The sequence below is a fragment of the Streptomyces sp. NPDC048002 genome (genome assembly GCF_040653275.1).
GTDB lineage: Bacteria > Actinomycetota > Actinomycetes > Streptomycetales > Streptomycetaceae > Streptomyces.
This window is the reverse complement of the sequence record NZ_JBEZNL010000015.1, coordinates 1-56951: the sequence shown is the minus strand read 5'-3', so window position 1 is coordinate 56951 and position 56951 is coordinate 1. Positions and strand designations below refer to the sequence as shown.

The window sequence follows — 56951 nt, the reverse complement described above, 5'->3', positions numbered from 1 at the left end:
CGATGGCGAGCGCCCGGCGCATCGCCTGGTCGTCGAGCTGGTTGCCGAGCGGGGCCAGGAACAGTCCGGTGGCGAGCACCGCGACTCCCGCGGCGATCGCCACCTGCATCAGCAGCACCTGCGAGAACATCCGCCGCGGCAGACCGAGGCGCAGGCGGCGCGCGGGGGGAGTGGGGCTCATACCCACGACGGTACGTGGGCGGGGCGGGGCGACCGAAGGGGGTGTGCGGCGGATCCCCGGATCAGTGCCCCGGTCGTCGCGGTCGTCGCGGTCGTCGCGGTCGTCGCGGTCGTCGCGGTCGTCGTGGTGTCGTCCGTACGGGTGGGCAGGTGCGATGCCTCTTGATCAATGCTGGGGTCGGGTGATCAAGGGGGCACTGTCCGGTCCCTCGTGATCAGCCGGCGAGGGCGCTCGCGATGCTCAGCTCCCGCACCGCCACCACGTCCATCCGCGCGGGCGACCCGAGCACTGACGTGCCACAGCTCTCCGCACGAGGGGGCGTCGCGGTCTCCTGGGACACGACGACATGCCACTGCCGTCCGTCGGTGTGCGCGACGGTCACCGTCCAGCGGGGGGCCGCGCCAGCCGTGCGGACCACGCTCAGCGCGTCCGCCCCGTACTCGGCCGCGGCCGTGCGCACGGCCAGCTCGGCCGCCTGCCCGGGCCGGTCCCAGGCGGAGTTCCCGCGGCAGCCCTCGACGACGATCCGGCCCTCCCGCGTCCGGTCGAGGATCTCCTTGACCGCGTGCGCCTCGGCCCGCCCGTACGCGTAGCCGTACGGCAGGACCAGCAGCGTCGGTGAGAAGCGATGTCCACCCAGATGGGTGACCTCCCAGATCCCGTCCATGCCGGAGGCGTCGAGTTCGGCGGCCAGGGGGCGGCCCAGGAGGGCGCAGCAGCGGTCCCGTTTGCCGTTGGTGCACACCAGAGCGAGCGGCTCGCCGGTGTGCGGGCCCGCCCGCAGCGCGGTGTCGAAGGTGCGGGGGTCGCCCTTGCCGAGCGCGGTGAAGTCGACGTCGAGCAGCCGGCGTGGGTCGCAGACCGTGGCGCTGTGCAGCCAGGCGTTCCCTGGAGTGGTGTGCGCGGCGTACACCTGGCGGGCGGTGGACATACCGCGGTCGGCGTGCCGACCCGGGCGGCGGATGAGCGCGACGCGCACGCCGGTGTCCTTGGCCGCGGCCTCCAGGGCTCGGCCCAGAGCGGGATCCAGGTGACTCGACGTGAGTGCCTTGGCACCCCACGGCCCCGGCTGCTCCAGGAGGAGCCAGGTCCTCGCGGTGGCCGCGGTGCCCGCGAGGGGCTCGTCGAGTTCCCGGGAGTCACTTGAGCAGGTACTCACAAAGGTGAGCCTAACCTGAGTTCAACCAGAGTGGCTTCCCGGTCCGCTCGTGTTCTACTCCGATTCTGCTCGGGCGGCGGTCGCGGGTCCTGCTCGGGCGGCGGTTGCGGATCCTGTTCGGGCAGCGGTTGCGGCGGCGGCCTCGGGGCTACGGAGTCGCCGCCGCAGAGCAGGCGAACGTCAGGAGGGTGAGGAGCCCCCTCCCCGGGTACTCTCACGAATCGCGTGATCGAACAGCCTGAAGAAGCGGCCTTCCGGGCTCTCCGGCGAAAGTGCCGACTTGGCGTCGCGGGACAGCTGCCAGTAGTGGCGGAACGCCGGGCTCTGCACCAAAGTACGTGCGTGGGACAGCACTTCGGCGTCCGTCATGGTCCCCCACTCGTAGATGAGCTGAATGTGCAGGCCGCGCAGATCCGCGGTGGCGCTCCTCCGAAGTTCCTCGCGAGACGCGATCAGCTCGGCTCTCTGCAGCGCGAGTTCCTCCCGCTGCATGCGCAGTTCACGTTGCTGGAGGATCAGTGTCCCAACGAGGAGCAACACGGCAATTCCAGAGAAGACGGCACTGAGCGCGACGGCCAACCAGGCGAGAGACCTGCCTATGGAACGCCATGCCGGTGCCCCGTCACGGTCCCCCTCGCAGTCGGGTCCGGACACTTCCCGCGTACTCCGTGGCAAAACGCCTGAGACCGATGCTGGTCCGGCGCAAGGGAAACCGGCGCCGATTCGACGCCGGTTCGTCCGTGGGTACTCGAACGCCTCAGGCGTCGGGGATGTCCTTCTTCGCGCGCAGCAGGGTCTCTCGGGTGATGACGACGATGCGCTCGTAGTCGGCGCGTGAGGCGTCGGCGGGAAGCATGGGGTCCAGTTCAGACGTGGCCTCACGGCCGATGACGGCGAAGTCGCCGTCATCGAGTTCGAAGATGTCGGGGCAGGACTGCCCCGTGCTGCTGCCGCGCTCGCGAGGCGAAGCCCCAATACGTCGCACGATTTTCACCGAGAGGTACCAGCCTTGTGGCTCGGGGGAGAGGGAGCGGCCTCCGAGCGCGCGGTCTCCGGGCATGCGTGTGCGACGGAGCAGTCCTTCTCCGAGCGCAAGGGTGTTCGTCGGAGCGCCCCGGAGAGGGCCAGCAACAAGATAGCGACTAGTCGCCCGCCGTGGGTGGATAAACACCTGGAGAGCGGGTGATGTTCCGAGCCGGACCTTGACCCCGGTCCGATGCCGTCAGGGCGGGTCTTCCGGTGGTGTCCCCACCACCCACCACTCGTCCGTGTCGGTGTCGGCGAGTTCTTGGATCAGTTCGTCCATCATGCTGCCCAACGCGGCTTCTTCGGAGGTGTCGGGCAAGCTCTTGCGATGAGGCCGTGTGGCGTCCCAGTAGTCACGGAATATCTGGTTGCGGCACATGATCCGCAGGTGCCCGAACAGCTCGGACCGTGTCACCGCGCCGATCCGGTAGTAGTAGAGGGCGTTGACGTAGAGGGCGTTCGCGAACAGGAACTGGCGTTGTCTGTCGAGCGGGATGTCGGTGTCGTAGGTGTCCAGGACCGCGGTCAGGGCGGGGTCGTCCATCGCCTTGCACAGCAGGTCGAAGTGGAGCCGGTGCTGTTCGGTCAGGGCGGCGCGTCGGTGCTGCGCCGACCTGCGTCGCGTGAGCGCTTCGATCGCGGCCCCAAGGCCGGCTCGTGCGGCTCGGCCGAGGCTTCCCAACCCCGAACTCTGTGTGGCCATGTCAACCCCCGAATCAGGCGGCCGTCCGCCGGTCGTCGGGGTGCGGGTCGACTGATGGGGACCGGCGAGCGGTGGGCGGCGCTTGCCGTCTCCCAGAGTGCCGAGCGGCTCTGATCGGCTGGGAGGCGGAGAGGAGGCGCACGGAGGGAAGCGAGGGTCGCACAGTCCGACGCCATGCCCAACAACTGCCCCGTCGGCGCAGCTAACAATCGTTCACTCCGCCCGCTTTCCCGCGGCTCGTATCCTGGACCGGCATGGATTCCTCGTACGCACGCCGGAACGCGAGCCGGTGCACGCGTCGGTGTGAGAGAGGTCGCTCGTTGTCCCAGAGCCACAACGCGCCGCAGATCCCGGTCGTCGTCCTCGCCGGCTTCCTCGGCTCCGGGAAGACCACGCTCCTCAACCATCTCCTCCACCGCAGCGGAGGCAGCCGTATCGGGGCGATCGTCAACGACTTCGGGGCCGTGGAGATCGACGCCATGGCCGTGGCGGGCGCCCTCGGGGACTCGACGGTGTCCCTCGGCAATGGGTGCCTGTGCTGTGCGGTCGACGCGAGCGAACTTGACCTCTACCTCGACCGGCTCGCCGCTCCCGGCACCGGAATCGACGTCATCGTCATCGAGGCCAGCGGTCTCGCCGAGCCGCAGGAACTGGTCCGCATGGTGCTCGCGAGCGAGCATCCGGCGATCGTCTACGGCGGCCTCGTGGAGGTGGTCGACGCCGCGGAGTTCGAGGACACCCGCACCCGGCATCCCGAGATCGACCGTCATCTCGCGCTCGCGGACCTGGTCGTCGTCAACAAGCTGGACCGGGCGGCGGATCCGGACCGGGTCCGGACCCTCGTGAACGGTCTCGTCGACGGCGCCGCGGTCGTGCCCGCCACCTACGGCCGGATCGACCCCGAGTTCCTTTTCGACTGCCGGCCGAGCGAGGAGCGCGTCGGGCAGCTGTCCTTCGACGACCTCCACGAGCACGGGCGGCCCGGCGAGCAGCACGAGTCCCACCCGCATCTGCACACCGGCTACGACAGCGTCTCCTTCGTCTCCGACGTGCCCCTCGACCCGCGCCGGCTGATGAACTTCCTCGACAGCCGTCCCGAGGGGCTCTACCGGATCAAGGGGTACGTCGACTTCGGGCCGCACGACCGCGGGAACCGCTACGGGGTGCACTCCGTCGGGCGGTTCCTGCGGTTCACCCCGGAGCCCTGGGCACCCGGCGAGCGGCTCACCCAGCTCGTCCTGATCGGCTCCGGCATCGACGGGACCGCCCTCGCCGAGAAACTCGACGCGTGCCGGAGCGACGCCCCGCACGCCGACGAGCACGGCATGTGGGGCGTCCTGCGCTTCGTACGCGGCTCCGAGGACGAGCCCCCGGCGGGGGCCTGGACCGGGGCCTAGACCGGCCCCGCCACCACGGACACCGTCTTCGGCAGCGACACGCCCGAGCCGTCGCGGCGCGGGTCCATCTCGGGCAGCTCGGCCGGGGTGCCGTTCTTCTGCGCCGCACGGGCCGGAGCGGGTCCCGCCCAGGCCACGGACAGGCAGTCCTCGCCCTTGAGGAACCGCTGGCAGCGCACCCCGCCGGTGGCGCGGCCCTTGCGCGGGTACTGGTCGAACGGCGTCAGCTTGGCCGTCGTCTGGACCGAGTCGTCCAGCGTGCCGCGGGAACCGGCGACGGTGAAGACGACCGCGTCCACCGCGGGGTCCACCGCCGTGAAGGAGATGACCTTCGCCCCGTCCGCGAGCTTGATGCCCGCCATACCGCCCGCCGGACGGCCCTGCGGACGCACCTGCGCCGCCTGGTAGCGCAGCAACTGGGCGTCGTCCGTGATGAAGACCAGGTCCTCCTCGCCGGTGCGCAGTTCCATCGCGCCGACGATCCGGTCGCCGTCCTTGAGGGTGATGACCTCCAACTCCTCCTTGTTGGACGGGTAGTCGGGCACCACACGCTTGACGACGCCCTGCTCGGTGCCGAGCGCCAGACCGGGGGAGGACTCGTCGAGGGTGATCAGACAGACCAGCGTCTCGCCGGCGTCGAGGGAGACGAACTCCGCCAGCGGCGCGCCGCCCGCGAGATTCGGCGTCGACGCCGTGTCCGGCAGCGTCGGCAGGTCGACGACGTTGATCCGCAGCAGCCGGCCCGCGGAGGTCACCGCGCCCACCTCACCGCGCGCCGTCGCCGGCACCGCGGAGACGATCAGGTCGTGCTTGGTCCGCCGGGCCGCGCCGTCGTCCGCGAAGGGGTCGCCGTTCGCGGTGCGGGCCAGCAGCCCGGTGGAGGACAGCAGCACCCGGCACGGGTCGTCGGCCACCTGCAGCGCGACGGTCTGCGCCGGCGCGCCGCCCGCCTCCAGGAGCACCGTGCGCCGCTCGGTGCCGAACTTCTTGGCCACCGAGGCCAGCTCGGCGGAGACCAGCTTGCGAAGCTCCGCGTCCGAGTCGAGGATCCGGGTCAGCTCGGCGATCTCCTCGTTCAGCCGGTCCTTCTCCGCCTCCAGCTCGATGCGGTCGTACTTGGTGAGCCGGCGCAGCGGGGTGTCCAGGATGTACTGCGTCTGGATGTCCGACAGGGAGAAGCGCTCGATCAGGCGCTCCTTGGCCTGCGCGCTGTTCTCGCTGGAGCGGATCAGCCGGATCACCTCGTCGATGTCGACGAGCGCGGTGAGCAGGCCCTCCACCAGGTGCAGCCGGTCGCGCCGCTTCGTGCGGCGGAACTCGCTGCGGCGCCGCACGACCTCGAAGCGGTGGTCGAGGTAGACCTCCAGCAGCTCCTTGAGGCCCAGGGTGAGGGGCTGGCCGTCGACCAGGGCGACGTTGTTGATGCCGAAGGACTCCTCCATCGGCGTCAGCTTGTACAGCTGCTCCAGGACGGCCTCCGGTACGAAGCCGTTCTTGATCTCGATGACCAGGCGCAGGCCGTGCTCGCGGTCGGTGAGGTCCTTGACGTCGGCGATGCCCTGGAGCTTCTTCGAACCGACCAGGTCCTTGATCTTCGCGATGACCTTCTCCGGGCCGACCGTGAAGGGCAGTTCGGTGACGACCAGGCCCTTGCGGCGCGCCGTCACCGTCTCCACCGCGACCGTGGCGCGGATCTTGAAGGTGCCGCGGCCCGACTCGTAGGCGTCGCGGATGCCGGCCAGTCCGACGATCCGGCCGCCCGTGGGCAGGTCGGGGCCGGGGATGTACTTCATCAGGGCGTCCAGATCCGCGTTGGGGTAGCGGATCAGGTGGCGGGCGGCCGCGATGACCTCGGCGAGGTTGTGCGGCGGCATGTTGGTGGCCATGCCGACCGCGATACCGGAGGAGCCGTTGACGAGCAGGTTGGGGAAGGCGGCGGGCAGCGCCACCGGCTCCTGTTCCTGACCGTCGTAGTTGGGCGTGAAGTCGACCGTGTCCTCGTCGATCGACTCGGTCATCAGGCTGGTCGCGGCCGCCTGGCGGCACTCGGTGTACCGCATGGCGGCCGGCGGGTCGTCGTTGCCGAGGGAGCCGAAGTTGCCGTGGCCGTCGACGAGGGGCACGCGCATCGAGAAGGGCTGCGCCATGCGCACCAGGGCGTCGTAGATCGACGAGTCGCCGTGCGGGTGCAACTTACCCATGACCTCGCCGACCACGCGCGCGCACTTCACATAGCCGCGGTCGGGGCGCAGGCCCATCTCGTTCATCTGGTAGACGATGCGGCGGTGCACCGGCTTGAGGCCGTCACGGGCGTCCGGCAGGGCGCGGGAGTAGATGACCGAGTACGCGTACTCGAGGAAGGAGCCCTGCATCTCGTCGACGACGTCGATGTCGAGGATCTTCTCCTCGTACGAGTCGTCGGGCGGCGGGGTCTTCGTGCTGCGGCGGGCCATCGCTGCCAAGGCTCCTTGCTGACGCGTGAACTGGATCTGACGCGGACCATTGTGGACCGCGACACTGACAACCCGGACCAGGACCCGGCGTCGCCCGGTCCGCCCGGTGCGGAGTGGGGGCTCCGCTCACGGCTGCCCGCAGGCTACGCGATCCGCGCCGGGCGTCCGCCCTCGGCGTAGGCGGACCGGGAACTTCACCAGGGCCGCGCACGCTTGCATACAGTGGCAGGACCGGCAGGAAGACCGCGGTTTGCACGACCGCGTCCGCGATCGAAGGGACGTACATGCCCATGGGTCACACGGCCACAGACCAGGCAGGCACCGGGGGCCTGACAGCGACCGAGCACCGCCTGGCCAACGGCCTGCGCGTGGTGCTCTCGGAGGACCACCTGACCCCGGTGGCGGCGGTCTGCCTCTGGTACGACGTCGGCTCGCGCCACGAGGTCAAGGGCCGTACCGGCCTTGCTCACCTTTTCGAGCACCTGATGTTCCAGGGTTCGGGGCAGGTCAAGGGCAACGGCCACTTCGAGCTGGTGCAGGGCGCCGGCGGCTCGCTGAACGGCACCACCAGCTTCGAGCGCACCAACTACTTCGAGACCATGCCCGCCCACCAGCTGGAGCTCGCCCTCTGGCTGGAGGCCGACCGCATGGGCTCGCTGCTGGCCGCCCTGGACGACGAGTCCATGGAGAACCAGCGGGACGTCGTGAAGAACGAGCGCCGCCAGCGCTACGACAACGTCCCCTACGGCACGGCCTTCGAGAGGCTCACCGCACTCGCCTACCCCGAGGGCCACCCCTACCACCACACCCCGATCGGTTCCATGGCCGACCTGGACGCGGCGACGCTGGAGGACGCGCGCGCGTTCTTCCGCACCTACTACGCCCCGAACAACGCCGTGCTGTCGGTCGTCGGCGACATCGACCCCGAGCAGACCCTCGCCTGGGTGGAGCGGTACTTCGGCTCCATCCCGGCCCACGACGGCAAGCCCGCCCCGCGCGACGGCTCGCTGCCGGAGATCATGGGCGAGCAGCTGCGCGAGGTCGTCGAGGAGGAGGTCCCGGCGCGCGCCCTGATGGGCGCCTACCGCCTCCCGCACGACGGCACGCGCGAGTGCGACGCGGCCGACCTCGCCCTGACCGTCCTCGGCGGCGGCGAGTCCTCCCGCCTCTACAACCGGCTGGTGCGCCGCGACCGTACGGCGGTGGCCGCCGGATTCGGCCTGCTGCGGCTGGCCGGGGCGCCCTCGCTGGGCTGGCTGGACGTGAAGACCTCCGGCGATGTCGAGGTCCCCGTCATCGAGGCCGCGATCGACGAGGAGCTGGCCCGGTTCGCCGAGGAGGGCCCCACGGCGGAGGAAATGGAGCGCGCCCAGGCCCAGTTGGAGCGCGAGTGGCTGGACCGGCTCGGCACCGTCGCGGGCCGCGCCGACGAACTGTGCCGCTACGCCGTCCTGTTCGGCGACCCGCAGCTCGCCCTCACCGCTGTCACGCGCGTACTGGAGGTGACGGCGGAGGAGGTCAAGCAGGTCGCCCAGGCCCGCCTGCGCCCCGACAACCGCGCGGTGCTCGTCTACGAGCCGACCGTCCCCACCGACACCGTGCCGGACGCCGACGCCGAGGACGTCGAGTCCGCGGCCACCGTGGAAGCAGCCGACGACAACGAGGAGACGGCCAAGTGACCGAGCTCGCCCCCATGGACTTCCACCCCCAACCCCAGGCGGGAGAGCCGAAGGTCTGGGCCTTCCCGGCGCCCACCCGCGGCACCCTCGACAACGGTCTGACCATCCTGCGCTGCCACCGCCCCGGCCAGCAGGTCGTCGCCGTCGAGGTGCTGCTGGACGCCCCCCTGGAGGCCGAGCCGGCCGGTCTGGACGGCGTCGCCACGATCATGGCGCGCGCCTTCTCCGAGGGCACCGACAAGCACACGGCCGAGGAGTTCGCCGCCGAGCTGGAGCGCTGCGGCGCCACCCTCGACGCGCACGCCGACCACCCCGGTGTGCGCCTCTCCCTCGAAGTGCCGGTCTCCCGGCTGCCCAAGGCGCTCGGCCTGCTCTCCGACGCCCTCAGGGCACCGGCGTTCGCCGACAGCGAGGTCGAACGGCTGGTGCGCAACCGCCTCGACGAGATCCCGCACGAGCTGGCCAACCCCTCCCGGCGCGCCGCCAAGGAGCTGTCCCGGCAGCTGTTCCCGGCGACCGCGCGCATGTCCCGCCCGCGTCAGGGCACCGAGGAGACCGTCGAGGCCATCGACTCGGCGGCCGTCCGCGCCTTCTACGAGCGGCACGTCCGCCCCGCCACGGCCACCGCGGTGGTCGTCGGCGACCTCACCGGCACCGACCTCGACGCGCTGCTCGCCGAGACCCTCGGCTCCTGGACGGGTTCCTCCGCCGAGCCGCGCCCGGTGCCCCCGGTCACCGCCGACGACACCGGCCGCGTCGTCATCGTGGACCGCCCCGGCGCCGTCCAGACGCAGCTGCTGATCGGCCGTGTCGGACCCGACCGGCACGACCGGGTGTGGCCGGCGCAGGTGCTCGGCACGTACTGCCTGGGCGGCACCCTCACCTCCCGCCTCGACCGCGTCCTGCGCGAGGAGAAGGGCTACACCTACGGCGTGCGCGCCTTCGGGCAGGTGCTGCGCTCCGCCCCGGACGGCACCGGCGCCTCGATGCTCGCCATCAGCGGCTCCGTCGACACGCCCAACACCGGTCCCGCCCTCCAGGACCTGTGGGCGGTGTTGCGCACCCTCGCCGAGGGCGGGCTCACCGACGCCGAGCGCGATGTCGCGGTGCAGAACCTCGTCGGCGTGGCGCCGCTGAAGTTCGAGACGGCCGCTTCCGTGGCGAACACCCTGGCCGACCAGGTCGAGCAGCACCTGCCCGACGACTTCCAGGCCACGCTGTACCGTCGGCTCGCCGAGACGGGCACGGTGGAGGCCACCGCGGCCGTCGTCAACGCCTTCCCGGTGGACCGTCTGGTGACCGTCCTGGTCGGCGACGCGGCCCAGATCCGCAAGCCCGTCGAGGAACTCGGCATCGGTGAAGTCACCGTCGTGACGGCCGAGTAGGGGCACCCTCGGATGTGAAGGCGCGGCAACGCGCGCGTGGGGCCCTGGTGACGAAAGCGCCACCAGGGCCCCTTTATGTCCGAATTGGGGGAGAGGCTGCCTGTCTGGCCTGTGGCATGCGCTACAAAAGCCCTGATCCGTTTGAGGATTGAAAGTTGTCCCGTTTAGCGTCGTCCGGGCTGTCCGTCAGGCAGTGCGCCGCGACCGCGGCACCGGACAGCCATCGCCGAGTCCCCGTACGGCGCGAGCCAGGGGAGCCGGGGACCCACAGTCCCTGGGGTGAATCGGACGCCCGCGCGCAGGCGAGGGGGTCCGTAGGAGACCTTCCTGCTCCGAACCCGTCAGCTAACCCGGTAGGCGAGAGGGAAGGAAAGGACCACCTACTTGATGGCGTTCACCCGCGCCACCGGGAAGCACCGTCGTCCCGGCCGGATGCAGCGCACCACCGTCCGTGCGGCGGGAGTGGCGGCGCTCGCCACCACCGGCGTCGTCGGCTCCCTCGCCGCTCCGGCGCTCGCCGCCGAGCCGGCCGCCGAACAGACCGGCCTCACTCCCGTGATCACCATCGGCGACTCGGTCGCCGAGCAGATCGACGCCCAGGCCGACGCCCAGCAGCAGGCGGCCGTGGAGGCGGAAGCCAGGCAGAAGGCCGAGGAGGCCGCGCGCGAGCGGGCCGCCGAGGCGGCCAAGGAGGCCCGGGCCGCCAAGGAGCGCGCCGCCCGCGCGGCCGAGCGCAAGCGCCTGAACACCTTCGTCTCCCCGATCTCCGGCTCCTACGTCTCCACCGGCTACAAGGCCGGCGGCGCGGTCTGGTCCTCCGGCAGCCACACCGGCGTCGACTTCCACGCCGCCGGCGGCACCTCCGTCCGCTCGGTCGGCGTGGGCACCGTCGTCGAGGCCGGCTGGGGCGGGGGGTACGGCAACCAGATCGTCATCAAGATGCACGACGGCACGTACACCCAGTACGGGCACCTGTCGTCCATCGGTGTCTCGGTCGGCCAGTCCGTCACCCCCGGCCAGCAGATCGGCCTCTCCGGCTCCACCGGCAACGTCACCGGGGCGCACCTGCACTTCGAGGCCCGTACGACCATGGAGTACGGCTCGGACATCGACCCGGTCGCCTATCTGCGCTCGCACGGCGTGAACGTCTGAGCGACCCCGCCACCGCTTCCCGTGACCCCGGCTCACCGAGCCGGGGTTTTCGGCGTTTCAGGGACATCACTGTCCAAAAAATATCCATGAAATCGGACCCCCCTTCGGAAATTCCGGCTCATTGCAATAGAGTCACTGAACACACGTCAGTCGTCGACGTTTCACGGGGATTAAAGCGGAGGTCGGTCATGCGTGTTCCGGCGCACTCGGTATGCACGGCGATCCGGGACGACATCGTCGCCGGTGTCTACGAGCGCGGCAGCCGGCTCACCGAGGAACTGCTCGCACGCCGCTACGGCGTCTCGCGCGTCCCCGTCCGGGAGGCCCTGCGCACGCTGGAGGCGGAGGGCTTCGTGGTGACCCGGCGGCACGCGGGCGCGTGCGTCGCGGAGCCGACCGAGCAGGAGGCCGCCGACCTGCTGGAGATGCGCACCCTGCTGGAGCCGCTCGGGGCCGCGCGGGCCGCCCAGCGGCGCACGGAGGCCCATCTGAAGGTGCTGCGCGGCCTGGTGCGGCTCGGTCAGGAGCGGGCCAGGAGGGGCAACAGCGAGGATCTGCGCTCCCTGGGGGGCTGGTTCCACGAGACGCTCGCCCAGGCCTCCGGCAGCCCTGCGCTGACCTCGATGCTGACCCAGCTGCGGCACAAGATCGCCTGGATGTACTCGGTGGAGGCGTCGGCCGGGCCGGTGGACGCCTGGGCCGAGCACGGGGCGATCGTGGACGCCGTGGCGCGCGGCGACAGCGAGCGCGCGCGGGCGATCACGGCCGTGCACGCCGAGCGCTCCAGCGGCACGCACCGGCTGCGGTTCCCCTCGACGGGGGAGCGCCCGGACCGTGTGAGGAATTCGCAACATCCCGTAAACATGCCGAGCCTGCGTCATTAACATGCACGCCGTATACAAAGAGCGGGTAATTCGCGGGGGATTATTTTCGCTGCCCTCGAACGGGAAATTCGAAGGGCCCGCCCGGTAATTCGGACGAGCCCTTCGGGGAAGCGGCGAGTACCGCGACCGGTATGGCCTCAGACGGTCTCGGGGAGTTCCTCGAGCCCCTCGGCGACGACCTTCGCCAGACGGTCGAGGGCGGCGTCCGCGCCCTCGGCGTCGGAGGCGAGCACGATCTCCTCGCCGCCCTGGGCGCCCAGGCCCAGTACGGCCAGCATGGAGGCCGCGTTGACGGGGTTGCCGCCCGCCTTGGCGATCGTCACCGGGACGCCTGTGGCCGTGGCGGCTCGGACGAAGATGGAGGCGGGGCGGGCGTGGAGGCCCTCGGCCCAGCCGACGTTGACGCGGCGCTCAGCCATGTGATGCTGCCCTTCAGGTTCTCAGGTTGTCTAGACCAGTGTTCCACAACGTGGAGCGTGCCCGGAACGGACCGGTGGCCCGTTCCCTCCGGTCGTCGACCCGCGGCCCCGGTTCGACACCCGTCCTCCACAGACTGCCCCGCGCCGCTGCCGGACGCGAGCCGTAGTCTGGGGCCCATGCAGAGCGCGTCGGACCGGCACGAGTACCCCGCCCACTGGGAAGCCGACGTGGTGCTGCGCGACGGCGGCACCGCGCGCGTCCGCCCCATCTCCGTCGATGACGCCGAACGCCTGGTCAGCTTCTACGAACAGGTCTCGGACGAGTCGAAGTACTACCGGTTCTTCGCCCCCTACCCGCGGCTGTCCGCCAAGGACGTCCACCGCTTCACCCACCACGACTTCGTGGACCGGGTGGGACTCGCGGCCACCATCGGGGGCGAGTTCATCGCCACCGTGCGCTACGACCGGATCGGCCCCGGTGGCCGGCCCGCCTCCGCGCCCGCCGACGAGGCCGAGGTCGCCTTCCTGGTCCAGGACGCCCACCAGGGGCGCGGGGTCGCCTCCGCGCTGCTGGAGCACATCGCCGCCGTCGCGCGGGAGCGCGGGATCCGCCGGTTCGCGGCCGAGGTGCTGCCCGCCAACACCAAGATGATCAAGGTGTTCACGGACGCCGGGTACACCCAGAAGCGCAGCTTCGAGGACGGCGTCGTCCGCCTGGAGTTCGACCTGGAGCCCACGGACCGCTCGCTCGCCGTGCAGTACGCGCGCGAACAGCGCGCCGAGGGGCGGTCCGTCCAACGGCTGCTGGTCCCCGGCTCGGTGGCCGTCGTCGGCGCCGGACGGACGCCCGGCGGGGTGGGCCGCGGCGTCCTGGACAACATCAGGGAGGGCGGCTACCGGGGGCCGCTGTACGCCGTGAACCAGGCGTTCCCCGAGGATCTGAAGGAACTCGCCGGGGTCCCCGCGTACCGCTCGGTGCGCGACATCGACGGCCATGTCGACCTCGCGGTGGTGGCCGTACCGGCCGAACAGGTCCCCCAGGTCGTCACCGAGTGCGGCGAGCACGGCGTCCAGGGGCTGGTCGTGGTCTCCGCCGGTTACGCCGAGAGCGGCCCCGAGGGCAAGGAACGCCAGCGCGAACTCGTCCGGCACGCGCGCGCGTACGGCATGCGCATCATCGGGCCCAACGCCTTCGGTGTCATCAACACCTCGGCGGACGTCCGTCTCAACGCCTCCCTCGCGCCCGAGATGCCGAGGCCGGGCCGGATAGGGCTGTTCGCCCAGTCCGGGGCCATCGGCATCGCGCTGCTGTCCCGGCTGCACCGGCGCGGCGGCGGGGTCACCGGCGTCACCGGCGTCTCCACCTTCGTCTCCTCCGGAAACCGCGCCGACGTCTCCGGCAACGACGTCCTCCAGTACTGGTACGACGATCCGCACACCGACGTGGCCCTGATGTACCTGGAGTCCATCGGCAACCCGCGCAAGTTCACCCGGCTGGCCCGGCGGACGGCGGCGGCGAAGCCGCTCGTGGTGGTCCAGGGCGCACGGCACGGCGGGGCGGCGCCCCAGGGACACGCCGTACGGGCGACACGGCTGCCGCACGCCACCGTGTCGGCCCTGCTGCGGCAGGCCGGGGTGATCCGGGTGGACACGATCACCGAACTCGTCGACGCGGGGCTGCTGCTCGCGCGCCAGCCGCTGCCGGGCGGGCCGCGGGTGGCGATCCTCGGCAACTCCGAGTCGCTCGGCCTGCTGACCTACGACGCCTGTCTCTCCGAGGGGCTGCGGCCGCTGCCGCCGCTGGACCTGACGACGGCGGCGAGCGCGGAGGACTTCCGGGCGGCGCTCGCGCGCGCCCTGGCCGACGACACGTGCGACTCCGTCGTGGTGACCGCGATCCCGGCGATCGGGGAGCAGGCGGCGGGGGAGACCGCGGCCGGGGACGCGGTGCTGGCGGAGGCGCTCAGGTCGGCGGTGGCACAGGCGCCGGGCAAGCCGGTGCTGGTGGTGCACGTGGAGCTGGGCGGGCTGGCGGAGGCGCTGTCCGCCGCCGCGAGCACCGGGCCGAGGGCCGGCGCCGCGGGGGCGGACGCGTTGTCCGGCGCCGACGGGGCTGCGCCCACCCGTGCCACCCCGGGCGGCACGACCGCCCGCGACCCGGCCGACGGACCGGCAGCCGGCGCCGCGACAGGGCCGGCTCCCGGAGCCTTCACGGCCGGACCGGTGGCCGACGACCCGGCGGCCGGACCGGCCGGACGCGGTCCGGTGGACGCCGCGAGTCGTAAGGACGCCCCCGGCGGCGGCGCGGGCGGCAAGGACGGCGGCGCGGGCGGCGGCAAGGACGGCGGGACCGAGGTGCGGCTCATCCCCGCCTATCCCGCCGCCGAGCGGGCCGTACGGGCCCTGGCCGAGGCCGTGAACTACGCCCAGTGGCGGCGGGAGGCCGCCGAGCCGGGGAAGGTGCCCGAGTACGACGACATCGACGAACGGGCCGCCGCCGCCCTCATCGACGGGCTGCTCGCCCGCGGACAGGGACTCACCCTCGGCTCCCGGGAGACCTGCGACCTGCTGGGCACCTACGGCATCCACGTGCGCCGCGCCCTGCCCGCGCCCACCGCCGACGACGCCGCCGAAGCGGCCCGCGCCGTCGGCTATCCCGTCGCCCTGAAGGCCACCGCCCCGCACCTGCGCCACCGCGCCGACCTCGGAGGCGTCCGCCTGGACCTGGCGGACGAGGAGCAACTGCGGCGGGCGTACACCGAGTTGACCGAGCTGTTCGGCAGGCCCGCGGAGCTGCGGCCGGTCGTGCAGGCCATGGCCCCGCGCGGGGTCGACACCGTCGTACGCGCGGTGATCGACCCGGCCGCCGGCGCCGTGCTCTCCTTCGCGCTCGCCGGCGCCGCCTCGCAGCTCCTCGACGACATGGCGCACCGGCTGATCCCGATCACCGACCGGGAGGCGACCTCGCTCGTCCGTTCGATCAGGACCGCGCCCCTGCTCTTCGGCTGGCGCGGTTCCACCCCCGTCGACACCCCCGCGCTGGAGGAACTGCTGCTGCGGGTCTCGCGCCTGGTCCACGACCACCCCGAGGTCGTCGCGGTGACCCTGGAGCCGGTCGTCGTCGCCCAGCACGGCCTGACCGTGCTCGGGGCCACCGTCCGGCTGGCGCCGCCGCCCGCCCGCGACGACCTCGGCCCGCGCACGCTGCCCGCCTACTGACGCCACGAGCGGTCCCGCGCAGTCAGTGGTCCCCCGTAGGATGGGGGCCATGGCCAAGACCAGTACGACGACCCAGGGGCTGCGAGCGGCGATCGAGCGCAGCGGCTACTACCCGGCCCTCGTGGCCGAGGCGGTGGAGGCCGCCGTGGGCGGCGAGCCCATCCGGTCGTACCTGGTCCACCAGGAGACCACCTTCGACCAGAACGAGGTGCGCCGGCACGTCACCGTGCTGGTCCTCACCGACAACCGCTTCATCGTCAGCCACACCGACGAGCAGGCGGCGGACAGCACCTCCCCGACCCCCTACGCCACGACCTCCACCGAGTCCGTGAAGATCGGCCGGATCTCGTCGGTCGTCCTCAGCCGTGTCGTCGCCAACCCCGAGGCGTACGCGCCGGGCACCCTGCCCCGCGAGGTCGTGCTGACCATCGGCTGGGGCGCGGTCTCCCGGATCGACCTGGAGCCCGCCGCCTGCGGCGACCCCAACTGCGAGGCCGACCACGGCTACACCGGCAGCTCCACCGCCGACGACCTGAGCCTGCGGGTCAGCGAGGCCGGGGACGGCCCGGAGACGGTCCGCCAGGCCCTCGCCTTCGCGCAGGCGCTCTCCGAGGCGACCGCGGACACCGGCCGCTGATGGCCCAGCCCGCCTGGGAGCACGACCCGCAGCCGCTGCCCCTCGACTCCGCCCCCCTGCCCGAGTACGGCAGCGGCTCGCTCGCCGACCTGCTGCCCACCCTCGCCGCGGGCATGGGCGTGCCCGGCATGACGGCCGCGATCAGCGAGCTGACCCCCGCCGACCGCAACTGCGTCTTCCTGATCGACGGGCTCGGCTGGGAGCAGCTCAAGGCGCACCCCGAGGACGCGCCCTTCATGGCGTCCCTGCTCGCGGGCTCCCGGGGCGGTACCGGACGGCCGCTGACCGCCGGCTACCCGGCCACCACCGCGACCTCCCTCGCCTCCGTCGGCACCGGCCTGCCGCCCGGCTCGCACGGCCTGCCCGGCTACACGGTGCGCAACCCCGACACCGGCGAGCTGATGAACCAGCTCCGCTGGCAGCCGTGGACCGCGCCCGGCCCCTGGCAGCCGTACCCCACCGTCTTCCAGCTCGCCCACGAGGCGGGGGTGCACGCCGCGCAGGTGTCCTCGCCGACCTTCCAGAACACCCCGCTGACCAAGGTGGCGCTCAGCGGCGGCACCTTCCACGGGCGGCTGACCGGCGAGGAGCGGATGGACTTCGCGGCCGAGCAGCTGGCCGCCGGTGACCGCTCCCTGGTCTACACGTACTACGCCGAGGTGGACGGCGCCGGCCACCGCTACGGCATCGACTCCGACACCTGGCGCGGACAGCTGATGTACGTCGACCGGCTCGTCCAGCGCCTCGCCGAACAGCTCCCGCCGCGCACCGCGCTCTACGTCACCGCCGACCACGGCATGATCGACGTGCCCTTCGACGAGCAGCACCGCATCGACTTCGATGAGGACTGGGAGCTGCGCGCCGGGGTCGCCCTGCTGGGCGGCGAGGGCCGTGCCCGCCATGTCTACGCCGTGCCCGGCGCCGAGAACGACGTCCTGACCTGCTGGCGCGAGGTGATCGGCGAGCAGTTCTGGGTGGCCTCCCGGGCGGAGGCGATCGAGGCGGGCTGGTTCGGGCCGCACATCGACGAGCGGGTCCACGCCCGGATCGGCGACGTGGTCGCGGCCGCCCGCGACGACGTCCTGATCATCGCCTCCGAGCGGGAGCCCAAGGAGTCGGCGATGGTCGGCAACCACGGCTCGATGACCCCGGCGGAGCAGCTGGTGCCGCTGCTGGAAGTCCGCACCTGACCCACCCTCCCCGATCGATCCCCTTGCCGAAAGGTGCTCAACCTCCCATGCCCGAGCTGGTGTTCTTCTCCGGAACGATGGACTGCGGGAAGTCGACCCTGGCTCTCCAGATCGGGCACAACCGGTCCGCGCGCGGCCTCCAGGGCATGAACTTCACCCGCAACGACCGGGCGGGCGAGGGCAAGCTGTCCTCGCGGCTCGGCCTGGTCACGGACGCCGTCGAGGTCACCGAGGGCATGGACCTCTACGGCTTCCTGGTCGACCGGCTCTCCAAGGGCGGCAAGGTCGACTACGTCATCGTCGACGAGGCGCAGTTCCTCGACCCGGAGCAGATCGACCAACTGGCCCGGGTGGTGGACGATCTCGGGCTCGACGTCTTCGCCTTCGGTATCACCACCGACTTCCGCACCGAACTCTTCCCCGGCTCGCGGCGGCTGATGGAACTGGCCGACCGCGTCGAGGCCCTCCAGGTGGAGGCGCTGTGCTGGTGCGGCGCCCGCGCCACGCACAACGCCCGGACCGTGGGCGGGCGGATGGTGGTCGAGGGCGCCCAGGTCGTCGTCGGCGACGTCAACTCCCCGGCGGAGGAGATCGGTTACGAGGTGCTGTGCCGCCGCCACCACGTCCGCCGGATGACCGCCGCCTCCGCCCGGGCGGGCGCGCTCTCCCCGGACGTCCTGCCCGTCACCTCGGCCTGAGTCAGGGCCGGCTCTGGAGCAGGGAGAACCGGGCGCCCTCGGGATCCGCGACCGTGGACATCCGGCCCAGGGCGCTGTCGTGCGGTGCCTTGAGGACCCGGCCGCCCAGCTCCACCGCCAGCGCGGTCGACGCGTCGGTGTCCGCCACCTCGAAGAACGTCATCCAGTGCGGTCCGCGGTCGCGGGGCAGCGACGGGCCCAGGCCCAGGACCGCGGCGATCGTCCGGCCGCCCAGGTGCAGCGTGACGTAGTCGAAGTCCGCCGAGGCCACCACCTGCTGCTCAAGACCGAAGACGGTCTCGTAGAACTTGGTGACGCTCGCCGTCTCGAAGGTCAGCAGCTCGTTCCAGACCGGAGTGCCGGGAACCCCGCTCAGGGCGATGCCGAGATGCTCCGCCGCCTGCCAGACGCCGAAGACCGCGCCGGTGGGATCCGAGCAGATCGCCAGCCGCCCGGCCTCCCCGGCGTCCAGCGGACCCACTCCCACCGTGCCGCCGCACAGCCGCACGGTGTCGGCCGTCAGGCCCACGTCCGTCGAGGCGAAGTAGGGCGTCCAGGCGATGGGCAGATGCCGGTCCGGGGGCAGTTGGCCGATTCCGGCCACCTCCTTGCCGTCCAGCAGCGCCCGCACGTACGGGCCCAGCTGCTCCGGGCCGGGGCGGAACTCCCAGCCGAACAGCTCACCGTAGAACTCCTGGGTCGCGGCCGGCCCGTGCACCATCAGGCTCACCCAGCAGGGTGAACCGGGCGCGTGCCGGGCCTGCGCCTCGCCGTTGGAGCCGGCCGACCCCCGTGCCTCGGTCATCGTCACTCTCTCCTCGGCCCTCGCGGTGGCCGCGTCGATTCCGCTCTCCGGACCTCCGTGCCGATGCTCGCACCACCCGGGCCGGGAGACGTCCCGGGCGCGCCGCGCGGCCCGCGCCGGGCCGCAAGGATGCCCGGTGTGCCGTTCCTGGTGCGCTCCGCGCGACGGTCCACGGGTGTCGATCGGCTGCACAGCATGTGCCCGATCCCGTACGCCTCGTGATCGGTGCTGTCCGGCGGAGCAGAGTAGCCGGACACGGACGCGGCGGCCACCCCGTGCGCGAGGATGGTGGCCATGAACGCCATCATCTCCGCAACCGAACTCGCCGACGACCTGGCCGGACCTCGTCCGCCGGTGCTCCTGGACGTCCGCTGGCAGTTGAGCGTGGCTCGAGCGGCGGGCGAGCCGTCCTTCGACGGCCGGGCCGAGTACGCGGCCGGCCACCTCCCCGGCGCCGTCTTCGTCGACCTCGACGAAGAGCTCGCCGCCACCCCCGGAACGGCCGGCCGGCATCCGCTGCCGGACCTCGCGGAGTTCGGCGCGGCGATGCGCCGCGCGGGTGTCTCGCGCGGCCGGCCCGTGATCGTCTACGACGGCGGCCAGGGCTGGGCCGCCGCCCGCGCGTGGTGGCTGCTGCGCTGGACGGGTCACCCGGACGTGCGGGTCCTCGACGGCGGGTTGCCGTCCTGGGAGGGGCCGTTGGAGACCTCGGCGCCGGATCCCGCGGAGGGCGATTTCCGGCCGGATCCGGCGGCGGCCGGGCTGCTCGACGCCGACGGCGCCGCGGCCCTGGCGCGGGCCGGGCTGCTGCTGGACGCCCGCGCGGGGGAGCGTTACCGCGGTGAGGTGGAGCCCATCGACCGGGTGGGCGGCCACATCCCGGGCGCCGTCTCCGCGCCGACCAACGAGAACGTCGCGGCCGACGGCCGCTTCCTGCCCGCGGAGGATCTCCGCGCCCGCTTCAAGGCGCTCGGCGCCCTCGACGGCACGCCGGTCGGGGTCTACTGCGGTTCGGGCGTCTCCGGGGCCCACGAGGTGCTGGCGCTGGCCGTCGCCGGGATCCCGGCCGCCCTCTATGTGGGGTCCTGGTCGGAGTGGTCCTCGGACGAGTCCCGTCCGGTGGCCGTGGGCCCGGATCCGCAGTAGGCGCACGGCCGGCCACGCAGGGCAGGGGGCCCGCACCGACCGGTGCGGGCCCCCTGCCCTGTCACAGCGGTGCCGGGCTACTCCTGCTTCTTGCGCCGGGTGCCGAAGACGATCTCGTCCCAGCTCGGGACGGCCGCGCGGCGGCCCGGCCGCACTCCGTCGGCCTCGGCCTGCCGGTCGGTCGAGCCGATCAGCCGGTCCCGGTGGCTGCCCACCGAGCGGGGCATCAGCACGTCGGCGTAGGCCGAACCGGCCGAGGCCGCGGGAGCCGGCGGCTCCTCGGCTTCCGGCTCGACGGCAGGCTCCTCCACCGCGGCGGGTGCCTCCGAGGGGCGCTCGGGCACGACGAGGTCGCCGCGGAAGCTCGGCACGGCTTCCAACAGGCTGGTCAGCGAGTCCCGTTCACTGGCGGTCGCGGTCTCCTCGGCCGGCTCGGCGGCGGGCAGGCCGGGCCGTTCCCGGTCGAGCGAGCGGTCCAGCGCCCGGTCCAGGGGCCGGTCGCGCGGCAGCCGGGCGATGCGCGGAACGAACGGAAAGCTGGGCTCCGGCGCGGCGAGGTCGTCGGACTCGCCGATCAGCGAGCGCGCCTCGTCGTCGACGGCCTGGACGAGCCGCCGGGGCGGGTCGTACGTCCAGCTCGCCGAGTGCGGTTCGCCCGCGACCCGGTAGACCAGCAGGACCTCCCAGGTGCCGTCGTCGCGGCGCCAGGAGTCCCACTGCACGGTGTCCTTCTCGGCGCCGCGCAGCAGTAGTCGCTCCTGGACGGCCTCGCCGAGCTGGGGTCCCGCGGCGTTCTCGCCGGGCCGGCGGACCGGGGTCTTGCGGGCGCGTTCGGCCATGAAGGCGCGCTCGGCCAGCACGGGGCCCTCGAACCGGCGGACACGGTCGACGGGAATGCCCGCCATCTGCGCGACTTCCTCGGCCGTGGCACCAGCGCGTATACGCGCCTGGATGTCGCGGGGGCGGAGATGGCTCTCCACCTCGATCTCGATCTGGCCGAGGCGGGGACGGTCGCCGCGCACGGCGGCACGGAGCCGCTCATCAATCGGAAGCGTGTACTCCGTGCTGTCCGCAGCCTTCAGCACCAGCCGTGTGCCGTCATTGGAGACGGCCACGACACGCAGTTCGGGCATGGGGACCTCCCGGGTGGTGCCTGCCGACGTCACGTGCGTCGCTGCTTCCGCTAGTCGAGTGTGGCCTGCCCGGGTGCAGCCTGCCACAACCTTGCCGAGTTGCCCGGCGTGTCGGGCAGGGGCCCGGGGACGCCGTTATGGCACGGTTACCTATTCGCAACGCTAAGTGACCAACTCCGTCACCCTGTGCAACTAGCCCCCTCCTGGCGGTCCTTGAAGGTCGCGGACGCCCTGGCGGGAGACCGGGCCCAGGGCTCGCAACAGTACTCCATTTGGGCCACGTGCGTGGATTGGCACGCCGTTCAAGTTCGGGCAAGGAGCGCTACTCGGCCGCCCCCGGCGGGAGTTCGGGGATCTTGAGGGTGGCGTACTTCACGCGGTCCGTGTATTCGGAACTATTGGTTCCGTGCGTACGTCCCTTTCTTGTGCAGTTGGTCGACCGAGCACGGGAAAGGCAGGCAAGGCCCCGGAATGAGCGAAAGGACCGACGTACCACCGAAAAGGATCGATCTGAGTCTCCCTCAGGTCGCGGGCAGTGCGGTGGCCGCCGTGGTCGCGGCCAAACTCGCCTCGTACTTCGGGGTGTACGGCACCATCCTCGGCGCGGGAGTCGTCAGCATCGTCGCCACCTGCGGTGGTTCGCTCTTCCAGCACTTCTTCAGCCGCACGGGCGAGCAGCTCCGCGACGTCACGGTGGCGGCCAGGACGCCGGAGCAAGGCGCCCCCGTTCACGGTGAGTTCACCCCCGGGACGGTGTACCGCGCGCGGGTCGTGAGCTGGAAGCGGCCGCTGCTCGCCGCGGCGGTCGTGTTCGGTGTCACGATGGGCGGCATCACCGCCTACGAACTCGCCTCCGGAAGCAGCCTGAGCGGGGACGGGGGGACGACGGTCAGCAAGGCGCTCCCGGGAGGGGCCTCGTCCTCCGCGCCGGCGGACGGGTCGAACGACTCGGACGACCAGGGCGACTCCGGCCGGGGCGAAACGGCCGACCGGGACGCGGGGACCGGGGGCGAACCCTCGCCGTCCGGTTCGTCCGCCCCGGCCGCGACCGACGAGGCCTCACCCGCCCCGGGCACCGGCGACGAGGGCGGTACGGCGGGCACCGCGCCGCCCACGGAGACCGCCGGGAGCCCGAGCCCGAGCGCCACGCCCGACGGATCCGCCCCCGCTACGACCCCAGCACCCTCCGCAAGTAGTCGTTCTGGAACAGGCGGTCGGGGTCAAGACGGTCCCGCAACGCCGTGAACTCGCCGAAGCGGGGGTAGACGCCCGCGAGGTACTCGGCGTCCCGGGTGTGCACCTTGCCCCAGTGCGGCCGGCCCTCGTGCGCGGTGAAGATCCGCTCGGCGGCGGTGAAGTACCGCTGGTACGGGGTGCCCTTGGCCATGTGGACGGCGATGTACGCGCTGTCCCGGCCGGAGGCGGTGGACAGCGCGATGTCGTCGGCCGGGGCGGTGCGCACCTCCACGGGGAAGCTGACCCTGAGGTCGGAGCGCTCGACCGTCGACCTCAGCTCGCGCAGCGCCTCGACGACCGCCCCGCGCGGGACGGCGTACTCCATCTCCACGAAGCGCACCCGGCGCGGCGAGGTGAAGACCTTGTAGGGGATGTCGGTGTAGGTGCGCGCGGACAGTGCCTTGCTGGAGACCTGCGCGATGGCCGGGATCGTGGCGGGTACCGCGCGGCCGACCCACTGCGCGGCCTGGAAGACGCCGTTGGAGAGGAACTCGTCCTCGAACCAGGCCTTGACCTGCCCCACCGGACGCTCCGGACCCGCGCTGCGGTTGTTGCGCTTGGTGTTGGTGTTGCCGGTGTGCGGGAACCAGTAGAACTCGAAGTGCTCGTTCTCGGCCCACAGCTCGTCGAAGTCGCTGGTGACCCGGTCGAAGCTCATCGGCTCCTCGCGGGCCGTCAGCAGGAAGACCGGCTCCACGGCGAAGGTGATCGCCGTGACGATGCCGAGGGCGCCGAGGCCGATCCGGGCGGCCGCGAAGACGTCCGGGTTCTCCTTCGCGGAACAGGTGAGCACCGAGCCGTCGGCGGTCACCAGCTCCAGGGCGGTGATCTGGGCGGCGATCGAGGCGGAGTCCCGGCCGGTACCGTGGGTGCCGGTGCTGGTGGCCCCCGAGACCGTCTGCTCCATGATGTCGCCCATGTTGGTCAGCGACAGACCCTCGCGGGCCAGGGCCAGGTTGAGCCGCTTGAGCGGGGTGCCGGCCTCGACCGTGACGGTCATGGCCTCCCGGTCGATGTCGCGGATGCCGGTCAGGAGCTGAGGGCGGATCAGCACGCCGTCGGTGGCGGCGATCGAGGTGAAGGAGTGGCCGGTGCCGACGGCCTTGACCTTCAGACCGTCCTCGGCGGCCTTGCGCACGGCGGCCGAGAGCTCCTCGGCCGAGGCCGGAACGACCTCCCGCGCGGGGCGGGCCGAGACGTTTCCGCCCCAGTTACGCCACGTGCCGTTCTTCCCGCTCGCTGTGGTGCTCAACGGTGCCTCCCCGACCCGGCGCCGGCCTGCTGAGCCGGCGGTACCCGAGGAAACCGACCGCGACCGCGGCGGCCCCGGAGACTGCCGGAACCCCGTACCCGGCCCGCGCGCCGGCCGCGTCGATCACCCAGCCGGCCACGGAGGAACCGAGCGCGACGCCGACCGCGAGCCCGGTGCTCACCCAGGTCATGCCCTCGGTCAGTTGCGCGCGTGGTACGTGCTGTTCGATCAGGGACATCGTGGTGATCATCGTGGGAGCGATGCAGAGTCCCGCCAGGAACAGCGCCACGGCCAGAAACGGCAAGTTTCCGACCAGTAGGAGGGGGATCATACTCACGGCCATCGCGCAGATGCCCAGCAGCCAGCGGGGTTCGGGCGCCCCCTTGAGGTGCAGCAGCCCGAACACGGCTCCCGCGGCGCACGAACCGGCCGCGTACACGGCGAGGACCACGCTCGCGGCGCCCTTGTGGCCCTGCTCCTCGGCGAAGGCCACGGTGACCACGTCCACCGCGCCGAAGATCGCCCCCGTCGCCACGAAGGTGGCCACCAGGACCTGGAGGCCGGCGGAGCGCAGGGCGCTGTCGCGGCGCCCCTCGTTCCGCGCGCGCGGGTGCGGCTCCGGCTCGGTGTCGCGCTGGGAGGTCAGCCAGAAGACGCCGGCCGCGAGGAAGCAGGCGGCCAGCAGCGGACCGGCCTCCGGGAACCAGGCCGTGGAGAGACCGATGGAGATGATCGGCCCGAAGATGAAGCAGACCTCGTCCACCACGGACTCGAAGGAGTACGCGGTGTGCAGCTGCGGCGTACCCCGGTACAGGGCCGCCCAGCGGGCCCGGATCATCGCGCCGACGCTGGGCACGCAGCCGATGCCGACGCAGAAGACGTACAGCGTCCAGTCCGGCCAGCGGTAGTGCGCGGCGACCAGTAGTCCGGCGGCCGCGGCGAGCGAGACCAGCGTCGCCGGCCGCAGCACCCGCCGCTGGCCGTACTGGTCCACCCAGCGCGAGACCTGCGGTCCCGCCACCGCCGCGGCGAGCGCGATGGTGGCCGACAGGGCGCCGGCCAGGCCGTAGCGGCCGGTCAGCTGGGAGACCATGGTCACCACGCCGATGCCCATCATCGACAGCGGCATCCGGCCGAGGAATCCGGCGGCGGAGAAGCTCTTCGAGCCTGGGGCGTCGAACAGGGCGCGGTACGGGCTGGGCACGGGTTCTCCGGTCGCTGGGCGGGCGGCGCGCGGGGCGCCGGGGTAAGGCGTGTACGTGGCCGATACAGCTTACGAGTTAGGTGACCCTAACGCACCCGTCCGGCCGCCGGTGAACCAGGTCGACACCCCGCCGTTCCGCGGCTGTCGGTGCAGGGTGGCAGGATCGGAGCCATGTCAGACGCGCTCGATGCCAGCCCCTATGACGCCCTGCTCCTGCTCTCCTTCGGCGGCCCGGAAGGGCCGGACGACGTGGTTCCGTTCCTGGAGAACGTCACCCGGGGACGGGGCATCCCCAAGGAACGGCTCAAGGAGGTCGGGCAGCACTACTTCCTGTTCGGCGGAGTCAGCCCCATCAACGACCAGAACCGCGAGCTGCTGGACGCCCTGCGCAAGGACTTCGCCGACCACGGCCTGGACCTGCCGGTCTACTGGGGCAACCGCAACTGGGCGCCGTACCTGACGGACACGCTGCGCGAGATGACGCGGGACGGCCGCCGCCGCGTCCTGGTCCTCGCGACCAGCGCCTACGCCTCGTACTCGGGCTGCCGCCAGTACCGGGAGAACCTCGCCGACTCGCTGGCCGAACTCCGGGCCGAGGGGCTGGAGCCGCCGAGGGTCGACAAGCTCCGGCACTACTTCAACCACCCCGGCTTCGTGGAGCCCATGACCGACGGGGTGCTGCGTTCCCTCGCCGAGCTGCCCGAGGAGGTCCGGGCGGGTGCCCACATCGCGTTCACGACCCACTCCATCCCGGACGCGGCCGCGGACACCTCGGGCCCGGTCGAGGGGCACGGTGACGGCGGCGCGTACGTCGCCCAGCACCTGGACGTGGCCCGGCTGATCGTGGACGCCGTCCGCGAGCGCACCGGGGTCGAGCACCCCTGGCGGCTCGTGTACCAGTCCCGCTCCGGCGCGCCGCACATCCCGTGGCTGGAGCCCGACATCTGCGACCACCTGGAGGAGCGGCACGAGGCCGGTGCGCCGGCGGTGGTCATGGCCCCCATCGGCTTCGTCTCGGACCACATGGAGGTCCTGTACGACCTCGACACCGAGGCCCTGGCCAAGGCCGGGGAACTGGGGCTGCCGGTCCGCCGCTCGGCCACCGTCGGCGCCGACCCGCGGTTCGCCGCCGCCGTCCGGGACCTCGTCCTGGAGCGGGCCGCCGTCGAGAGCGGACGCGCGGTCACCCCGTGCGCCCTGGGCGCGCTCGGCCCCTCCCACCACCTCTGCCCGGTCGGGTGCTGCCCGGCCCGCGCGCCCCGGCCCGCCGCCGCGGGCGCCGACAGCCCCCACGCCTGAGGAGCCCCGTGACCGACCCCCTGTACTCGGACCTGCTCCGCCTCGCCCGGGAGGCCGCGCGCCGAGCGGGCGACCTGCTGCGCGACGGCCGCCCGGCCGACCTGTCGGTGGCCCGCACCAAGTCGAGCCCGATCGACGTGGTCACCGAGATGGACATCGCCGCCGAGAAGCTGATCACCGACCTGATCTCCGGGAGCCGCCCGGACGACGGCTTCCTCGGCGAGGAGGGCGCCTCCGTCGAGGGCACCAGCGGGGTCCGCTGGGTGATCGACCCGCTCGACGGCACCGTCAACTACCTGTACGACCTGCCCACCTGGGCCGTCTCCATCGCGGCCCAGGTGGACGGCGAGACGGTCGTCGGGGTCGTCGCGGCACCCATGCGCGGGGAGACGTACCACGCGGTCCGGGGCGGCGGCGCGTACGCCACCGGTGACCGGGAGGGCGAGCGCGCGCTGGCCTGCCGCCCGGCACCGCCGCTGGAACAGGCCCTGGTCTCCACGGGCTTCAACTACGTCTCCGGGGTCCGCCGGCACCAGGCGGAGGTCGCCCACCGGCTGATCCCGCTGCTGCGGGACATCCGGCGCTCCGGCTCGGCCGCGGTCGACCTGTGCGACGTGGCCGCGGGCCGGCTCGACGGGTACTACGAGCGCGGACTGCACCCCTGGGACCTCGCGGCGGGCGACCTGATCGCCAGGGAGGCGGGCGCCCTGACCGGTGGCCGCCCCGGAGAGGGCCCCACGGGTGATCTGACGGTCGCGGCCACCCCGGGCGTCTTCGAGCCCCTCCAGCGGCTTCTGGAGGACTTCGGCGCCTGGCACGACTGAGCCGCGAGGCGAGGCGAGGCAGGACGAGGAACGAGGAGCGGGCCCCCGGCGCTGGATTCGCCGGGGGCCCGCTCTGTGCCGTGGTACCTGAGGTGCCGGTCAGACGCTGGCGGCGCCGACTTCCACACCGTGCTCTGCGGCGAGGCGGCGCAGGTCGTCGAGTTCGCCCTGCTCCACCTCGACGAGGAAGTCGTCGCCCTCGTCACGGGCCCGCGTCAGGTCGGACTCGGTCGCCCTTATGCGCTGCAGAAGCCCTGCGGTGAATGCGTCCATGCTGTGCCCCCTCGTCCTGGGTCGTGGGTCGGTGGCACGGGGGTGTGCCGATCGGAAGGGGCGATCACTTCTCCCGCGGGTGCCCGGCGCTGCGCCTGCCGGGCGGCCACGGTGCCGGACATCCACGACCGCTCTGCGGAAAGCGGATTGCCCTGTACCGCATGGTGGTGCGGCACAAGCGGAGCGTGATCGCGGGGTGTAAAGCCGTCCTCCCCCCGCTCCCGTTCACGGAAACCTCAACCCACCGAGAAAATCTCGCATTCCCGGGCCTCACACCCGCCCTTCATCCGTCACTCACCCGTCTTACCGCCGACTTATGGCCGAAAAGGGCAGGATGGACGCCAACACCCCCAACAGACCCCTGCCCGCGCGCCCGAGCGGCGCTACGCGGGTGGACAGAGGAAGGAACAGCGACGTGCGCGTACTCGTCGTCGAGGACGAGCAGCTGCTCGCCGATGCGGTGGCCACCGGACTGCGCCGGGAGGCCATGGCCGTCGACGTCGTGTACGACGGTGCGGCCGCCCTGGAGCGCATCGGCGTCAACGACTACGACGTGGTCGTCCTCGACCGTGACCTCCCGCTCGTCCACGGCGACGACGTCTGCCGCAAGATCGTCGAGCTGGGCATGCCCACCCGCGTCCTGATGCTCACCGCCTCCGGCGACGTCAGCGACCGGGTCGAGGGCCTGGAGATCGGCGCCGACGACTACCTGCCCAAGCCCTTCGCCTTCAGCGAGCTGACCGCGCGCGTGCGCGCCCTGGGACGCCGTACGAGCGTTCCGCTGCCGCCCGTCCTGGAGCGCGCCGGCATCAAGCTCGACCCCAACCGCCGCGAGGTCTTCCGCGACGGCAAGGAGGTCCAGCTCGCGCCCAAGGAGTTCGCCGTCCTGGAGGTGCTGATGCGCTCCGAGGGCGCCGTCGTCTCCGCGGAGCAGCTGCTGGAGAAGGCGTGGGACGAGAACACCGACCCGTTCACCAACGTCGTCCGGGTCACCGTCATGACGCTCCGCCGCAAGCTGGGCGAACCCCCCGTCATCGTCACCGTCCCCGGCTCCGGCTACCGGATCTGATCCCCGATGGCGACGACCCCCGCTCCGCCCCAGGCGCCGCCGAAGCCGACCTGGGACCCCCGAAGGCCCGTGCAGCCCTTCCCCTGGCTGCGCCCCACCATCCGGATACGGCTCACCCTGCTCTACGGCGGCATGTTCCTGATCGCCGGCATCCTGCTGCTGTCGATCATCTACCTGTTCGCCGCGAGCGCGCTGAACGTCGGCAGTGAGCTGCCCTTCAAGATCCTCTCCGGCCGGGTCTCCAGCGACATGTGCAACCTCGGCGTCGACACGCTGCCCGCGGACGAGCTCAACCGCGCGCTGAACCAGTGCGTCAACGAGGAGCGCCAGCACGCCCTGGACACCCTCCTCAGCCGCTCCCTGCTGGCCCTGCTCGGACTCGCGGTGATCGCCTTCGCCTTCGGCTACGCCATGGCCGGGCGCGTCCTGTCGCCCCTCGGCAGGATCACCCGCACCGCCCGCGCGGTGGCCGGCTCCGACCTCTCCCGCCGGATCGAGCTGGACGGCCCGGACGACGAGCTCAAGGAGCTGGCGGACACCTTCGACGACATGCTGGAGCGCCTCCAGCGCGCCTTCACCGCCCAGCAGCGCTTCGTCGGCAACGCCTCGCACGAACTGCGCACCCCGCTGGCGATCAACCGCACCCTGCTGGAGGTGCACCTCTCCGACCCCGCGGCCCCGGTGGAGCTCCAGCAGCTCGGCAAGACACTGCTGGCCACCAACGAGCGCAGCGAGCAGCTCGTGGAGGGCCTGCTGCTGCTCGCCCGCAGCGACAACCAGATCGTCGAACGCAAGCCCGTCGACCTCGCCGAGGTCGCCGAGCAGGCCGTCGACCAGGTCCACGCCGAGGCGGTCGCCAAGGGCGTGGAGCTGCGCGGCAAGCGCGATCCCGCGGTCGTCCAGGGCAACGGCGTCCTGCTGGAGCGGATCGCCCTGAACCTCGTGCAGAACGCCGTGCGCTACAACATCCCCGAGGGCGGCTGGGTGGAGATCGACACCGAGCTCCAGCACGGCCAGGCGGTGCTGGTGGTGGCGAACACCGGGCCGGTCGTCCCGGCGTACGAGATCGACAACCTCTTCGAGCCCTTCCGGCGGCTGCGTACCGAGCGCACGGGCAGCGACAAGGGCGTCGGGCTCGGCCTGTCCATCGTGCGGTCCGTGGCCCGGGCGCACGGGGGGCACATCGCGGCGACGCCGCGCGAGGGCGGAGGGCTGGTGATGCGCTTTGCCCTGCCGATCTGAGATCCTTGCGCCGCCACCACGGGATGTTCGCTTTGCGCGGAATTTTCGACGCGCGGAACGGGCTGCACCGTGTGTGATCGATCACAAAGGCGAATTTCCGGCCATCTACTCTCGGTGATCATGTGACCAGTCGGAAAGCCGGGAAAATCCGGGTTTTCGAGGGTCTTGATCACGGGAAGTACACGGTGAGACGCCTTTGAACTGCGGCATTGGGACCGTGTACGGTCCGCTTCGCCATCCAAGCCGATCACTCTTGAGGAGTCCGGTTGGGTGTCGATTGAGTAACAGACCTTGATGTGAGGCAAAATCTCCGCCTCGGGTCGGGCACAAGTCCGGCCTCTCACGCGTTACGTGCGCTGGAGACACCGCAGACACCCAGAGGGGGAGAGCGACAATGGCAACGGACTACGACACCCCACGCAAGACCGACGACGACGTCGACTCGGACAGCCTAGAAGAGCTCAAGGCCCGGCGGAACGACAAGTCGACCTCCTCTGTGGACGTCGACGAGTTCGAGGCCGCCGAGGGCCTGGAACTGCCCGGAGCGGACCTCTCGAACGAGGAGCTGGCCGTCCGGGTGCTGCCCAAGCAGCAGGACGAGTTCACCTGCATGAGCTGCTTCCTGGTGCACCACCGCAGCCAGCTGGCCCGGGAGAAGAACGGCCAGCCGATCTGCCGCGACTGCGACTGAGGCGGGGTCGGCCGTGACCGGCTCGACCCCTCCCTGGAAGCGCCGCTCGCCCTCCGGGGCGGCGGACCAAGGGCCGACCGGCGGCCCGTACGGCGCGCGTGGTGACGAGCGAGGCCCGTCCGAGACGGGATCGGCCTCGCTCGAACCGACGGCCGGCCCTGGCGAACCGCCGGCGCCGGCCAGGGCTCCGGTGCCCGCTGCCCGGCGACGGGCGGCGGTGATCCGGGAGAAGGCCACGGAAGGCGTCCGCAAGGGCGGCAGCCGCGCGAAGGCGGCCCTGTCCTACCTCGCGGACCGCATCATCGAGAACGCCCCGCGTGTGCCCGTACGGGACCTCGCGACCCTGCGCAGACAGTTCCCGGGGCTCGGCCCCGAGCAGCTCGCCGACAAGCTCGTGGCGGGCGCCATGGCCGCCACCTCGACGGTCGGCGCCGGCGTCGGCGCCGCGGCGATGCTCCCCGTGCCGCCCGCGATGCCCACCGAGCTGGCCGCCGAGATCACCGGCGTGGCCGCGATCGAGCTGAAACTGATCGCCGAACTCCACGAGGTCTACGGCGTACGCCCGCCGGGGAACCTGAAACAGCGCTCCACCGCGTACCTGGACTCCTGGTCGGGGGAGCGCGGGATCGTCGTGACCAAGCCGTCTACGGTGAGTTCGGCGCTGAACAGTCACATGAAGCACCAGCTGCGCCAGCAGATCATGAAGCGCATGGTGCGCAATCTGCCCAACCTGATGCCGTTCATGGTGGGCGCGGCCGTGGGCGCGCTGATGAACCGCCGGGACACCAAGAAGCTGGCCGACCGGATCCGCGCGGACCTGCGCCGGAACCAGGTGCCCTGGGAGGCCCTGGCGGAGCTGCCGCCGTTGGAGGAGCCCGCCGACCCGCTGACCCTCGGTGAGGCCACGAAGGGGCTCGGCCGCAGACGCTTCGGCAGATCGGGGAGCTGAGCCGGTCCGGTGGATATCCGGGTCCCCGGTTCCGGGGACCCGTCGACCCTGTGTGCTAGGCCGCCGCCCTGGCCGTCGAGATCGCCTCGGCCAGTTCTCCGGGGCGCCGTGTCGACAGGTAGAGATACGGCGTGGGGTCCTCCGGATCGGTGACCTCCACCCGCAGCGCCGTCGGGATGTAGGCGCGCAGCAGCAGGAAGGCGCGGGTGTCGGCCTTGTAGGTGCGCCAGGCCCGTGCCTCCTCGGCGTCCAGGATCTCCGCCTCGCCCAGCGCGGTGACCGGGATCTTCGCCTCGCCCGCGATCAGCGAACCGCCCACCACGCGGATGCGCAGGGAGCCGTAGGAGCTCGCCATGACGGCCGCCACGGCCGTCCCGCCGACCAGTCCGCCGAGCATCGGCAGGGTGCCGAAGGGCAGCAGGATCAGGGCCATGGAGACACCGACCAGCACCGACACCAGCCACCAGGAACGAGGGGCGGTGAGGCGTTCTTCGTACGGGGTCGTGGAGAGCTGCATGGAGCCAAGCTTGGCACGGTGTCCGGAACGCGCCGACGCGCGGGTAAGGTCTGCGCCTGTGAGTGGTACATCCGCAAGCCTTCAGCCTCCCGCCGACGCCGCGACACCGGTGAGACACCCCGACGCGCCCGCACCCGGTGAGCTGCTCGGCGCGCACTACGGCGAGTGTTTCGGCTGTGGCGGTGAGCAGCCGCACGGGCTGCACCTCCAGGCCCGGGCCGGCGAAGGGGTCTCCCTGACCGCCGAGTTCACCGTGCGCCCGGAGCACCAGGGCGCGCCGGGGCTCGCGCACGGCGGGGTCCTGGCGACCGCGCTCGACGAGACCCTGGGCTCGCTGAACTGGCTACTGCGCACCATCGCCGTGACCGGACGGCTGGAGACCGACTTCGTACGGCCGGTTCCGGTGGGCACCACGCTGCACCTCCAGGCCGAGGTCACCGCGGTGGCCGGGCGGAAGATCTACTCCACCGCCACCGGACGCGTCGGAGGGCCCGACGGCCCCGTCGCCGTCCGCGCCGACGCCCTCTTCATCGAGGTCAAGGTCGACCACTTCATCGACAACGGCCGTCCGGAGGAGATCCGCGCCGCCATGAGCGACCCCGACCAGGTGCGCCGGGCCCGCGCCTTCGAGGTGAACCCGTGAGCCGTGAACCGCTGGACGTGCTGATCCGCCGCGTCGACCCGGACGTACCCCTTCCGTCGTACGCGCTCCCCGGTGACGCGGGCGCCGATCTGCGCACCACCGAGGCCCGGGAGCTGAAGCCCGGTGAGCGGGCCGTCCTGCCGACGGGGGTGTCCATCGCGCTCCCCGAGGGGTACGCGGCCTTCGTGCACCCTCGATCCGGACTGGCCGCCCGCTGCGGTGTCGCCCTCGTGAATGCCCCGGGGACGGTTGATGCCGGGTACCGTGGGGAGATCAAGGTGATCGTGGTGAATCTCGACCCGCACGAGTCGGTGCGGTTCGAGCGCTTCGACCGGATTGCCCAACTGGTCGTCCAGCAGGTCGAGAGGGTCCGCTTCCAGGAGGTCGCGGAGCTTCCCGACTCGGCGCGGGCCGAGGGGGGCTTCGGGTCCACCGGTGGTCACGCCGCCGTGGACGGCGGGCGCGGCACAACAGGTCGGGCCGCCGAGGGCGGCACGACGGGTGGGACTAGATACGCTTCGGTCGTATCCGACCGGGAAGGACAGTGACGTGTTCGGACGTCGCAAGAAGAAGGGTGCCGCCGAGGACGCGGCCGGCGAGCCCGAGCAGGTCGTCGACGGCGTCGACACCGAGGCGGACGACGAGGGCACGCGCGAGCGCGTGCGACTGGAGCCGGAGCCGCGGCCCGACGGACCGTGGGACAGCACCGAGGTGCGCGAGCCCGGTGAGGGCCGGGTGGACCTGGGCGGACTCTTCGTCCCCGGAGTCGACGGCATGGAGCTGCGGGTCGAGGTCGCGGGCGACGCGATCGTCGCCGCGACGGTCGTCCTGCGCGACAGCGCCATTCAGCTCCAGGCCTTCGCCGCTCCCAAGCGCGAGGGCATCTGGGGCGAGGTGCGCGAGGAGATCGGCACCGGCATCACCCAGCAGGGCGGCATCATCGACGAGGTCGAGGGTCCGCTGGGCTGGGAGCTGCGGGCGCAGGTACCGGTCCAGCTGCCGGACGGCACGGGCGGCTTCCAGGTCGTCCGGTTCGTCGGTGTGGACGGTCCGCGCTGGTTCCTGCGCGGTGTGATCTCGGGTCAGGGCGCGGTCCAGCCGCAGGCGGCCGGGCTGCTGGAGCAGATCTTCCGGGACACGGTCGTGGTCCGCGGCGAGGGCCCGATGGCGCCCCGCGACCCGATCGTCCTGAAGCTGCCCAACGATGCCCAGATGGTCCCCGAAGGGGTCCAGCAGGAGGAGGCCGGATCCCGGTTCTCCGGCGGCATGGGACAGCTCCAGCGCGGACCGGAGATCACCGAGGTCCGCTAGGCGGACACAGGGAACAGGGCCGTACCCCTCGGGGTGCGGCCCTTTCACATGCCCGGAGGCCGGATGTGAACGGGCGCGGCTTTCTTCACGCCTTGACGGAGGGATGGTCCAGACCTATGGTCTCCGCTCAACGCGTCTGTTCATAAAGGCGCTTCACGTTCACATACGAGAACGGAAGGCCCCCCACCTATGCGCAGAACCGGACTTCTCGCGGTCGTCGCCGCCCTGGTCGCCGGTGTCCTCGCCTGGCCGTCCGCGCCGGGCGCCGAAGCGGCCCCCGCCACCTTCACCCACCCCGGAGTCGCCGTCTCCCGGGGCCAGTTGGACTTCGCCCGCTCCCAGGTCCTGGCCGGCGCCCAGCCCTGGAAGGGCGCCTACGACCAGATGATGGCGAGCAGGTACGCCGACCCCAACCGCGCCCCGAAGCCCCGGGCGGTCGTCGAGTGCGGCTCGTACTCCAACCCCAACAACGGCTGCACCGACGAGCGCGAGGACGCGATCGCCGCCTACACCAACGCCCTCGCCTGGTACATCACCCGCGACGCGCGCTACGCCCGGAAGTCCATCCAGCTGATGGACGCCTGGTCCGCGGTGATCACCGACCACACCAACAGCAACGCCCCGCTCCAGACCGGCTGGGCGGGCTCCTCCTGGCCCCGGGCCGCCGAGATCATCAAGCATACGTACACGGGCGGCTGGCCGAACTCCGGACGCTTCTCGACGATGCTCCGCAACGTCTACCTCCCGGAGATCATCAACGGCTCCCACTCCAACGGGAACTGGGAGCTGTCGATGATGGAGGCCGCCATCGGCATCTCCGTCTTCCTGGAGGACAGGGCCTCGTACGACAAGGCCATGGCGAAGTTCCGCACCCGCACCGCCGCCTACGTCTACCTCGCCTCCGACGGGGAACTGCCGAAGACCGTCCCGAGCCAGAACCTCGACACCCGCGACAAGATCGTCAACTACTGGCAGGGCCAGTCGACCTTCGTCACCGGCCTCACCCAGGAGACCTGCCGCGACTTCACCCACACCGGCTACGGCATCTCCGCGATCTCGCACGTCGCCGAGACCAGCCGGATCCAGGGGCAGGACCTGTACGGCACCGACGTGGGCGAGCGGCTGCGGCACGCGCTCGGCTTCCAGGCCAAATACCAGCTCGGCACGGCCGCTCCCGCCTGGCTGTGCGGCGGCAGCCTGCACCTGGGACTCGGCCCCGTCACCGAGGTCGGCCACAACGCCCTGGCCAACCGCCTCGGCCACGCGATGACCAACACGCAGACGCTGACCGAACGCAACCGCCCGGCCGGCAGCAACAACCTCTTCGTCGCCTGGGAGACCCTCACCCACGGCGACAACCCCTCCTGAGCGGGGGAGCCGCGGCGCCGGGTGCGGTGCGTCAGGGTTGCGTCAAAAGCGCCCGGGCCGCCGCACCCGGTGGCGTATGTCCGATTTGCTGGTCGTAAGGTCGACGCTGCGTGAAGTGACGACCGGAAGACAATGAGGACATGGGACGCGGCAGGCTTCGGATCTATCTCGGTGCGGCACCGGGCGTGGGCAAGACGTACGCGATGCTGTCGGAGGCGCACCGGCGCCTGGAGCGCGGTACGGACTGTGTGGTCGCGTTCGTGGAGCATCACGGGCGGCCGCGTACCGAGGTGATGCTGCACGGTCTGGAGACGGTGCCGCGCCGCGAGCTGGCCTACCGGGGTGCGTCGTTCACGGAGATGGACGTCGACGCGGTGCTGGCGCGGGCTCCCCGGGTGGCTCTGGTGGACGAGCTGGCCCACACCAACGTGCCCGGCTCCCGCAACGCCAAGCGGTGGCAGGACGTGGAGGAACTGCTGGCGGCCGGGATCGACGTCATATCGACCGTCAACATCCAGCATCTGGAGTCCCTCGGGGACGTGGTGGAGTCGATCACGGGGGTGCGGCAGCGGGAGACGGTGCCGGACGAGGTGGTGCGGCGGGCGGATCAGATCGAGCTGGTCGACATGTCGCCGCAGGCGCTGCGGCGGCGGATGGCGCACGGGAACGTGTACCGGCCGGACAAGGTGGACGCGGCGCTGTCGAACTACTTCCGGCCGGGGAACCTGACGGCGTTGCGGGAGCTGGCGCTCCTGTGGGTGGCGGACCGGGTGGACGAGTACCTGCGGGAGTACCGCGGGGAGCACCGGGTGTCGCGGATCTGGGGTTCGCGGGAGCGGATCGTGGTCGGTCTGACGGGCGGCCCGGAGGGGCGGACGCTGATCCGGCGGGCGGCGCGGCTGGCGGAGAAGGGCGCCGGCGGTGAGGTGCTCGCCCTCTACATCGGGCGCAGCGACGGGCTGACGTCGGCGTCGCCGAAGGAACTGGCGGTCCAGCGGACGCTCGTCGAGGACCTCGGCGGCACGTTTCACCATGTGGTCGGCGACGACGTCCCGGCGGCGCTGCTGTCCTTCGCGCGCGGGGTGAACGCCACCCAGATCGTGCTGGGCTCCTCACGCCGCAAGAGCTGGCAGTACGTGCTCGGTCCCGGCGTCGGGGCGACCGTGGCCCGGGAGTCCGGGCCCGACCTCGACGTCCACATCGTCACCCACGAGGAGGTCGCCAAGGGCCGCGGACTGCCCGTGGCGCGCGGCGCCCGACTGGGCCGGTCCCGGGTCGTGTGGGGCTGGCTGGCCGGAGCCGGCGGCCCCGTGCTGCTCACGGTGCTGCTGACCAACGTCGACGTCCACCTCGGCCTGACCAACGACATGCTGCTGTTCCTGACCCTGACCGTGGCGGCCGCGCTGATCGGCGGACTCTTCCCCGCGCTGGCCTCGGCCCTGCTCGGATCGCTGCTGCTGAACTGGTTCTTCACCCCGCCCGTCCGCAGGATCACCATCGCCGACCCCACCAACATCCTCGCCCTGGTGATCTTCGTGGCGGTGGCGGTGTCGGTCGCCTCGGTGGTCGACCTCGCCGCCCGCCGCACCCATCAGGCGGCACGGCTGCGCGCCGAGTCGGAGATCCTCTCCTTCCTCGCCGGGAACGTGCTGCGCGGCGAGACCAGCCTGGAGGCGCTGCTGGAACGGGTCCGGGAGACCTTCGGGATGGAGTCCGCCGCCCTGCTGGAGCGGGCGGGCGACCTGGAGCCCTGGACCTGCGCCGGCCGCGTCGGCCTGGGGCGGCCCCTGGAGCGGCCGGAGGACGCCGACGTCGACGTGCCGGTCGGGGACCACATGGCGCTGGCGCTGACCGGGCGGGTGCTGCCGGCCGAGGACCGGCGGGTGCTGGCCGCGTTCGCCACGCAGGCCGCCGTCGTCCTGGACCGGCGCCGGCTGCGCGAGGAGGCCGACCGGGCCCGTTCCCTGGCCGAGGGCAACCGCATCCGCACCGCGCTGCTCGCCGCCGTCAGCCACGACCTGCGCACCCCGCTCGCCGGGATCAAGGCAGCGGTCAGCAGCCTGCGCTCCGACGACGTCTCCTGGTCCGAGGAGGACGAGGCGGAACTGCTCGCCGGGATCGAGGACGGGGCCGACCGCCTCGACCACCTGGTCGGCAACCTCCTCGACATGTCCCGGCTCCAGACCGGCACCGTCAGCACCATCGTCCGGGAGATCGACCTCGACGAGGTCGTGCCCATGGCCCTCGGCGGAGTCCCCGAGGACAGCGTGGAACTCGACATCCCCGAGACCCTCCCCATGGTCGCCGTCGATCCCGGCCTGCTGGAACGCACGGTCGCCAACATCGTCGAGAACGCCGTCAAGTACAGCCCGTCCGGAACGCCCGTCCTGGTCTCCGCCAGCGCCCTCGCCGACCGCGTCGAGGTCCGGGTCGTGGACCGCGGACCCGGCGTCCCCGACGACGCCAAGGAACGCATCTTCGCGCCGTTCCAGCGGTACGGGGACGCGCCCCGCGGCGCCGGCGTCGGGCTGGGCCTCGCGGTGGCGCGCGGCTTCACCGAGGCCATGGACGGCACCCTGCACGCCGAGGACACCCCCGGCGGCGGGCTCACCATGGTGCTCACCCTGCGCGCGGCCGCTGAGAAACTTGGTCTCCCGGACCACCCCGACCACCCGGACCTCCCGGACCACCCGGACCGCCCCGACCGCACCGACGTACCGGATTCCGAAAGGCAGGCCTCATGACCCGGGTGCTCGTGATCGACGACGAGCCGCAGATCGTGCGCGCCCTTGTGATCAACCTCAAGGCCCGCAAGTACGAGGTGGACGCGGCGCACGACGGTGCCACCGCCCTCCAGCTCGCCGCCGCCCGCCACCCCGACGTGGTGGTGCTCGACCTCGGCCTGCCCGACATGGACGGCGTCGAGGTGATCCGGGGCCTGCGCGGCTGGACCCGGGTGCCGATCCTCGTGCTGTCCGCCCGCCACTCCTCCGACGAGAAGGTGGAGGCGCTGGACGCGGGCGCCGACGACTACGTCACCAAGCCCTTCGGCATGGACGAACTGCTGGCCCGGCTGCGGGCGGCGGTGCGGCGCGCCGAGCCGGTCGGGGGCGGTGAGGAGGAGGTCCTCCTCGACGCCGGGACGTTCACCGTCGACCTGGCCGCGAAGAAGGTCAACCGCGACGGCGCGGACGTCCGCCTGACACCGACCGAGTGGCACCTGCTGGAGGTGCTCGTCCGCAACGCCGGACGGCTGGTCAGCCAGAAGCAGCTGCTCCAGGAGGTCTGGGGGCCGTCCTACGGGACGGAGACGAACTATCTGCGGGTCTACATGGCCCAGCTGCGGCGGAAGCTGGAGACGGACCCCTCGCACCCCGAGCACTTCATCACCGAGCCGGGCATGGGCTACCGCTTCGAGCGCTGACCCCTGGTCCCGGGCGCGTCAGTCCCGGGCGGCCCCGCTCCAGTCCCGGAAGGCCAGCTCGGCGAAGCGCTCGCCGATCAGGCGGTGCGTGGCGGCGTCCGGGTGGAGCGCGTCGGGCAGCGGCAGCTCGGCGTGGTCGCGCTCCCCGTACAGGTCCCGGCCGTCGAGGTGGCGCAGGTGCGGGTCCTCGGCCCGGCGCTGCTCCACGACGCGGGCCAGCTCCTCGCGGATCACGGTCAGCGTCAGCTTCCCGGCCGCCCGCTCCGCCGGGTCGCCGGTCGCCACGAACCTCAGCCGGCCCTCGCGGAGCGCCTCGGGGTCGAAGGCGCCCGGGCCCGGGGTGTCCTCGTGGATGGGGCACAGGATGGGAGAGACGACCAGCAGCGGGGTGTCGGGGTGGCCGTCGCGGATGGTGTCGAGGAAGCCGTGCACGGCCGGAGCGAAGGCCCGCAGCCGCATCAGGTCGAGATTGACCAGATTGATGCCGATCTTGACGCTGATCAGGTCGGCCGGGGTGTCCCGCATCGCCCGCGCCGTGAACGGGTCGAGCAGCGCGCTGCCGCCCAGACCGAGGTTGATCAGGTCGACACCGGCCAGGGCCGCGGCGCGGGCGGGCCAGATCGCGGTGGGGCTCGCGGCGTCGGAGCCGTGGCTGATGGAGCTGCCGTGGTGCAGCCACACCTTGCGGCCGCGGTCCGGCAGCGGCTCCACGGGGGCGTCGGCGCGCAGCGCGACCAGCTCGGTCGTCTCGTTGTGCGGCAGCCAGATCTCCACGTCCTTCTCCCGGTCGGGCAGCCCGGTGAAGGAGAGGGTGACGACCGGGCCCTGGTGCCGCTCGGTGGAGCCGGTGGCCAGGTCGACGACCAGGGTGGTGCCGCCCCTGGCGACCGTCTGGCCGGTCAGTTCGCCGTCGACGAGCAGGTCGTAGACGCCGTCCGGGCGGGACGGCACTCCGACGTAGTTCCGCTTCGTGGGCAGGGTGTCCAGTTCCACGGCGGTGGCCCGGGTGCGGAAGGCCAGCCGTACGCCCGAGGGCTGGGACTCGACCATGGCGAGCTGCGGGTCGGAGCACTGGGCGCGGGCCCGCGCGGGGAGCCGGTGCGGCAGCAGACCGTGCTCGGTGCGCTCCAGGTCCAGGGCGCCACGGACGAGGTCGGCGGTGAGGGGTGTGGGGTGCATGGGTGCGCGCCTTCTGCCTTTCTGCGTACGGGGTCGGGGGCCGGTTCGGCTACGGGAGCCGGCTCACGGGGCGGGCCAGTTGCGGAGGGTGGCGTCGAGGGCGTCGAGGACGCGGGACCAGGACTCCTCGCTGTCGGGCGAGCTGTGGCTGAAGCCGCCCGCCAGTTCCAGGTCGACGTAGCCGTGGAAGACGCTGCCCAGGAGGCGGACCGCGTGGGTCTGGTCCGGCTCGGTCAGGTCGTAGCCGCGCAGGATCGCCCGGGTCATCTGGGCGTGCCGTACGCCCGCGCTCGCGGCGGCCGTCGCGGGGTCGAGACGGAAGCGGGCGGCGGCGTAGCGGCCGGGGTGGGTGCGGGCGTAGTCGCGGTACACGTCGGCGAACGCGACCAGGGCGTCCTTCCCGGCCCGGCCCGCGAGGGCGTCGGCCGCCCGGTCCGCGAGCTCCTCCAGGGCGAGCAGCGCGATCCGGGTTTTGAGGTCCTGGGAGCTCTTCAGGTGCGAGTACAGGCTCGCGACCTTGACGTCGAACCGCCGGGCCAGCGCCGAGACGGTCACCTGCTCGAAGCCGACCTCGTCGGCCAGCTCCGCCCCGGCCCGGGTCAGCAGCTCCGGGGTGAGTCCTGCGCGTACCATGACCGTCCTTTCGCTTACCTAAGTCGATTATGTATTTGCCTATAGCCCTTAGGCAAGCTTGGAGGTTCCTGCCGCCGGTTCGGGCGTCCGGCCCGTGGGTACGTAGCTGTTGGCGTGCCCCGGTACGCTTCAGACATGAGTTCTGTTCCTCGTTCCGAGAAGCCGGTGGGCCGGTTCCGGCGCATGCTCGACCGGCTCTCCTCGTCGCAGGAGGACCTGGAGTCCGAGGAACTGCGAGAGGACGCCGCGACCGCCGGCTGCATCCGTATCTGTGACTGCCACGACCGACAGATAGTCACCGTTACTGGTACCTTGCGCACCGTCACCCTGCGGCCGCTGGCCGGAGTCCCGGCCCTGGAGGCCGAGCTCTTCGACGGTTCCGCCGCGCTGGACGTGGTGTGGCTCGGCAGACGCTCCATCGTGGGCATAGAGCCGGGCCGCAAGCTGATCGCATCGGGCCGGATCTCGATGAGCCGGGGCCGCCGGGTGCTGTTCAACCCGAAATACGAACTGAGACCCCTCGGACGGGAGTAGCCGGTGACGTCGCTCGACAAGCCGACCGAAGACACCACCGCGGACGCGGAGCGGGATGCCCGGGCGGTGACCGAGGCCGCACTGTTCGAGGCGTTCGGCGGCGTCCGCGGCATGGTCGAGACGGTGCTGCCCGGACTCCTCTTCGTCACCATCTACACCATCAACAAGGACCTGCACCTGTCGGCCATCGCCGCCCTCGGTGTCTCCCTGCTGCTGGTCGTCGTCCGCCTGGTGAAGCGGGACACCCTCAAGCACGCCTTCAGCGGCGTCTTCGGCGTCGCCTTCGGTGTCGTCTTCGCGATGATGACCGGCAACGCCAAGGACTTCTACCTGCCCGGCATGCTCTACACGCTGGGCCTCGGCCTGGCGTACATCATCACGACGCTGTGCGGGGTCCCGCTGATCGGCCTGATCCTCGGCCCGGTGTTCAAGGAGAACCTCTCCTGGCGCACCCGCAACCCGGGACGCAAGAAGGCGTACGCCAAGGCGAGTTACGCCTGGGGCGCGATCCTGCTCGCCAAGTGCGCGATCCTCTTCCCGCTCTACTGGTGGGCGGACACCACCCAGTTGGGCTGGGTCCTGGTCGCCCTCAAGATCCCGCCGTTCCTCCTCGCCGTCTGGCTGACCTGGGTCTTCCTGGCCAAGGCGCCCGCCCCGATCGACGTGTTCGCGGAGATGGAGGCGGCGGAGCAGGCGGAGAAGGAGCGGAAGGCCGCGGCTCGCGCCGCGGACTGAGGCGCGGACTGAGGCGAGCGGACGCGGACCACGCGCCGGCCACAGCGCACGGACCACGCGCCGGCCGAAGCGCACGAACCACGCGCCGGCCGAAGCGCACGAACCACGCGCCGGCCGAAGCGCACGGACCACGCGAAGGGCGCCCCGGGTTCTCCCGGGGCGCCCTTCGGCGTACGTACGGCTGACTCAGCTCGACGCGTCCTCGCGGCGCACCGACAGCAGGTCCTCCAACTGCTCCTCGCGGGCCTGCGCGGCCACGAACAGCAGCTCGTCGCCCGCCTCCAGTGAGTCCTCCCGGGTCGGGGTGAGCACCCGGGTGCCGCGGATGATGGTGACCAGCGAGGTGTCCTGCGGCCACTCCACGTCCCCGACCTGGGTACCGGCCAGGGCCGACTCCTCGGGCAGCGTCAGCTCCACCAGGTTGGCGTCACCGTGGCTGAAGCGCAGCAGCCGGACCAGGTCGCCGACGCTCACCGCCTCCTCGACCAGGGCGGACATCAGACGCGGGGTGGAGACGGCCACGTCGACGCCCCAGGACTCGTTGAAGAGCCACTCGTTCTTGGGGTTGTTGACCCGGGCGACGACGCGCGGGACGCCGTACTCCGTCTTCGCCAGCAGGGAGACGACCAGGTTCACCTTGTCGTCGCCCGTCGCGGCGATCACCACGTTGCAGCGCTGGAGGGCGGCCTCGTCCAGCGAGGTGATCTCGCAGGCGTCGGCGAGCAGCCACTCCGCCTGCGGGACGCGCTCGACCGAGATCGCGGTCGGCGCCTTGTCGATCAGCAGGACCTCGTGACCGTTCTCCAGCAGTTCGCCCGCGATCGAGCGGCCGACGGCACCGGCACCGGCAATGGCGACCCTCATCAGTGACCGCCCTCCTCTTCGGGACCCTTGGCGAAGACGGCCTCGACCTTGTCGACCTCGTCGGCGCGCATCATCACGTGCACCAGGTCGCCCTCCTGGAGCACCGTCTGCGAGCTGGGCAGGATGGCCTCCCCGAGGCGGGTGAGGAACGCCACGCGGACGCCCGTCTCCTCCTGGAGCTTGCTGATCTTGTGGCCCACCCAGGCGGCGGAGGTGTGCACCTCGGCCAGCTGGACACCACCGGTGGGATCGCGCCACAGCGGCTCGGCGCCCGAGGGGAGCAGCCGGCGCAGCATCTGGTCGGCGGTCCAGCGCACCGTGGCCACGGTGGGGATGCCCAGACGCTGGTAGACCTCGGCGCGGCGGGGGTCGTAGATCCGCGCCGCGACGTTCTCGACGCCGAACATCTCGCGGGCCACCCGCGCGGAGATGATGTTGGAGTTGTCGCCGCTGGAGACCGCGGCGAAGGCGCCGGCCTCCTCGATGCCCGCCTCGCGCAGGGTGTCCTGGTCGAAGCCGATGCCGGTGACCCGGCGGCCGCCGAACCCGGGGCCGAGCCGGCGGAAGGCGGTGGGGTCCTGATCGATCACAGCGACCGTATGCCCCTGTTGCTCCAGGGTCTGGGCGAGAGCGGACCCCACTCGTCCGCAGCCCATGATGACGATGTGCACGACCGTCCTTCCAACGTCAAGAGTTACTGCTCAGCCAGATCAGGGTCTCAGATCGACGCCCAAGCTACACACGCGCGGTAGGACGTCGGCACCCCTGTGCACGGTTGCCGCGGGATCGAGGTGAATCAGCGGCGGCTGATGCTGCGGACGCTGGCAAGTGTCAGGAATCCGAGGCCGACGAGGGACGCGGCGGCGCCGATCAGCTGGGCGGTGGTGTCCATGGGGCCTCCGGAGGACGGCAACGGCGGTGGGAATCAACGGTTTTTGTCATATAGGCACGCCGTCGTCGTGAGCCACGGAATCCGCAGCCGCGAGCCCCTCGAATTCACCCGGTGGGCAGGTGCTGTGCGGATAGGGGGTGGCGGGTGGGCGACAGCCCGTTCGAACGCTTACGATCCTCTGTTGTGTCCAAACTGACCGACGTGCCCAAACGGATCCTGATCGGGCGCGCACTGCGCAGTGATCGGCTCGGGGAAACGCTCCTGCCGAAGCGCATCGCACTCCCCGTCTTCGCTTCCGACCCGCTGTCCTCCGTGGCCTACGCGCCCGGCGAGGTCCTGCTGGTCCTGTCCATCGCGGGCGTGTCGGCGTACCACTTCAGCCCCTGGATCGCGGTCGCGGTCGTGGTCCTGATGTTCACGGTCGTCGCCTCCTACCGGCAGAACGTGCACGCCTACCCGAGCGGCGGCGGCGACTACGAGGTCGCCAACACCAACCTCGGCCCCCGGGCCGGCCTCACCGTGGCCAGCGCGCTGCTGGTCGACTACGTTCTGACGGTGGCCGTGTCCATCTCCTCCGGCGTGGAGAACCTCGGCTCGGCCGTCCCCTTCTTCGTCGAGCACAAGGTCCTGTGCGCGGTCGGCATCATCGTGCTGCTGACATTGATGAACCTGCGCGGTGTGAAGGAGTCGGGCAAGCTCTTCGCGATCCCGACCTACGTCTTCGTCGCCGGCGTCTTCATCATGATCGCCTGGGGCGCCTTCCAGGGGCTGATCCTCGACGAGACCATGAAGGCCCCGACCGCCGACTACCAGATCAAGCCCGAGCACCAGGGTCTGGCCGGTTTCGCCCTGGTCTTCCTGCTGCTGCGCGCCTTCTCCTCCGGCTGTGCCGCGCTCACCGGTGTCGAGGCGATCAGCAACGGGGTCCCCGCCTTCCGCAAGCCCAAGTCGCGGAACGCGGCGACCACCCTCGCCATGATGGGCCTGCTCGCCGTCACCATGTTCTGCGGGATCATCGGGCTCGCCATGGCCACCGACGTGCACATGGCGGAGAACCCGGCCAAGGACCTCGTCCACAACGGCGTGCCCGTCGGCGCGGACTACGTGCAGGACCCGGTGATCTCCCAGGTCGCGGCCGCCGTCTTCGGCGACGGCACGTTCTTCTTCGTCCTGCTCGCCGCGGCGACCGCCCTGGTCCTCTTCCTCGCGGCCAACACCGCTTACAACGGCTTCCCGCTGCTCGGCTCGATCCTCGCCCAGGACCGCTACCTGCCCCGCCAGCTGCACACCCGCGGCGACCGCCTCGCCTTCTCCAACGGCATCGTGCTGCTGGCCGGCGCCGCCGCGCTGCTGGTGTGGGTCTACGGGGCCGACTCCACGCGGCTGATCCAGCTGTACATCGTCGGGGTGTTCGTCTCCTTCACGCTCAGCCAGATCGGCATGGTCCGGCACTGGAACCGGCACCTGCGCACCGAGACCGACCAGGCCAAGCGCCGCCACATGGTCCGCTCCCGCGCGATCAACGCCTTCGGCGCCTTCTTCACCGGCCTGGTCCTCGTCGTCGTCCTGGTCACCAAGTTCACGCACGGCGCCTGGGTCGCCCTGCTCGGCATGGTGATCTTCTACGTCGTCATGAGCGCGATCCGGAAGCACTACGACCGGGTCTCCGCCGAGATCGCCGCCCCCGAGGGTCCCAGCGACGACAGCGTCCGCCCCTCCCGGGTGCACTCCGTGGTCCTGGTCTCCAAGATCCACCGGCCCACGCTGCGCGCCCTCGCGTACGCCAAGCTGATGCGCACCGACACCCTGGAGGCGCTCAGCGTCAACGTCGACCCCGCCGAGACCAAGGCGCTCAAGGCCGAGTGGGAGAAGCGCGGCATCGACGTCCCGCTGAAGGTCCTCGACTCGCCCTACCGCGAGATCACCCGGCCGATCATCGAGTACGTCAAGAACCTGCGCCGCGAGTCCCCGCGCGACGCGGTCTCCGTGATCATCCCCGAGTACGTCGTGGGCCACTGGTACGAGCATCTGCTGCACAACCAGAGCGCCCTGCGCCTGAAGGGCCGGCTGCTGTTCACGCCGGGCGTGATGGTCACCTCGGTGCCCTACCAGCTCCAGTCCTCCGAGGCCGCGAAGAAGCGGGCCCGCAAGCGGCAGGAGTGGAACGCGCCGGGCTCCGTGCGACGCGGCCCGGCGGTGGAGCGGACCAAGGAGTCCTCGAAACAGTCGTAGACTGGACGGCTGTTGTCCCGGCCCTTTCCCTTACGTATCTGGAGTCACCCCGCCATGCAGGCAGAACCGAAGAAGTCGCAGGCGGGGTCGCTCGTGGGGCGGGAGTTCGAGGTCGAGGTCGGTCCCGTCGCCCACGGCGGCCACTGCATCGCCCGCACCCAGGACGGCCAGGTCCTCTTCGTACGGCACACGCTGCCCGGCGAGCGGGTCCTGGCCCGGGTCACCGAGGGCGAGGAGGGCGCCCGCTTCCTGCGCGCCGACGCCGTCGAGGTGCTCGACGCCTCCAAGGACCGCGTCGAGGCGCCCTGCCCGTACGCCGGTCCCGGCCGCTGCGGCGGCTGCGACTGGCAGCACGCCAAGCCGGGCGCGCAGCGCCGGATGAAGGGCGAGGTCGTCGCCGAGCAGCTCAGGCGGCTCGCGGGGCTGACGCCCGAGGAGGCCGGCTGGGACGGCACGGTGATGCCCGCCGAGGGCGACAAGCTGCCGGCCGGGCAGGTCCCGCAGTGGCGCACCCGGGTCCAGTACGCGGTGGACCCCGCGACCGGACGCGCCGGGCTGCGCCGCCACCGCTCGCACGCGGTCGAGCCCGTCGAGCACTGCATGATCGCCGCGGAGGGCGTCAGCGAACTCGGCATCGAGCGGCGCGACTGGACGGGCATGGAGTCGGTCGAGGCCATCGCGGCGACCGGCTCGCAGGACCGCCAGGTCATCCTCACGCCCCGCCCCGGCGCCCGGCTCCCGATCGTGGAACTGGACAAGCCGGTGTCGGTGATGCGGGTCGAGGAGAAGGACGGCGGTGTCCACCGCGTCCACGGCCGCCCGTTCGTCCGTGAGCGCGCCGACGGGCGCACCCACCGCGTCGGCAGCGGCGGCTTCTGGCAGGTCCACCCGCAGGCGGCGGACACCCTGGTCAAGGCCGTGATGCAGGGGCTGCTGCCGCGCAAGGGCGAGATGGCGCTCGACCTGTACTGCGGGGTCGGCCTCTTCGCGGGCGCGCTCGCCGACCGCCTCGGCGAGCAGGGCGCCGTCCTCGGTATCGAGTCCGGCAAGCGCGCGGTGGAGGACGCCCGCCACAACCTCGCGGAGTTCCCCCGGGTCCGGATCGAGCAGGGCAAGGTCGAGTCGGTCCTCCCGCGGACCGGTATCTCCGAGGTCGACCTCGTCGTCCTCGACCCGCCCCGGGCCGGCGCCGGCCGCGCCACGGTGAAGCACCTGGCGTCCCTGGGCGCCCGCCGCATCGCCTACGTGGCCTGCGACCCGGCGGCCCTGGCCCGGGACCTGGGGTACTTCCGGGACGGGGGGTACCGGGTGCGGACGCTCCGGGTGTTCGACCTGTTCCCGATGACGCATCACGTGGAGTGCGTGGCGATCCTGGAGCCGGCCCACAAGGGCGTTTGACCTGCGGTTCGGCTGCTCTGGCGGGTTCCTTGGCCTGTCTCCCTATGCGCAGCGGTTCAAGCGGACGGAACTTTAAGGAGCTCTTGGACCTGGGAGTTCGTGAACGAGGCGCCTGTGAGGGCGACGCGTCCTAGTGGCTCTTGCGGTGGTGATGCGCACGGCCGCCTGGTCCCAGGCTCCGCGGAGCCGGGAGCGCGTGCCGACCGGGCCACTTGATACCGGCCTGGTATCATCTCTGCATGGCGATGACACTTCGACTCCCCGACGACCTTGACGCGAAGCTCACCGAGCGGGCTCGTCGGGAGGGCCGTAGCAAGCAGGAACTTGCCATTGAAGCCATCCGTGACGCTCAGGACCGGGCCGAGCTGAAGGTCGATGACGTCCTGGCCGAGCTCATGGACAGTGACGCGGAGATCCTGGACTACCTGAAGTGACGGATGTGCGCTACCTCCAGATCGACGAGATCCTGGCCATCGCCCGCGCGGTCAACGGTACCGAGCACGGCGTGCGTGACATGGGCCTTCTCGTGTCGGCGATCGAGCGACCCCGAACGAACGTGTTCGGGGCTGAGTTGTATCCCACGCTGCACGAGAAGGCCGCAGCGTTGCTGCACTCCGTCGCCCGCAATCACGCGCTGATCGATGGGAACAAGCGCACCGCCTGGCTCGCCATGCGTGTCTTCCTGCGGTTCAACGGCGTCGGCGCGAGTGCCGTCCCGCCGCCCGTTTCCGTGGCCGGCCCGTTCGTCGAGGAAGTCGCCCAGGACAACGTCGATGTACCGGCGATCGCCAAGTGCCTCTCGACCTGGTTCCCCCTTCCTTGACGTTCGACGAGGCAAGGGTGCCTCTCGTGGAGTGCGTGACGATTCCGGAGCTTGCTGACGTTCGCTTTGGCAAGGCGTCAGCTCATGCGTGACGTCGACATGTGGTCTGTGCGTCGAGTTGCGCGGACCGCGGCAATGGGCGGCCACACCAAGAAGGTGACCGGCGGTCCGGTGTCGAAGGGGTGGTGGAGTGCGGCGGTACGAGCAGCCAATGCACCCGGCTGTGCCTGGGGACTGCGCATCAGCATGTTCCACACGGAGGACCGCCCGGACCGTCTCCACGAACTGACCGGCGGCTGGCCGATCCTGGTGGACCGAGCCCACCGCCTGCGCGAGGAACTGGGCGACCCCGATGAGGTTTGCGCCGCCTGGCGGGCCTCCGCGCGGACCGCGCCGAGGCTCGTGGATTCGCCGAGGTGACCGGCGCTTCGCCGTTCCGGCTGATTGCTCCCAGGGGAGCGGTCACCGGTCTCCGGGCGGATGGCAGTACCGGTGGACGAGTTCGGTGTGCTGGGGGAAGCGGGCCGTCAGTTCGTCCGGGCGGCCCAGGGTCATGTCGGCGTAGTCGAAACCTGGTGCCACCGCCTCGCTGATCAGCGCGTGGTCGCCGTTGTCGAGAACGGTCGCCTTCCACACACCGCCCGGCACGGCGAGCATCAGGACCTCACCCCGCTCGGGGTCCTGGCCGAGGACGGCGGTCTCGGCCCGCCCGTCGGGGTGGATCAGGTGGTAGGTGAGCGGCGCGCCGTGGTGGTGGAAGTGCAGGATGTCGGACGCGTTGAGGTGCCAGTGGCCGACGGGTGACGCCGCGGTGAGGAGGTAGTGGATGGAGGTGAGCAGCGGACGCTCGCCGCGGGGCGTCCGGACCGGCGGATGCCGGTCGGACACGTAGGTGCGCCGGAAGTAGCCGCCCTCCACATGGGGTTCCAGTCCGAGACGGTCGATCCAGTCCTGAGCGGTGGGCACGCTGTCCTCCTGCTGGGTGCGCTGTGGCCGGCCCTGGTGCCGCCATTCTGGCCCGGGCTCCCGCCGACGGGACGGCCCGGGGGCCCGTTGTCAGTGCCGGCCGCTAGTTTGGCGGTACTGGAGATCGGCCCCCGAGGCCGGTCGGGGCTTTGGGGAGGGGTGTGCTGTGTCCGCAGCGCAGGCAGGGCAGTCGGAGGAGCGGACCTATCTGGAGCTGTCCCAGGAGGACGGCGGGGCCCACAAGTTTTACGAGGTCATCGTCGACGGGACCACCGTCTCCGTGCGGTACGGGCGGATCGGGGTCGACGGTCAGCGGCAGAGCTCCGCCTTCCCGACGGCCGACAAGGCGCGCGCCGCGGCCGCGAAGAAGATCGCCGAGAAGGTGCGCAAGGGCTACGCGCCCGCGGTTCAGGGGCAGCGCGCCGCCCGGCCCGTGACGCGACGTCAGGTCACCTCCGCCCCGTCCACCGCGCGGGCCACCGCCCCGGTGCTCTGGCGGTTCCGCACCGGCAACTCGGCGTTCGGGATCCACGTCGACGAGGACCGCTGCTGGGTCGGCAACCAGAACGGCGACGTCTACAACCTCAGCCACGACGGTGAGGTGCTCGCCCACTACTCCCTGCCCGACGGAGTGAAGTGCCTGGTCGCCGACGACTTCTGGATCTACGCGGGCTGCGACGACGGCCGGGTGTACGACCTCTCGGCCAAGGTGCCGTTCGCCGCGTACGACATCGCCGCCGAGGTGGACATCTTCTGGCTGGACATCCACGCCGGTGTCCTGAACGTCTCCGACCGCGACGGCGGTCTGACGGTCATCGACCACGAGGACGAACTCCAGTGGTCGCGCAACTCCTCCGGGGAGCACGGGTGGATGGTGCGGGCCGACGACCGCGCCGTGTACCACGGGCACAGCGGCGGGGTGACCGCCTACGCGGCGGACGGCGCCCGCCAGTTGTGGCACACCGCGACCAGTGGCAACGTCCTCTTCGGCTGGCAGGAGCGGGACGCCGTCTACGCCGGGACGGGACGCCGGGTCGTGCAGCGGCTCGACAAGTACTCCGGAGTGATCGACGCCTCCTACCGGTGCGACGCCGCGGTGTACTCCTGCGCCACGTCGCCCGGCGGTCGGTACGTCTTCGCCGGCGACTCCGCCTCCTCCGTCTACTGCTTCACCGCCGACGGCACCCGGCTGTGGAAGCTCGGCACGGGCGGCGGCTCCGCGCTCTCCATGCAGTACCACGAGGAGCGGCTGTACATCGTCTCCACGGACGGCTCCCTCGCCTGCATCGACGCGAGCGAGGCCGCCATCAACGCCGCCCAGTCGGGCACCGTCCCGGTCGCCGCCGACATCAAACTGGCGGCCGCGCTGCCCACTTACGCCCCGCTGACCACCGCCGCCTCCGTCGCCACGGTCAGCGCCGTCCCCGCGGCGGGCGGCGGAGTCGTCGTGGAGTGCTTCGAGCAGGGCGGCCGGGTGCGCGTGCGGGTCGTCTCCGAGGGCTACGAGTCCGGCTGGAACGTCCAGTTCCCGCGAGCGATACGCCAGCCCGGCGCGCGGTACGTGGTGGACTCGCTGCACACCTCCGCGGGCGGCTTCTACCGGGTGCGCGGGGAGATCAGGCGTCTGGTGTGACGCCCGCGGCGCGGTCCGGGCGCTCCCTGCCGAGCCCCGTCTCGCGCTGCAGCTCCCGCTCCGGTGGGCCGCAACCGTGGTCGGCGCGATGTCCCGCCTGAGGGTCTGCCGAGGGTCCCACCAGGAAGGGCCGCCCCCAGCGGGGGCGAACCCCGTCGGCGCCCTGCTCAGCACTGCCCCGCCCGGACGGAGTTGTCACCATCCGGGCCGGAGCGGGGCCCCAGCCGTTGTTGTGCCGGAACTGTGGCCGGGGTGGCTCCAAGGCGGGCGTTGAGCCGAAGCGGTGACCCGGGGGCGGCAGCTCGGGGCTGTGGCCGGTGCTGTTACAGGGCCGGAGACGAGCCGAAATGACGGCCGGGGCTGTAGCCGGTGTCGGGCCGGGGCCGGGGCCCCGGCGTTCGGTCGGTCGGCGGGCCGACCCACGCCCGGTCAGGCGTTGGGCCGCCCCGTGGTCGGTCAGCCCGCGGCTAGCCGATCGGTGCCGGTTCCAGCTGGTTCGCGGTCGCGCGGTCGTCCGTGTCGACCGGGGTCCGGACGCCGATCATGCCCACGGCGGTGAGGACCGCGGCGACCGCCGCAGCCACCCCGCACACCAGGAACGCCGTGCCGAAGCCGCTGCCCAGCGCGTCCAGGGCGAGGCCGTGGGCCGCGGAGCCGGGGGCGCCGGGCGGGAGGCTGTTCACGGCGATGGGGCCCGCCGCCTCCGCGATCTCCCGGGCCGCCGCCGCCTCGGCGGCGGGCAGGCCCGCGCCGGACAGCCCGTCGGCGAACGCCGTTCCCGCGGTGCTGAGGGCGACCGCGCCGACCACCACCGGGCCGAGCGCGAAGCCGAGGTCGCGCAGCATGTTGGTGGTCGCGCTGGCCATGCCCGCCAGCTGTCCGGGCACGCTGCCCAGGGCCACGGCCGTCACCGAGCTGACGGTGAGGGCGAATCCGACGCCGATCAGCAGGGCGGGGACGACGAACGCGCCGAGCCCCGGGTCGGTCACGTCGAGCCGGGTGCAGAGCAGACAGCCCACCGCCATCAGGACGAACCCCGAGGTGAGCAGAGCGGACGCGGAGACCCGCTGGAGGAGCCGCGAGACGACCGGTATCAGCACGAACGCGGGACCCTGGAGCAGCAGGAAGGGGACCGCGACGCGGATCGGGTCCTGGTGCTGGACCGGGCCCAGCCACATGCTCGTCGCGAAGCAGGCGCCGAGGAAGGCGAGCATCCCGATGACGGCGACGACGGAGGAGACGGTGAAGGCCCGGTTGCGGAACAGGGTCAGGTCGAAGATCGGGGACTCCGCGCCCAGTTCGACCACGACGAACCCGGCCAGGAAGCACGCGCCGAGCGCGAAGGCCAGCAGGACGGGCAGCGTGGTCCAGCCCGACTCGGGCCCCTCGACGGCGCCGTAGAGGACCAGGATCAGGCCGAGGGCGAAGGTGATCTGACCGGCCACGTCCAGCTTGCGGCCCTCGGGGGCCTTCGACTCCGCGGCCAGGGTCAGGGTGAGCACCATGCTGACCAGGGCCAGTCCGACCAGCACCCAGAACGAGCCGCGCCAGGAGCCGATCCTGGCGAACATGCCGCCGAGCAGCGGCGAGACGGCCGCGCCCGCGGACAGGAAGCCGCTCCAGACCGCGACCGCGTGCGCACGCTCACGCGTCCCGCGGGTGACGGCGGTGAGCGAGGTCAGCGAGCCGGGGAACATGGCGCCGGCGCCGAGGCCGTTCAGCGCGGCGGCGACCCACAGCACCTGCACGGTGGGCGCCAGCGCGGCCACCGTACTGCCGACCGCGATCAGCGCCGTGCCGGCCGCGACCAGCCGGCGCCGTCCGAAGAGATCGCCGAGGACGCCGAAGGTGAACTCGAAGCAGACCACGGCGACCATGAACGCCGCTGTGATCCAGGTGAGTTGGGAGCCGTGGGTGTTCAGGTCCTGTTGGAACAGCCCGTTGAGCGAGGCCGGCAGCGCGTTCGCGACCTGGGCCACGAAGACCGCGCCGCAGGCTGCAGCCAGTGTTCCCGCGTAGCCCGGAGTCCGGGCGGCCCCCGCGGTTGGGCCCTGGGACGTCGTCGTCCCGTTGTTGAGCGTCATTGCTGTTCTCCCTGGCTGGGAAAGAGGGGCGACCCGTGGAGGGGAGCCCGGGGAGCTTGGTTGCCGTGGAGAATGTCACTCGCTTTACGACGCGTCAATCATTTGTTCGTAACATAAAGTGAGTCGAGGGTGTGTAAGGTTGCCGCCCTCCATGTTCGGTGAGCGGGCGGCGCGGCCGTGGCGGTTATGGGCCGTTAGGATCGCGGCCATGGCGAACCTCCGTGAGGCGCAGAAGAAGATGACGCGCCGTCTGCTGCTGGAGTCCGGGCTCGAGCTGTTCAAGGCGAAGGGGTACGCGGCCACCACGGTCGACGACATCGCGACCGCCGCGGGCACCACCCGCGTGACCTTCTACGCGTACTTCCCCTCCCGGGGCGACCTGATGAAGGCGCTCATCGACGAGCAGCTGAACGAGGAACTCCAGCGGGTGCGCTCCGTCGAGCACGGCTCCACCGCGCTCGATCTCGTCGCCACGGTCGCCGAGGGCACACCGGAGGCGATCATGGCGTGGCTGCGGCGCACCGCCGACAGCTGGCCGGCCATCCGGCCCATCATCCGGATCGGCCGGGACGCCGCGGTGGTCGAACCGGACCTCGTCGACCTCGTCGAGCGCTGGCTGGAGGAGGCCGTCGGCGACATCGAGGACGGGTTGGCGGCGGCCGGGCGTCTCGCGCCCCATCAGCGTCACTTCCGGGGTGTGCTGGCCATGGCCCAGCTCGACTTCGTCGCCCAGCACTGGGACGGCTCCGACTGGAAACTCACCCGGGAGCAGATGCTCGACGAGCTCGCCGCCAGCTGGGTGGGCCTGCTCAACTGATCCTCGTCACGGCCGCGGCTCCCTCGGGCCCGGCCGTGTTTTCACCTCTCGCGATCGAACTGGTGTGCGATAAAACCCCTCGTCCACTGCTTGGCACTACTACCAGTCCATTGTTTTTTCTTCTCGTTCATTTCATTGACGCTATGTAAAGCGAATGGCTACGGTGGCCCTAGTCACGGGGCGCTGAGCACCCCACCCCGCACACGTGAGGCAGCCATGAGCGGCAAGAACACCACCGTGAACACCGTCCTGGGCCCGGTGCCGACCGAGGACCTGGGCGTCGTCTCGGTCCACGAGGCTCTGCTGTCGGTCGCTCCGGGCGCGGAGTACGCCTTCGACATCACCATCGACCGCGCGGAGATCTTCGAGACCCTCGCCGCCAAGCTGACGGCGTTCCGGGCCTGCGGCGGCGGCACCGTCGTCGACAGCACCGGCATGTTCCACGGCCGGGACGTCCGGCTCTACGAGAGCCTGTCGCGCACCACCGGCGTGCACATCGTCGCCTCGACGGGCCAGGGCCCGGAGGAGAAGCTCGGCGGCTACTTCCTCACCCCGCAGACCAACCCGCCGACCCCCTGGCCGGCCGACCGGTTCGCCGACCTGTTCACCAGGGAGATCACCGAGGGCATGGTCGTACCCCGGGTGGAGCGGCGCGGCGCCGCCGGACTCGTCGCCACCACCGCGACCCGCGCGGGCATGACGGCGACCGACGAGAGCCTGTTCCGCGGCGCGGCCCGCACCGCCCTGGCCACCGGCGTCCCGGTCTCCCTCCGGCACGGCGCCGACGCCGTCCACGATCTCGGCGTCGTCCTCGACGAGGGCCTCCCGGCCGACCGGGTCGTCGTCGGCGGCCTCGACCGCAAGGACGCCGCCGCCGGCGCCCCCCTGGCCGTCGCCCGCCGCGGCGCCTACGCCGCCCTCGACCACGTCGGCACCGAGGACGAGGAACACCTCACCGACGCCGACCGCGCCGCCCTCGTCGCCGACCTGGTCCGGGCCGGTCTCGGCGACCGGATCCTGCTCTCCGTCGGCGCCATCGGCGTCGCGAAGGGCACCCCCGCCAACGAACTGCCCTACGGCCACGTCCTGACCGCGTTCGTTCCGCTCCTGAAGGCCCAGGGCCTCGGCGACGAGGACGTACGGCGGATCCTCGTGCGCAACCCGCACGACCTGCTGTCGGCGCGCTGACCGCCCCGGCCCCGACGTTCCGTCAAGTCCCCTTACCCAGAGGTGAGTTCTGTGTCCCGAGTCAATACTGTCCTGGGGCCCGTCCCGGCCGAGGAGCTGGGCCTCGTGGCCGTCCACGAGCACATCGGCTACGGCATGCCCGGCTCCGAGCTGGACACCAAGTGGTGGAAGACCCCCGAACAGCGCTACGCGGAGACCGTCCCCAAACTCCGGGCGTTCCACGATTACGGCGGCGGCACCTTCGTCGACGCCACCGGGATCTGCAACGGCCGTGACGTCGACTACTACCGGTCGCTGTCCGCGAAGACCGGCGTCCACATCGTCGCCTGCACCGGCTTCGTCGGCGGCGACACCGCCCTGTGGCACTTCGCCCGCGCCGATGTCGACTACCTGATGCGGCAGTTCGTCCACGAGATCACCGTCGGCGTCGGCGACACCGGCGGCCGCGCCGGAGTCATCAAGGTCGGCGTGAGCCGCGGCGGCCGCATGACCGACCTCGACAAGCGCATCTACCGGGCCGCCGCACGGGCCGCCCTCGCCACCGGCGCGCCCGTCCTGACCCACCTCGCCATCGACGCCGAGAGCGCGATCGCGATCTTCGCCGAGGAGGGACTGCCCCTGGACCGCGTCCTGTTCGGGCACGTCGACGACGGGGTCAACGCCGACCGGACCCGGGACGTGTGGATCGCCGAGCAGGGCGGCCGGATCGGCTTCGACACCTTCGGCTACGAGACCGAACTGCCCGACCCGCCGTTCTGGGCCCGCCCCCGCAAGGAGCGCCTCGACCACTTCCTGCGGTTCATCGCGGGCGAGGGCCGCCTCAACCAGGTGCTCGCCTCCGCCGACGCCAACTGCAGCCCGCTGGGCTGGCCCGGAGTGAAGGGCCACACCGTCAACTACCTCTTCGAGGACCTCATCCCCGACCTGCGGGCCGCCGGACTGGACGAGGCCGCGATCCGGACGATCTTCGTCGACAACCCCGCCGACTTCCTGACCCTCAAGAAATAGAGAGAGCCACCATGCAGTCATCGGACCTGAAAGAACTGAAGATCGCCGTGGTCGGCGCGGGGTACGGCGGCGCGGCGGCGGCCAAGGCCCTCAGCCTGCTCGGCGCCCGGGTCGACGTCTACGAACAGGCGAGCCGGATCCGCGAGGTCGGCGCCGGCATCGGACTGCGCCCGGCCACCATGAACCGGTTCCGCGAGTGGGGGATCTTCGACGCCGTCGCCCGGGTCAGCTCACCGAGTGAGTCCTTCGAGATCCTCACCGCCACCGGCGAGCCGATCATGCGGGAGGAGTGGCCCGCCGACGGCCGGCAGACCCACACCCATCTGATCCACCGCGGCGACTTCATCGACGCGCTGATGAGCGTGCTGCCCGACGGCATGGTCCACCTCGGCCACCGGCTGGAGAGCGTCCAGGACAAGGGTGACCGCTCCGTACTGACCTTCGCCGACGGCCGGAGTGTCGAGGCCGACCTGGTGGTCGGCGCCGACGGCATCAGGTCCGTGGTCCGCAGGGAGCTGTTCGGCGACCAGGGACCGGTGTTCTCCGGCGAGCACGCCTACCGCGCGGTCATCTCCCTCGACGACGCCCACGGCCTGGTCACCGACGACAACCTGCGCATGTACATCGGCCGGGGCACCAAGGTCTACCTGTTGCCGCTGCGCCACCGCGGTCAGGTGTCCTTCGACATCACCGCCCTGTGCCCGGACGCCACCTGGGCGCCCGAGGTCACCAAGGACGACCTCCTCGCCACGGTCGAGGGCTTCGACGAGCGCCTCGTCGCCATCACCCACGGCCTCGACATGGACACCGTGAACATCCGCGCGGTCTACGACATCGACCCGGTCGCCCGCTGGCACTCGGACTCCGTCGTACTCGTCGGCGACGCGGCCCACTCGATGCTGCACCACCAGGGCCAGGGCGCCAACTCGGCCATCGAGGACGGCGGAGCGCTCGCCGACGCGCTGCGCCGGGCGGACTCCCTGCCCGAGGCGCTGGCCCTGTTCCAGGCCACCCGCAAGCCGGTGACCGACGAACTCCAGCGCATCTCCCGACAGGGCTGGACCGAGGCGGAGATCGACGAGGTCTTCCCCGGCCAGCGCCCCGCGACCACGGGCCAGCCCCCGGCCACCACGGGCCAGCGCTCCGCGACCACGGGCCAGCGCCCCGCGACCACGGGCCCGCGCCCAGCGACCACGCGCCAGCGCCCCGCGACCACGGGCCAGCGCCCGGCCACCACGGGCCAGCGCCCCGCGACCACGGGCCCGCGCGCAGAGACCACCGGCCAACGCCCCGCGACCTCCGGCCCGCGTGCCGGGGGGTGGGGGGGGGGGCGGGGGGGCGGGGGTGGGGGGGGGGGGGGGGGGCGGGGGGGGGGCGGGCGCGGGGGGGCGGGGGGC

54 protein-coding genes and 1 riboswitch (1 of these 55 running past the window's edge) are annotated in these 56951 nt (G+C 71.7%); of the genes, 35 read left to right on the top strand and 19 right to left on the bottom strand.

The features are described 5' to 3' along the window. From AB0E07_RS20060 to AB0E07_RS20040, 5 genes are all read right to left on the bottom strand, one after another. Positions 1-181, bottom strand: the beginning of a protein-coding gene (locus AB0E07_RS20060; protein WP_362253487.1) for a sensor histidine kinase. It extends 1493 nt beyond the left edge of the window; 181 of the gene's 1674 nt are visible here — the first part of the coding sequence; the start codon lies at positions 179-181; its stop codon lies off the left edge, out of view. Between the two features lie 214 nt (positions 182-395). Beyond that, positions 396-1340 (bottom strand): sucrase ferredoxin, encoded by a 945-nt coding sequence (locus AB0E07_RS20055; protein WP_362253484.1) that lies wholly within the window; start codon positions 1338-1340, stop codon positions 396-398. 180 nt (positions 1341-1520) lie between these two features. Further along, positions 1521-1919, bottom strand: a complete 399-nt coding sequence (locus tag AB0E07_RS20050) for a DUF6082 family protein (protein ID WP_362253481.1) — start codon at positions 1917-1919, stop codon at positions 1521-1523. 178 nt (positions 1920-2097) lie between these two features. Further along, positions 2098-2334, bottom strand: a complete 237-nt coding sequence (locus AB0E07_RS20045) for a hypothetical protein (RefSeq protein ID WP_362253729.1) — start codon at positions 2332-2334, stop codon at positions 2098-2100. Positions 2335-2562: 228 nt separating this feature from the next. Then, a complete protein-coding gene (locus AB0E07_RS20040) occupies positions 2563-3069 on the bottom strand; it encodes a DUF6082 family protein (RefSeq protein ID WP_362253477.1) in 507 nt (168 codons plus the stop codon). A gap of 320 nt (positions 3070-3389) precedes the next feature. Here AB0E07_RS20040 and AB0E07_RS20035 point away from each other — a divergent pair, with 320 nt between their 5' ends. Next, the gene (locus AB0E07_RS20035) at positions 3390-4466 is read left to right on the top strand and encodes a GTP-binding protein (RefSeq protein ID WP_362253475.1); all 1077 of its coding nucleotides are present in this window, start codon (positions 3390-3392) and stop codon (positions 4464-4466) included. Here AB0E07_RS20035 and AB0E07_RS20030 read toward each other — a convergent pair. Next, entirely contained in the window at positions 4463-6919 is a 2457-nt protein-coding gene (locus AB0E07_RS20030) for a DNA topoisomerase IV subunit A (protein WP_362253472.1), read from the bottom strand. The genes AB0E07_RS20035 and AB0E07_RS20030 overlap by 4 nt on opposite strands. 284 nt (positions 6920-7203) lie before the next feature. On the opposite strand from AB0E07_RS20030, the gene AB0E07_RS20025 reads away from it, so the two are divergent. The 4 genes from AB0E07_RS20025 to AB0E07_RS20010 all read left to right on the top strand — a co-directional run bounded on the left by AB0E07_RS20025 (position 7204) and on the right by AB0E07_RS20010 (position 12019). Then, positions 7204-8598, top strand: a complete 1395-nt coding sequence (locus AB0E07_RS20025; protein ID WP_362253469.1) for a pitrilysin family protein — start codon at positions 7204-7206, stop codon at positions 8596-8598. Further along, the gene (locus tag AB0E07_RS20020; RefSeq protein WP_362253466.1) at positions 8595-9983 is read left to right on the top strand and encodes a pitrilysin family protein; all 1389 of its coding nucleotides are present in this window, start codon (positions 8595-8597) and stop codon (positions 9981-9983) included. The genes AB0E07_RS20025 and AB0E07_RS20020 overlap by 4 nt, the downstream gene beginning before the upstream one ends. A gap of 214 nt (positions 9984-10197) precedes the next feature. Then, positions 10198-10358, top strand: a riboswitch (cyclic di-AMP (ydaO/yuaA leader). Positions 10359-10370: 12 nt separating this feature from the next. After that, positions 10371-11135 carry a M23 family metallopeptidase gene (locus tag AB0E07_RS20015; RefSeq protein ID WP_362253463.1) on the top strand — a complete coding sequence of 255 codons (765 nt, stop codon included), beginning with the start codon at positions 10371-10373 and terminating at the stop codon, positions 11133-11135. A gap of 188 nt (positions 11136-11323) precedes the next feature. Beyond that, entirely contained in the window at positions 11324-12019 is a 696-nt protein-coding gene (locus AB0E07_RS20010) for a GntR family transcriptional regulator (protein ID WP_362253460.1), read from the top strand. A 137-nt stretch (positions 12020-12156) separates the two neighbouring features. Here AB0E07_RS20010 and AB0E07_RS20005 read toward each other — a convergent pair whose 3' ends face one another. Next, on the bottom strand, positions 12157-12438 hold the full coding sequence (locus AB0E07_RS20005) for an HPr family phosphocarrier protein (RefSeq protein WP_362253457.1): 282 nt from the start codon (positions 12436-12438) through the stop codon (positions 12157-12159). Positions 12439-12615: 177 nt separating this feature from the next. On the opposite strand from AB0E07_RS20005, the gene AB0E07_RS20000 reads away from it, so the two are divergent. The 4 genes from AB0E07_RS20000 to AB0E07_RS19985 are packed head-to-tail and all read left to right on the top strand — an operon-like array spanning position 12616 to position 18182. Then, entirely contained in the window at positions 12616-15657 is a 3042-nt protein-coding gene (locus AB0E07_RS20000) for a GNAT family N-acetyltransferase (protein ID WP_362253453.1), read from the top strand. 40 nt (positions 15658-15697) lie between these two features. Further along, positions 15698-16294 (top strand): DUF5998 family protein, encoded by a 597-nt coding sequence (locus tag AB0E07_RS19995; protein WP_362253450.1) that lies wholly within the window; start codon positions 15698-15700, stop codon positions 16292-16294. Beyond that, positions 16294-17484, top strand: a complete 1191-nt coding sequence (locus AB0E07_RS19990) for a nucleotide pyrophosphatase/phosphodiesterase family protein (RefSeq protein WP_362253447.1) — start codon at positions 16294-16296, stop codon at positions 17482-17484. Before AB0E07_RS19995 ends, AB0E07_RS19990 begins: the two co-directional genes overlap by 1 nt. A gap of 47 nt (positions 17485-17531) precedes the next feature. Continuing rightward, positions 17532-18182 (top strand): thymidine kinase, encoded by a 651-nt coding sequence (locus AB0E07_RS19985; RefSeq protein ID WP_362253444.1) that lies wholly within the window; start codon positions 17532-17534, stop codon positions 18180-18182. A gap of 1 nt (position 18183) precedes the next feature. Here the strand turns inward: AB0E07_RS19985 and AB0E07_RS19980 are convergent, their stop codons facing one another. Continuing rightward, a complete protein-coding gene (locus AB0E07_RS19980; protein WP_362253441.1) occupies positions 18184-18987 on the bottom strand; it encodes a VOC family protein in 804 nt (267 codons plus the stop codon). Positions 18988-19281: 294 nt separating this feature from the next. On the opposite strand from AB0E07_RS19980, the gene AB0E07_RS19975 reads away from it, so the two are divergent. Then, positions 19282-20133, top strand: a complete 852-nt coding sequence (locus AB0E07_RS19975) for a sulfurtransferase (protein ID WP_362253438.1) — start codon at positions 19282-19284, stop codon at positions 20131-20133. 77 nt (positions 20134-20210) lie between these two features. Here the strand turns inward: AB0E07_RS19975 and sepH are convergent, their stop codons facing one another. Continuing rightward, entirely contained in the window at positions 20211-21266 is a 1056-nt protein-coding gene (gene sepH / locus AB0E07_RS19970) for a septation protein SepH (RefSeq protein WP_362253435.1), read from the bottom strand. Positions 21267-21737: 471 nt separating this feature from the next. Here sepH and AB0E07_RS19965 point away from each other — a divergent pair, with 471 nt between their 5' ends. Continuing rightward, positions 21738-22511 carry a hypothetical protein gene (locus AB0E07_RS19965; protein WP_362253432.1) on the top strand — a complete coding sequence of 258 codons (774 nt, stop codon included), beginning with the start codon at positions 21738-21740 and terminating at the stop codon, positions 22509-22511. Here the strand turns inward: AB0E07_RS19965 and AB0E07_RS19960 are convergent. Both AB0E07_RS19960 and AB0E07_RS19955 read right to left on the bottom strand, forming a co-directional pair. After that, a complete protein-coding gene (locus AB0E07_RS19960) occupies positions 22435-23754 on the bottom strand; it encodes a D-arabinono-1,4-lactone oxidase (RefSeq protein WP_362253429.1) in 1320 nt (439 codons plus the stop codon). The genes AB0E07_RS19965 and AB0E07_RS19960 overlap by 77 nt on opposite strands. Beyond that, positions 23714-24958 (bottom strand): MFS transporter, encoded by a 1245-nt coding sequence (locus AB0E07_RS19955; protein ID WP_362253425.1) that lies wholly within the window; start codon positions 24956-24958, stop codon positions 23714-23716. The genes AB0E07_RS19960 and AB0E07_RS19955 overlap by 41 nt, the downstream gene beginning before the upstream one ends. A gap of 171 nt (positions 24959-25129) precedes the next feature. Here AB0E07_RS19955 and AB0E07_RS19950 point away from each other — a divergent pair, with 171 nt between their 5' ends. Both AB0E07_RS19950 and AB0E07_RS19945 read left to right on the top strand, forming a co-directional pair. Continuing rightward, positions 25130-26257, top strand: coding sequence for a ferrochelatase (locus AB0E07_RS19950; protein ID WP_362253422.1), 1128 nt, complete (start codon positions 25130-25132; stop codon positions 26255-26257). Between the two features lie 8 nt (positions 26258-26265). Continuing rightward, entirely contained in the window at positions 26266-27081 is an 816-nt protein-coding gene (locus AB0E07_RS19945) for an inositol monophosphatase family protein (protein WP_362253419.1), read from the top strand. 99 nt (positions 27082-27180) lie between these two features. Here AB0E07_RS19945 and AB0E07_RS19940 read toward each other — a convergent pair whose 3' ends face one another. Continuing rightward, positions 27181-27354 (bottom strand): hypothetical protein, encoded by a 174-nt coding sequence (locus tag AB0E07_RS19940; RefSeq protein ID WP_210576912.1) that lies wholly within the window; start codon positions 27352-27354, stop codon positions 27181-27183. Positions 27355-27769: 415 nt separating this feature from the next. Here AB0E07_RS19940 and AB0E07_RS19935 point away from each other — a divergent pair, with 415 nt between their 5' ends. The 4 genes from AB0E07_RS19935 to AB0E07_RS19920 all read left to right on the top strand — a co-directional run bounded on the left by AB0E07_RS19935 (position 27770) and on the right by AB0E07_RS19920 (position 31305). After that, positions 27770-28423, top strand: coding sequence for a response regulator transcription factor (locus AB0E07_RS19935; RefSeq protein ID WP_007385219.1), 654 nt, complete (start codon positions 27770-27772; stop codon positions 28421-28423). 6 nt (positions 28424-28429) lie between these two features. After that, entirely contained in the window at positions 28430-29665 is a 1236-nt protein-coding gene (locus AB0E07_RS19930) for an ATP-binding protein (RefSeq protein WP_362253415.1), read from the top strand. 394 nt (positions 29666-30059) lie between these two features. Continuing rightward, complete coding sequence (locus AB0E07_RS19925; RefSeq protein ID WP_003997302.1) at positions 30060-30356, top strand: DUF4193 domain-containing protein; 297 nt, start codon at positions 30060-30062, stop codon at positions 30354-30356. Positions 30357-30369: 13 nt separating this feature from the next. Then, on the top strand, positions 30370-31305 hold the full coding sequence (locus AB0E07_RS19920) for a hypothetical protein (protein ID WP_362253412.1): 936 nt from the start codon (positions 30370-30372) through the stop codon (positions 31303-31305). Positions 31306-31360: 55 nt separating this feature from the next. On the opposite strand, the gene AB0E07_RS19915 is transcribed toward AB0E07_RS19920, so the two are convergent. Then, positions 31361-31822, bottom strand: coding sequence for a DUF3093 domain-containing protein (locus AB0E07_RS19915; protein WP_362253409.1), 462 nt, complete (start codon positions 31820-31822; stop codon positions 31361-31363). A gap of 58 nt (positions 31823-31880) precedes the next feature. Between AB0E07_RS19915 and AB0E07_RS19910 the strand changes: the two genes are divergently transcribed. The 6 genes from AB0E07_RS19910 (at position 31881) to AB0E07_RS19885 (ending at position 38568) form a co-directional block, all read left to right on the top strand. Continuing rightward, positions 31881-32465 (top strand): PaaI family thioesterase, encoded by a 585-nt coding sequence (locus AB0E07_RS19910; protein ID WP_362253406.1) that lies wholly within the window; start codon positions 31881-31883, stop codon positions 32463-32465. After that, on the top strand, positions 32462-33013 hold the full coding sequence (dut, locus tag AB0E07_RS19905) for a dUTP diphosphatase (protein WP_362253403.1): 552 nt from the start codon (positions 32462-32464) through the stop codon (positions 33011-33013). The genes AB0E07_RS19910 and dut overlap by 4 nt, the downstream gene beginning before the upstream one ends. Before the next feature lies 1 nt (position 33014). Then, a complete protein-coding gene (locus AB0E07_RS19900; RefSeq protein ID WP_362253400.1) occupies positions 33015-33776 on the top strand; it encodes a DUF3710 domain-containing protein in 762 nt (253 codons plus the stop codon). 189 nt (positions 33777-33965) lie between these two features. Then, positions 33966-35144: an alginate lyase family protein gene (locus AB0E07_RS19895; RefSeq protein WP_362253397.1), complete on the top strand. Its 1179-nt coding sequence runs from the start codon at positions 33966-33968 to the stop codon at positions 35142-35144. 140 nt (positions 35145-35284) lie between these two features. Continuing rightward, the gene (locus tag AB0E07_RS19890) at positions 35285-37888 is read left to right on the top strand and encodes a sensor histidine kinase KdpD (protein WP_362253393.1); all 2604 of its coding nucleotides are present in this window, start codon (positions 35285-35287) and stop codon (positions 37886-37888) included. Then, the gene (locus AB0E07_RS19885) at positions 37885-38568 is read left to right on the top strand and encodes a response regulator (RefSeq protein ID WP_362253390.1); all 684 of its coding nucleotides are present in this window, start codon (positions 37885-37887) and stop codon (positions 38566-38568) included. Before AB0E07_RS19890 ends, AB0E07_RS19885 begins: the two co-directional genes overlap by 4 nt. An 18-nt stretch (positions 38569-38586) precedes the next feature. On the opposite strand, the gene AB0E07_RS19880 is transcribed toward AB0E07_RS19885, so the two are convergent. Both AB0E07_RS19880 and AB0E07_RS19875 read right to left on the bottom strand, forming a co-directional pair. Further along, on the bottom strand, positions 38587-39747 hold the full coding sequence (locus tag AB0E07_RS19880; RefSeq protein ID WP_362253387.1) for a GDSL-type esterase/lipase family protein: 1161 nt from the start codon (positions 39745-39747) through the stop codon (positions 38587-38589). A gap of 63 nt (positions 39748-39810) precedes the next feature. Then, positions 39811-40380 (bottom strand): WHG domain-containing protein, encoded by a 570-nt coding sequence (locus AB0E07_RS19875; protein WP_362253384.1) that lies wholly within the window; start codon positions 40378-40380, stop codon positions 39811-39813. Positions 40381-40515: 135 nt separating this feature from the next. Here AB0E07_RS19875 and AB0E07_RS19870 point away from each other — a divergent pair, with 135 nt between their 5' ends. Both AB0E07_RS19870 and AB0E07_RS19865 read left to right on the top strand, forming a co-directional pair. Beyond that, positions 40516-40914 (top strand): OB-fold nucleic acid binding domain-containing protein, encoded by a 399-nt coding sequence (locus tag AB0E07_RS19870; RefSeq protein WP_351931643.1) that lies wholly within the window; start codon positions 40516-40518, stop codon positions 40912-40914. Between the two features lie 3 nt (positions 40915-40917). Next, entirely contained in the window at positions 40918-41649 is a 732-nt protein-coding gene (locus AB0E07_RS19865; protein WP_362253380.1) for a DUF3159 domain-containing protein, read from the top strand. Between the two features lie 186 nt (positions 41650-41835). Here AB0E07_RS19865 and AB0E07_RS19860 read toward each other — a convergent pair whose 3' ends face one another. Together AB0E07_RS19860 and AB0E07_RS19855 are read right to left on the bottom strand one after the other, a co-directional pair. Beyond that, entirely contained in the window at positions 41836-42513 is a 678-nt protein-coding gene (locus tag AB0E07_RS19860) for a TrkA family potassium uptake protein (protein ID WP_362253377.1), read from the bottom strand. Continuing rightward, positions 42513-43184, bottom strand: coding sequence for a TrkA family potassium uptake protein (locus AB0E07_RS19855; RefSeq protein WP_362253374.1), 672 nt, complete (start codon positions 43182-43184; stop codon positions 42513-42515). Before AB0E07_RS19855 ends, AB0E07_RS19860 begins: the two co-directional genes overlap by 1 nt. A gap of 404 nt (positions 43185-43588) precedes the next feature. On the opposite strand from AB0E07_RS19855, the gene AB0E07_RS19850 reads away from it, so the two are divergent. The 5 genes from AB0E07_RS19850 (at position 43589) to AB0E07_RS19830 (ending at position 48278) form a co-directional block, all read left to right on the top strand. Beyond that, entirely contained in the window at positions 43589-45637 is a 2049-nt protein-coding gene (locus tag AB0E07_RS19850; protein ID WP_362253371.1) for an APC family permease, read from the top strand. Positions 45638-45691: 54 nt separating this feature from the next. Beyond that, the gene (locus AB0E07_RS19845) at positions 45692-47035 is read left to right on the top strand and encodes a TRAM domain-containing protein (RefSeq protein WP_362253368.1); all 1344 of its coding nucleotides are present in this window, start codon (positions 45692-45694) and stop codon (positions 47033-47035) included. 239 nt (positions 47036-47274) lie between these two features. Beyond that, positions 47275-47469, top strand: coding sequence for a ribbon-helix-helix protein, CopG family (locus tag AB0E07_RS19840; RefSeq protein WP_007445201.1), 195 nt, complete (start codon positions 47275-47277; stop codon positions 47467-47469). Next, complete coding sequence (locus AB0E07_RS19835) at positions 47466-47858, top strand: type II toxin-antitoxin system death-on-curing family toxin (protein WP_362253364.1); 393 nt, start codon at positions 47466-47468, stop codon at positions 47856-47858. The genes AB0E07_RS19840 and AB0E07_RS19835 overlap by 4 nt, the downstream gene beginning before the upstream one ends. Positions 47859-48104: 246 nt before the next feature. Continuing rightward, entirely contained in the window at positions 48105-48278 is a 174-nt protein-coding gene (locus AB0E07_RS19830) for a hypothetical protein (protein WP_362253361.1), read from the top strand. 42 nt (positions 48279-48320) lie between these two features. On the opposite strand, the gene AB0E07_RS19825 is transcribed toward AB0E07_RS19830, so the two are convergent. Next, on the bottom strand, positions 48321-48824 hold the full coding sequence (locus AB0E07_RS19825; protein ID WP_362253358.1) for a cupin domain-containing protein: 504 nt from the start codon (positions 48822-48824) through the stop codon (positions 48321-48323). Positions 48825-48990: 166 nt separating this feature from the next. Between AB0E07_RS19825 and AB0E07_RS19820 the strand changes: the two genes are divergently transcribed. Then, complete coding sequence (locus AB0E07_RS19820; RefSeq protein ID WP_362253355.1) at positions 48991-50457, top strand: WGR domain-containing protein; 1467 nt, start codon at positions 48991-48993, stop codon at positions 50455-50457. 467 nt (positions 50458-50924) lie between these two features. Here AB0E07_RS19820 and AB0E07_RS19815 read toward each other — a convergent pair whose 3' ends face one another. Continuing rightward, positions 50925-52541 (bottom strand): MFS transporter, encoded by a 1617-nt coding sequence (locus AB0E07_RS19815; protein WP_362253352.1) that lies wholly within the window; start codon positions 52539-52541, stop codon positions 50925-50927. Between the two features lie 208 nt (positions 52542-52749). On the opposite strand from AB0E07_RS19815, the gene AB0E07_RS19810 reads away from it, so the two are divergent. The 4 genes from AB0E07_RS19810 to AB0E07_RS19795 all read left to right on the top strand — a co-directional run. Then, positions 52750-53358, top strand: a complete 609-nt coding sequence (locus AB0E07_RS19810) for a TetR/AcrR family transcriptional regulator (RefSeq protein ID WP_362253349.1) — start codon at positions 52750-52752, stop codon at positions 53356-53358. 216 nt (positions 53359-53574) lie between these two features. After that, a complete protein-coding gene (locus AB0E07_RS19805) occupies positions 53575-54546 on the top strand; it encodes a phosphotriesterase (protein ID WP_362253346.1) in 972 nt (323 codons plus the stop codon). Between the two features lie 51 nt (positions 54547-54597). Beyond that, entirely contained in the window at positions 54598-55554 is a 957-nt protein-coding gene (locus AB0E07_RS19800) for a phosphotriesterase (protein ID WP_362253342.1), read from the top strand. An 11-nt stretch (positions 55555-55565) separates the two neighbouring features. Next, the coding region (locus tag AB0E07_RS19795) for an FAD-dependent monooxygenase (protein WP_362253339.1) at positions 55566-56951 on the top strand (1386 nt) is incomplete at its 3' end.

Coding starts and splice junctions, on each gene's coding strand:
- AB0E07_RS20025 (WP_362253469.1), top strand. CDS start 7,204: ATGCCCATGGGTCACACGGCCACAGACCAGGCAGGCACCGGGGGCCTG.
- AB0E07_RS20010 (WP_362253460.1), top strand. CDS start 11,324: ATGCGTGTTCCGGCGCACTCGGTATGCACGGCGATCCGGGACGACATC.
- AB0E07_RS19830 (WP_362253361.1), top strand. CDS start 48,105: ATGTTCCACACGGAGGACCGCCCGGACCGTCTCCACGAACTGACCGGC.
- AB0E07_RS19880 (WP_362253387.1), bottom strand. CDS start 39,747: ATGCACCCCACACCCCTCACCGCCGACCTCGTCCGTGGCGCCCTGGAC.
- AB0E07_RS19975 (WP_362253438.1), top strand. CDS start 19,282: ATGAACGCCATCATCTCCGCAACCGAACTCGCCGACGACCTGGCCGGA.
- AB0E07_RS20030 (WP_362253472.1), bottom strand. CDS start 6,919: ATGGCCCGCCGCAGCACGAAGACCCCGCCGCCCGACGACTCGTACGAG.
- AB0E07_RS19995 (WP_362253450.1), top strand. CDS start 15,698: ATGGGGGCCATGGCCAAGACCAGTACGACGACCCAGGGGCTGCGAGCG.
- AB0E07_RS20015 (WP_362253463.1), top strand. CDS start 10,371: ATGGCGTTCACCCGCGCCACCGGGAAGCACCGTCGTCCCGGCCGGATG.
- AB0E07_RS19925 (WP_003997302.1), top strand. CDS start 30,060: ATGGCAACGGACTACGACACCCCACGCAAGACCGACGACGACGTCGAC.
- AB0E07_RS19815 (WP_362253352.1), bottom strand. CDS start 52,541: ATGACGCTCAACAACGGGACGACGACGTCCCAGGGCCCAACCGCGGGG.
- AB0E07_RS20005 (WP_362253457.1), bottom strand. CDS start 12,438: ATGGCTGAGCGCCGCGTCAACGTCGGCTGGGCCGAGGGCCTCCACGCC.
- AB0E07_RS19890 (WP_362253393.1), top strand. CDS start 35,285: ATGGGACGCGGCAGGCTTCGGATCTATCTCGGTGCGGCACCGGGCGTG.
- AB0E07_RS20040 (WP_362253477.1), bottom strand. CDS start 3,069: ATGGCCACACAGAGTTCGGGGTTGGGAAGCCTCGGCCGAGCCGCACGA.
- AB0E07_RS19845 (WP_362253368.1), top strand. CDS start 45,692: ATGCAGGCAGAACCGAAGAAGTCGCAGGCGGGGTCGCTCGTGGGGCGG.
- AB0E07_RS19870 (WP_351931643.1), top strand. CDS start 40,516: ATGAGTTCTGTTCCTCGTTCCGAGAAGCCGGTGGGCCGGTTCCGGCGC.
- AB0E07_RS19840 (WP_007445201.1), top strand. CDS start 47,275: ATGGCGATGACACTTCGACTCCCCGACGACCTTGACGCGAAGCTCACC.
- AB0E07_RS19980 (WP_362253441.1), bottom strand. CDS start 18,987: ATGACCGAGGCACGGGGGTCGGCCGGCTCCAACGGCGAGGCGCAGGCC.
- sepH (WP_362253435.1), bottom strand. CDS start 21,266: ATGCCCGAACTGCGTGTCGTGGCCGTCTCCAATGACGGCACACGGCTG.
- AB0E07_RS19915 (WP_362253409.1), bottom strand. CDS start 31,822: ATGCAGCTCTCCACGACCCCGTACGAAGAACGCCTCACCGCCCCTCGT.
- AB0E07_RS19895 (WP_362253397.1), top strand. CDS start 33,966: ATGCGCAGAACCGGACTTCTCGCGGTCGTCGCCGCCCTGGTCGCCGGT.
- AB0E07_RS19860 (WP_362253377.1), bottom strand. CDS start 42,513: ATGAGGGTCGCCATTGCCGGTGCCGGTGCCGTCGGCCGCTCGATCGCG.
- AB0E07_RS19985 (WP_362253444.1), top strand. CDS start 17,532: ATGCCCGAGCTGGTGTTCTTCTCCGGAACGATGGACTGCGGGAAGTCG.
- AB0E07_RS19950 (WP_362253422.1), top strand. CDS start 25,130: ATGTCAGACGCGCTCGATGCCAGCCCCTATGACGCCCTGCTCCTGCTC.
- AB0E07_RS19885 (WP_362253390.1), top strand. CDS start 37,885: ATGACCCGGGTGCTCGTGATCGACGACGAGCCGCAGATCGTGCGCGCC.
- AB0E07_RS19965 (WP_362253432.1), top strand. CDS start 21,738: ATGAGCGAAAGGACCGACGTACCACCGAAAAGGATCGATCTGAGTCTC.
- AB0E07_RS19940 (WP_210576912.1), bottom strand. CDS start 27,354: ATGGACGCATTCACCGCAGGGCTTCTGCAGCGCATAAGGGCGACCGAG.
- AB0E07_RS20000 (WP_362253453.1), top strand. CDS start 12,616: ATGCAGAGCGCGTCGGACCGGCACGAGTACCCCGCCCACTGGGAAGCC.
- AB0E07_RS19930 (WP_362253415.1), top strand. CDS start 28,430: ATGGCGACGACCCCCGCTCCGCCCCAGGCGCCGCCGAAGCCGACCTGG.
- AB0E07_RS19805 (WP_362253346.1), top strand. CDS start 53,575: ATGAGCGGCAAGAACACCACCGTGAACACCGTCCTGGGCCCGGTGCCG.
- AB0E07_RS19875 (WP_362253384.1), bottom strand. CDS start 40,380: ATGGTACGCGCAGGACTCACCCCGGAGCTGCTGACCCGGGCCGGGGCG.
- AB0E07_RS19990 (WP_362253447.1), top strand. CDS start 16,294: ATGGCCCAGCCCGCCTGGGAGCACGACCCGCAGCCGCTGCCCCTCGAC.
- AB0E07_RS19810 (WP_362253349.1), top strand. CDS start 52,750: ATGGCGAACCTCCGTGAGGCGCAGAAGAAGATGACGCGCCGTCTGCTG.